This window comes from Enterobacter cloacae complex sp. S3, assembly GCF_014930495.1.
GTDB classification, from domain to species: Bacteria; Pseudomonadota; Gammaproteobacteria; order Enterobacterales; family Enterobacteriaceae; genus Enterobacter; species Enterobacter asburiae_B.
In genome coordinates this window covers 1-56,561 of record NZ_JADBRD010000005.1, presented here as the reverse complement: position 1 = coordinate 56,561, position 56,561 = coordinate 1, and the positions used below count along the sequence as shown (strand labels likewise).

At 56.2% G+C, this 56,561-nt stretch carries 55 protein-coding genes, 1 tRNA gene and 1 other RNA gene (1 of these 57 running past the window's edge); 33 read left to right on the top strand and 24 right to left on the bottom strand.

Going from position 1 to position 56,561, the window contains the following annotated elements:
- The 5 genes in view from hemW to IM317_RS01320 are tightly spaced (at most 21 nt apart) and all read right to left on the bottom strand, a layout consistent with a single transcriptional unit that may run on beyond the window.
- Positions 1 to 1,011: the 5' portion of a radical SAM family heme chaperone HemW gene (gene hemW / locus IM317_RS01340; protein WP_033146610.1), read on the bottom strand. 132 nt of this gene lie to the left of the window's left edge; 1,011 of the gene's 1,143 nt are visible here — the first part of the coding sequence; it begins with the start codon at positions 1,009 to 1,011; the stop codon falls past the left edge of the window.
- Positions 1,004 to 1,597 carry an XTP/dITP diphosphatase gene (locus IM317_RS01335; protein ID WP_033146609.1) on the bottom strand — a complete coding sequence of 198 codons (594 nt, stop codon included), beginning with the start codon at positions 1,595 to 1,597 and terminating at the stop codon, positions 1,004 to 1,006. The genes hemW and IM317_RS01335 overlap by 8 nt, the downstream gene beginning before the upstream one ends.
- A 3-nt stretch (positions 1,598 to 1,600) precedes the next feature.
- The gene (gene yggU, locus IM317_RS01330) at positions 1,601 to 1,897 is read right to left on the bottom strand and encodes a DUF167 family protein YggU (protein ID WP_023309131.1); all 297 of its coding nucleotides are present in this window, start codon (positions 1,895 to 1,897) and stop codon (positions 1,601 to 1,603) included.
- A complete protein-coding gene (locus IM317_RS01325; protein ID WP_033146608.1) occupies positions 1,894 to 2,460 on the bottom strand; it encodes a YggT family protein in 567 nt (188 codons plus the stop codon). Before IM317_RS01325 ends, yggU begins: the two co-directional genes overlap by 4 nt.
- Before the next feature lie 21 nt (positions 2,461 to 2,481).
- Positions 2,482 to 3,183, bottom strand: a complete 702-nt coding sequence (locus tag IM317_RS01320; protein ID WP_033146607.1) for a YggS family pyridoxal phosphate-dependent enzyme — start codon at positions 3,181 to 3,183, stop codon at positions 2,482 to 2,484.
- 17 nt (positions 3,184 to 3,200) lie between these two features.
- Between IM317_RS01320 and IM317_RS01315 the strand changes: the two genes are divergently transcribed.
- The gene (locus IM317_RS01315; RefSeq protein ID WP_033146606.1) at positions 3,201 to 4,181 is read left to right on the top strand and encodes a type IV pilus twitching motility protein PilT; all 981 of its coding nucleotides are present in this window, start codon (positions 3,201 to 3,203) and stop codon (positions 4,179 to 4,181) included.
- A 10-nt stretch (positions 4,182 to 4,191) separates the two neighbouring features.
- Here IM317_RS01315 and ruvX read toward each other — a convergent pair whose 3' ends face one another.
- The 8 genes from ruvX to metK all read right to left on the bottom strand — a co-directional run bounded on the left by ruvX (position 4,192) and on the right by metK (position 11,275).
- Complete coding sequence (gene ruvX, locus IM317_RS01310) at positions 4,192 to 4,608, bottom strand: Holliday junction resolvase RuvX (protein ID WP_029739223.1); 417 nt, start codon at positions 4,606 to 4,608, stop codon at positions 4,192 to 4,194.
- Positions 4,608 to 5,168: a YqgE/AlgH family protein gene (locus IM317_RS01305; protein ID WP_008499752.1), complete on the bottom strand. Its 561-nt coding sequence runs from the start codon at positions 5,166 to 5,168 to the stop codon at positions 4,608 to 4,610. Before IM317_RS01305 ends, ruvX begins: the two co-directional genes overlap by 1 nt.
- Before the next feature lie 87 nt (positions 5,169 to 5,255).
- Positions 5,256 to 6,203: a glutathione synthase gene (gene gshB, locus IM317_RS01300; RefSeq protein ID WP_033146605.1), complete on the bottom strand. Its 948-nt coding sequence runs from the start codon at positions 6,201 to 6,203 to the stop codon at positions 5,256 to 5,258.
- Positions 6,204 to 6,222: 19 nt separating this feature from the next.
- Positions 6,223 to 6,954 carry a 16S rRNA (uracil(1498)-N(3))-methyltransferase gene (gene rsmE / locus IM317_RS01295; protein WP_023309126.1) on the bottom strand — a complete coding sequence of 244 codons (732 nt, stop codon included), beginning with the start codon at positions 6,952 to 6,954 and terminating at the stop codon, positions 6,223 to 6,225.
- A gap of 51 nt (positions 6,955 to 7,005) precedes the next feature.
- On the bottom strand, positions 7,006 to 7,713 hold the full coding sequence (gene endA, locus IM317_RS01290; RefSeq protein ID WP_023333343.1) for a deoxyribonuclease I: 708 nt from the start codon (positions 7,711 to 7,713) through the stop codon (positions 7,006 to 7,008).
- Between the two features lie 94 nt (positions 7,714 to 7,807).
- The gene (locus IM317_RS01285; protein WP_033146604.1) at positions 7,808 to 8,305 is read right to left on the bottom strand and encodes a SprT family zinc-dependent metalloprotease; all 498 of its coding nucleotides are present in this window, start codon (positions 8,303 to 8,305) and stop codon (positions 7,808 to 7,810) included.
- Positions 8,306 to 8,363: 58 nt separating this feature from the next.
- Positions 8,364 to 9,761: a galactose/proton symporter gene (galP, locus tag IM317_RS01280; protein WP_023309123.1), complete on the bottom strand. Its 1,398-nt coding sequence runs from the start codon at positions 9,759 to 9,761 to the stop codon at positions 8,364 to 8,366.
- Between the two features lie 359 nt (positions 9,762 to 10,120).
- Positions 10,121 to 11,275 (bottom strand): methionine adenosyltransferase, encoded by a 1,155-nt coding sequence (gene metK, locus IM317_RS01275; protein ID WP_010435443.1) that lies wholly within the window; start codon positions 11,273 to 11,275, stop codon positions 10,121 to 10,123.
- 663 nt (positions 11,276 to 11,938) lie between these two features.
- Here metK and yqgB point away from each other — a divergent pair.
- From yqgB to speB, 3 genes are all read left to right on the top strand, one after another.
- Positions 11,939 to 12,070: an acid stress response protein YqgB gene (yqgB, locus tag IM317_RS24185; protein ID WP_127341063.1), complete on the top strand. Its 132-nt coding sequence runs from the start codon at positions 11,939 to 11,941 to the stop codon at positions 12,068 to 12,070.
- Between the two features lie 8 nt (positions 12,071 to 12,078).
- Complete coding sequence (gene speA / locus IM317_RS01260; RefSeq protein ID WP_023309121.1) at positions 12,079 to 14,055, top strand: biosynthetic arginine decarboxylase; 1,977 nt, start codon at positions 12,079 to 12,081, stop codon at positions 14,053 to 14,055.
- A 208-nt stretch (positions 14,056 to 14,263) separates the two neighbouring features.
- The gene (gene speB / locus IM317_RS01255) at positions 14,264 to 15,184 is read left to right on the top strand and encodes an agmatinase (protein WP_014071686.1); all 921 of its coding nucleotides are present in this window, start codon (positions 14,264 to 14,266) and stop codon (positions 15,182 to 15,184) included.
- Positions 15,185 to 15,237: 53 nt separating this feature from the next.
- Here the strand turns inward: speB and IM317_RS01250 are convergent, their stop codons facing one another.
- Together IM317_RS01250 and IM317_RS01245 are read right to left on the bottom strand one after the other, a co-directional pair.
- The gene (locus IM317_RS01250) at positions 15,238 to 16,506 is read right to left on the bottom strand and encodes an OprD family outer membrane porin (RefSeq protein ID WP_033146603.1); all 1,269 of its coding nucleotides are present in this window, start codon (positions 16,504 to 16,506) and stop codon (positions 15,238 to 15,240) included.
- A gap of 209 nt (positions 16,507 to 16,715) precedes the next feature.
- Positions 16,716 to 17,474 (bottom strand): M48 family metallopeptidase, encoded by a 759-nt coding sequence (locus IM317_RS01245; protein ID WP_033146602.1) that lies wholly within the window; start codon positions 17,472 to 17,474, stop codon positions 16,716 to 16,718.
- Between the two features lie 272 nt (positions 17,475 to 17,746).
- Here IM317_RS01245 and tkt point away from each other — a divergent pair, with 272 nt between their 5' ends.
- The 7 genes from tkt to IM317_RS01210 all read left to right on the top strand — a co-directional run bounded on the left by tkt (position 17,747) and on the right by IM317_RS01210 (position 26,138).
- Positions 17,747 to 19,738 carry a transketolase gene (gene tkt / locus IM317_RS01240; RefSeq protein ID WP_033146601.1) on the top strand — a complete coding sequence of 664 codons (1,992 nt, stop codon included), beginning with the start codon at positions 17,747 to 17,749 and terminating at the stop codon, positions 19,736 to 19,738.
- A 341-nt stretch (positions 19,739 to 20,079) separates the two neighbouring features.
- Complete coding sequence (gene epd, locus IM317_RS01235; RefSeq protein ID WP_032660071.1) at positions 20,080 to 21,099, top strand: erythrose-4-phosphate dehydrogenase; 1,020 nt, start codon at positions 20,080 to 20,082, stop codon at positions 21,097 to 21,099.
- A 49-nt stretch (positions 21,100 to 21,148) separates the two neighbouring features.
- Positions 21,149 to 22,312: a phosphoglycerate kinase gene (gene pgk, locus IM317_RS01230; protein ID WP_023333323.1), complete on the top strand. Its 1,164-nt coding sequence runs from the start codon at positions 21,149 to 21,151 to the stop codon at positions 22,310 to 22,312.
- Positions 22,313 to 22,404: 92 nt separating this feature from the next.
- On the top strand, positions 22,405 to 23,484 hold the full coding sequence (gene fbaA, locus IM317_RS01225; protein ID WP_032660076.1) for a class II fructose-bisphosphate aldolase: 1,080 nt from the start codon (positions 22,405 to 22,407) through the stop codon (positions 23,482 to 23,484).
- 186 nt (positions 23,485 to 23,670) lie between these two features.
- Complete coding sequence (mscS, locus tag IM317_RS01220; protein WP_033146600.1) at positions 23,671 to 24,525, top strand: small-conductance mechanosensitive channel MscS; 855 nt, start codon at positions 23,671 to 23,673, stop codon at positions 24,523 to 24,525.
- A 145-nt stretch (positions 24,526 to 24,670) separates the two neighbouring features.
- Entirely contained in the window at positions 24,671 to 25,306 is a 636-nt protein-coding gene (gene argO, locus IM317_RS01215) for an arginine exporter ArgO (RefSeq protein WP_033146599.1), read from the top strand.
- Between the two features lie 91 nt (positions 25,307 to 25,397).
- Positions 25,398 to 26,138 (top strand): oxidative stress defense protein, encoded by a 741-nt coding sequence (locus tag IM317_RS01210; protein WP_033146598.1) that lies wholly within the window; start codon positions 25,398 to 25,400, stop codon positions 26,136 to 26,138.
- Between the two features lie 48 nt (positions 26,139 to 26,186).
- Here the strand turns inward: IM317_RS01210 and argP are convergent, their stop codons facing one another.
- Positions 26,187 to 27,080 carry a DNA-binding transcriptional regulator ArgP gene (gene argP / locus IM317_RS01205; protein ID WP_008499727.1) on the bottom strand — a complete coding sequence of 298 codons (894 nt, stop codon included), beginning with the start codon at positions 27,078 to 27,080 and terminating at the stop codon, positions 26,187 to 26,189.
- A gap of 127 nt (positions 27,081 to 27,207) precedes the next feature.
- On the opposite strand from argP, the gene rpiA reads away from it, so the two are divergent.
- Positions 27,208 to 27,867: a ribose-5-phosphate isomerase RpiA gene (gene rpiA, locus IM317_RS01200; RefSeq protein WP_014885151.1), complete on the top strand. Its 660-nt coding sequence runs from the start codon at positions 27,208 to 27,210 to the stop codon at positions 27,865 to 27,867.
- A 266-nt stretch (positions 27,868 to 28,133) separates the two neighbouring features.
- Positions 28,134 to 29,366 (top strand): phosphoglycerate dehydrogenase, encoded by a 1,233-nt coding sequence (serA, locus tag IM317_RS01195; RefSeq protein ID WP_023333318.1) that lies wholly within the window; start codon positions 28,134 to 28,136, stop codon positions 29,364 to 29,366.
- Positions 29,367 to 29,473: 107 nt separating this feature from the next.
- Here serA and IM317_RS01190 read toward each other — a convergent pair whose 3' ends face one another.
- From IM317_RS01190 to zapA, 3 genes are all read right to left on the bottom strand, one after another.
- A complete protein-coding gene (locus tag IM317_RS01190; RefSeq protein ID WP_032660084.1) occupies positions 29,474 to 30,070 on the bottom strand; it encodes a 5-formyltetrahydrofolate cyclo-ligase in 597 nt (198 codons plus the stop codon).
- Positions 30,071 to 30,094: 24 nt separating this feature from the next.
- A non-coding RNA gene (gene ssrS, locus IM317_RS01185) (6S RNA) lies at positions 30,095 to 30,278 on the bottom strand.
- 41 nt (positions 30,279 to 30,319) lie between these two features.
- A complete protein-coding gene (gene zapA, locus IM317_RS01180) occupies positions 30,320 to 30,649 on the bottom strand; it encodes a cell division protein ZapA (protein WP_020883720.1) in 330 nt (109 codons plus the stop codon).
- 168 nt (positions 30,650 to 30,817) lie between these two features.
- Between zapA and IM317_RS01175 the strand changes: the two genes are divergently transcribed.
- From IM317_RS01175 to IM317_RS01140, 8 genes are all read left to right on the top strand, one after another.
- Positions 30,818 to 31,396 carry a YecA family protein gene (locus IM317_RS01175; RefSeq protein WP_029739212.1) on the top strand — a complete coding sequence of 193 codons (579 nt, stop codon included), beginning with the start codon at positions 30,818 to 30,820 and terminating at the stop codon, positions 31,394 to 31,396.
- Between the two features lie 31 nt (positions 31,397 to 31,427).
- Positions 31,428 to 32,741 (top strand): Xaa-Pro aminopeptidase, encoded by a 1,314-nt coding sequence (gene pepP, locus IM317_RS01170; RefSeq protein WP_120785283.1) that lies wholly within the window; start codon positions 31,428 to 31,430, stop codon positions 32,739 to 32,741.
- Positions 32,738 to 33,916, top strand: coding sequence for a 2-octaprenyl-6-methoxyphenyl hydroxylase (gene ubiH / locus IM317_RS01165; protein WP_049015228.1), 1,179 nt, complete (start codon positions 32,738 to 32,740; stop codon positions 33,914 to 33,916). Before pepP ends, ubiH begins: the two co-directional genes overlap by 4 nt.
- A 12-nt stretch (positions 33,917 to 33,928) precedes the next feature.
- Positions 33,929 to 35,131: an FAD-dependent 2-octaprenylphenol hydroxylase gene (gene ubiI, locus IM317_RS01160; protein WP_033146595.1), complete on the top strand. Its 1,203-nt coding sequence runs from the start codon at positions 33,929 to 33,931 to the stop codon at positions 35,129 to 35,131.
- Positions 35,132 to 35,528: 397 nt separating this feature from the next.
- On the top strand, positions 35,529 to 36,623 hold the full coding sequence (gcvT, locus tag IM317_RS01155; protein ID WP_029739208.1) for a glycine cleavage system aminomethyltransferase GcvT: 1,095 nt from the start codon (positions 35,529 to 35,531) through the stop codon (positions 36,621 to 36,623).
- 23 nt (positions 36,624 to 36,646) lie between these two features.
- Entirely contained in the window at positions 36,647 to 37,036 is a 390-nt protein-coding gene (gcvH, locus tag IM317_RS01150; protein ID WP_008499718.1) for a glycine cleavage system protein GcvH, read from the top strand.
- A gap of 124 nt (positions 37,037 to 37,160) precedes the next feature.
- Positions 37,161 to 40,034, top strand: coding sequence for an aminomethyl-transferring glycine dehydrogenase (gcvP, locus tag IM317_RS01145; RefSeq protein ID WP_033146594.1), 2,874 nt, complete (start codon positions 37,161 to 37,163; stop codon positions 40,032 to 40,034).
- A 70-nt stretch (positions 40,035 to 40,104) separates the two neighbouring features.
- A complete protein-coding gene (locus IM317_RS01140) occupies positions 40,105 to 40,848 on the top strand; it encodes an SDR family oxidoreductase (protein ID WP_032660097.1) in 744 nt (247 codons plus the stop codon).
- A 72-nt stretch (positions 40,849 to 40,920) separates the two neighbouring features.
- Here IM317_RS01140 and bglA read toward each other — a convergent pair whose 3' ends face one another.
- Positions 40,921 to 42,354 carry a 6-phospho-beta-glucosidase BglA gene (bglA, locus tag IM317_RS01135; RefSeq protein ID WP_033146593.1) on the bottom strand — a complete coding sequence of 478 codons (1,434 nt, stop codon included), beginning with the start codon at positions 42,352 to 42,354 and terminating at the stop codon, positions 40,921 to 40,923.
- Positions 42,355 to 42,470: 116 nt separating this feature from the next.
- Positions 42,471 to 43,202 carry a MurR/RpiR family transcriptional regulator gene (locus IM317_RS01130; RefSeq protein WP_029739204.1) on the bottom strand — a complete coding sequence of 244 codons (732 nt, stop codon included), beginning with the start codon at positions 43,200 to 43,202 and terminating at the stop codon, positions 42,471 to 42,473.
- A gap of 51 nt (positions 43,203 to 43,253) precedes the next feature.
- Between IM317_RS01130 and yqfB the strand changes: the two genes are divergently transcribed.
- Both yqfB and IM317_RS01120 read left to right on the top strand, forming a co-directional pair.
- Entirely contained in the window at positions 43,254 to 43,565 is a 312-nt protein-coding gene (gene yqfB, locus IM317_RS01125) for a N(4)-acetylcytidine aminohydrolase (RefSeq protein WP_033146592.1), read from the top strand.
- 165 nt (positions 43,566 to 43,730) lie between these two features.
- Entirely contained in the window at positions 43,731 to 44,390 is a 660-nt protein-coding gene (locus tag IM317_RS01120) for a hemolysin III family protein (protein WP_033146591.1), read from the top strand.
- Between the two features lie 74 nt (positions 44,391 to 44,464).
- Here the strand turns inward: IM317_RS01120 and ygfZ are convergent, their stop codons facing one another.
- On the bottom strand, positions 44,465 to 45,445 hold the full coding sequence (ygfZ, locus tag IM317_RS01115) for a tRNA-modifying protein YgfZ (RefSeq protein WP_033146590.1): 981 nt from the start codon (positions 45,443 to 45,445) through the stop codon (positions 44,465 to 44,467).
- A 294-nt stretch (positions 45,446 to 45,739) separates the two neighbouring features.
- Here ygfZ and sdhE point away from each other — a divergent pair, with 294 nt between their 5' ends.
- A complete protein-coding gene (gene sdhE / locus IM317_RS01110) occupies positions 45,740 to 46,006 on the top strand; it encodes an FAD assembly factor SdhE (RefSeq protein WP_010435322.1) in 267 nt (88 codons plus the stop codon).
- The gene (locus IM317_RS01105) at positions 45,987 to 46,397 is read left to right on the top strand and encodes a protein YgfX (protein ID WP_021242050.1); all 411 of its coding nucleotides are present in this window, start codon (positions 45,987 to 45,989) and stop codon (positions 46,395 to 46,397) included. Before sdhE ends, IM317_RS01105 begins: the two co-directional genes overlap by 20 nt.
- Positions 46,398 to 46,403: 6 nt before the next feature.
- Here the strand turns inward: IM317_RS01105 and fldB are convergent, their stop codons facing one another.
- The gene (gene fldB, locus IM317_RS01100) at positions 46,404 to 46,925 is read right to left on the bottom strand and encodes a flavodoxin FldB (RefSeq protein ID WP_023309099.1); all 522 of its coding nucleotides are present in this window, start codon (positions 46,923 to 46,925) and stop codon (positions 46,404 to 46,406) included.
- A gap of 101 nt (positions 46,926 to 47,026) precedes the next feature.
- On the opposite strand from fldB, the gene xerD reads away from it, so the two are divergent.
- The 5 genes from xerD to lysS all read left to right on the top strand — a co-directional run bounded on the left by xerD (position 47,027) and on the right by lysS (position 53,120).
- Positions 47,027 to 47,923: a site-specific tyrosine recombinase XerD gene (xerD, locus tag IM317_RS01095; protein WP_023309098.1), complete on the top strand. Its 897-nt coding sequence runs from the start codon at positions 47,027 to 47,029 to the stop codon at positions 47,921 to 47,923.
- 28 nt (positions 47,924 to 47,951) lie between these two features.
- Complete coding sequence (gene dsbC / locus IM317_RS01090; RefSeq protein ID WP_029740340.1) at positions 47,952 to 48,665, top strand: bifunctional protein-disulfide isomerase/oxidoreductase DsbC; 714 nt, start codon at positions 47,952 to 47,954, stop codon at positions 48,663 to 48,665.
- 5 nt (positions 48,666 to 48,670) lie between these two features.
- Positions 48,671 to 50,404, top strand: a complete 1,734-nt coding sequence (gene recJ / locus IM317_RS01085; protein ID WP_033146589.1) for a single-stranded-DNA-specific exonuclease RecJ — start codon at positions 48,671 to 48,673, stop codon at positions 50,402 to 50,404.
- A 90-nt stretch (positions 50,405 to 50,494) separates the two neighbouring features.
- Positions 50,495 to 51,593, top strand: a protein-coding gene (gene prfB / locus IM317_RS01080; RefSeq protein WP_120785282.1) for a peptide chain release factor 2 whose coding sequence is annotated in 2 segments (ribosomal slippage) — positions 50,495 to 50,569 and positions 50,571 to 51,593 — 1,098 coding nt in all. Because the reading frame shifts where the segments join, the coding sequence is not laid out codon by codon here.
- Positions 51,594 to 51,602: 9 nt separating this feature from the next.
- Positions 51,603 to 53,120 (top strand): lysine--tRNA ligase, encoded by a 1,518-nt coding sequence (gene lysS, locus IM317_RS01075; protein ID WP_013098608.1) that lies wholly within the window; start codon positions 51,603 to 51,605, stop codon positions 53,118 to 53,120.
- A 38-nt stretch (positions 53,121 to 53,158) separates the two neighbouring features.
- Here lysS and idi read toward each other — a convergent pair whose 3' ends face one another.
- Positions 53,159 to 53,701 carry an isopentenyl-diphosphate Delta-isomerase gene (gene idi, locus IM317_RS01070; protein WP_033146588.1) on the bottom strand — a complete coding sequence of 181 codons (543 nt, stop codon included), beginning with the start codon at positions 53,699 to 53,701 and terminating at the stop codon, positions 53,159 to 53,161.
- 163 nt (positions 53,702 to 53,864) lie between these two features.
- On the opposite strand from idi, the gene actS reads away from it, so the two are divergent.
- The 3 genes from actS to IM317_RS01055 form a co-directional block, all read left to right on the top strand.
- Positions 53,865 to 54,608 carry an amidase activator ActS gene (gene actS / locus IM317_RS01065; protein WP_033146587.1) on the top strand — a complete coding sequence of 248 codons (744 nt, stop codon included), beginning with the start codon at positions 53,865 to 53,867 and terminating at the stop codon, positions 54,606 to 54,608.
- Between the two features lie 80 nt (positions 54,609 to 54,688).
- A tRNA-Gly gene (locus IM317_RS01060) sits at positions 54,689 to 54,762 on the top strand.
- A 422-nt stretch (positions 54,763 to 55,184) separates the two neighbouring features.
- A partial coding sequence (locus IM317_RS01055) for a ShlB/FhaC/HecB family hemolysin secretion/activation protein (protein WP_193362460.1) occupies positions 55,185 to 56,561 on the top strand: 1,377 nt, incomplete at its 3' end.

Below are 56,561 nucleotides of genomic sequence, written 5' to 3'. Positions count from 1 at the left end.
CACCGATTCCGGCAGCCCGGTGTAACGCGTAAATTCCGCGCGCGGCGCGGCTTCCAGCAGACGGAAGCGGTTCATAAAGAACTCAAACGGTTTATCCGCCGCCTCGACGTCGTGCTGACGCTCCAGGTAACGCCCTTCCATATACCCGCGCGGGTGGCGGGTTTTAGCGGTGCGCAGAATGCGCCCGTCCGGGAAGGTCACCTTGCCGTGCGCCCCGCAGCCAATTCCCAGATAGTCGCCAAAGCGCCAGTAGTTCAGGTTGTGCTGGCACTGATAGCCCGGCTTCGCGTACGCGGACGTTTCATACTGCTGATAGCCCGCAGCGGTTAGCAGCCTGTGACCCTGCTCGAAGATATCCCACAGCGCGTCGTCGTCCGGTAGCACCGGCGGGCGGGAACCGAACAGCGTGTTTGGCTCGATGGTGAGCTGATACCACGACAGGTGCGGCGGGTTCAGTTCGATCGCCTGGCGCAGGTCGTTCAGCGCCTCTTCCAGCGACTGATCCGGCAGGCCGTGCATCAAATCCAGGTTAAAGCTGCGAAGGTTAAGCCCCGTTGCCAGGTGTGCCGCGCGCTTTGCCTCTTCCGGGCCGTGAATGCGCCCCAGACGTTTCAGCTTCGGCTCGCTAAAGCTCTGCACGCCGATGGAGATGCGGTTCACGCCCGCGCGCTGATAGTCGACAAAACGGTCGGCCTCAACGGTGCCGGGGTTGGCTTCCATCGTAATTTCAGCATCTGCCGCCAGGTTCAGGCGCGCACGCACGCCGTCCAGCAGCGTCTGCATTGCCGGGCCGGACAGCAGGCTCGGCGTACCGCCACCAATGAAAATGGTCTTAACTTCACGTCCCTGTGCGTAAGCGACATCGGCGTCCAGGTCGGCCAGCAGATGCGCAACGTAGTCATCGTGCGGCACTTCGCCCTTCAGCGCGTGCGAGTTGAAATCGCAGTACGGACATTTCTGCACGCACCACGGGATGTGAATATACAGACTCAGAGGCGGCAAATTAGCCATTACGCAGTGCTTCCAGTAACAGTTTCAGCGCGCGTCCACGGTGGGAAATCGCGCTTTTCTCTTCGCGGGTCAGTTCCGCAGCGGTTTTGCCCTCGGTCGGGACAAAGAAAATCGGGTCGTAGCCAAAGCCGCCGTTGCCAGCCGCTTCACGGGTAATCACGCCCGGCCAGCTGCCGTGGCAGACAATCGGCGTCGGGTCTTCCGCGTGGCGCATATAGACCAGCACGCAGTGGAACTGCGCGGTGCGCTGTTCGTCCGGTACGTCTTTCAGGGCGACAAGCAGCTTTTCCAGATTCTGCTGGTCGGTGGCGTCAACGCCGGAATAGCGCGCAGAGTAAATCCCCGGTGCACCGCCCAGGAAGTCCACGGCCAGGCCGGAGTCGTCGGCAATCGCGGGCAGGCCGGTAATTTGCGCGGCGTGACGTGCTTTCAGGATCGCGTTTTCGATAAACGTCAGCCCCGTCTCTTCGGCGGACTCCACGCCAAGAGCGGTCTGGGCGACCACGTCCAGCCCAAAATCATTTAATAGCGAGGCCAGCTCGCGCACTTTACCGGCGTTGCCGGTCGCGAGAACAACTTTCTGCATGGTTTAGTCCTGTTCTTTCAGAGCCGCGACTTCCGTCGGGATAGATTGCGGATTAAGGATTTTTACCTGTTTATGTCGCCCAAGTTCACCTTTTTCAATGATGACCTGGCTTTTGGCGACGCGAAACTGTTTTGCCAGATATTTGGTCAGATGCGCGTTCGCCTGGCCGTCAACCGGTGGGGCGGTGATGGCGACCTTTAACTCGTCGCCATGCAGCCCGACAATACCGTCACGGCTGGCTTTCGGCTGAATATACAGCCGCAAAACCAGCCCGTCAGCGCAGGTGCTTACGGCACTCATAGCGCCATCCACAGCCCCGGCAGCAGCATATCGCCCGTGGACTGTAACAGCTCAGCGATCCCCATATTAACCACGTAAAGCAGCAGAACCAGGATCATCGGCGAGAAATCAATACCGCCCATCGAAGGCAGCAGGCTGCGAATCGGGCGCAGCAGCGGTTCGGCCAGTTGGATCAGCGCATACTCCACCGGGCTACGCCCCTGGCTCACCCAGCTCATGATGGCCATGACCAGCAGCACCCAGAAAATCAGCAGGCCGATGGTTTTGATTAAAATCAGGACCGCAGCAATCCAGATAATCGGCTGGAAGGTGATGACCATAAACAGCACGATCGCTTTGATAACGCTCAGAATAAACGCCACCAGCAGAGACGAACTGTCGATGGGACCCATCGCCGGGATAATGCGGCGCAGCGGTCCGACAACAGGTTGCGTGATTTTCACGACAAACTGCGAGAACGGATTGTAAAAATCACAGCGGGCCCACTGCATCCAGACGCGCAGCAAAAGCGCCATCGTATACAGCTCAAGCACTGTTGAGAGCAGGAAAGTCAACGTCTTCATGGCGTTCCTCAGGTTTCCTTATTATTTTGAGTAGTCGCGCGCACCGAAAATTGCCGTGCCGATGCGCACCATAGTGCTGCCTGCCGCGATGGCGGCTTCCATATCATCCGACATGCCCAGTGAAAGCGTGTCTACCGTGTTATAGCGCGCTTTAAGCGCCTCAAATGCTACAGCCATTTGCTGTGCCACGGCAAACTGCCTTTCATAACTTGACTCAGGCGCCGGAATTGCCATCAGCCCGCGCAGGGTTAAGCGCGGCAGTTCGGCCACCTCGGCGGCCAGCGCGCCCAGCTCGCTCAGCGCAATGCCGGACTTGCTGTTTTCGTCGCTGATGTTGACCTGAATAAGCACGTTGAGTGCCGGCATTTCTGCCGGACGCTGGTCATTCAGACGGGTAGCAATACGCAGGCGGTCGATGGTGTGGCACCAGTCGAAGTGCTCTGCCACCAGACGGCTTTTGTTCGACTGCAGGGGGCCAATAAAGTGCCACTGCAGATCCGTATTTCCCTGTTCCTGGAAGTAGCGAATTTTATCCACGCCTTCCTGTACGTAGTTTTCACCAAACGCCCGCTGGCCTGCATCAATAGCTTCTGCGATGGCGCTCGCAGGCTTGGTTTTGCTGACTGCAAGCAGCGTAATTTCTTCTGAAGCACGGCCGCAACGCGCTGCGGCGGCTGAGATTTTGTCCCGGACCTGTGCCAGGTTATGCGCAATGTCGTTCATTTTCCGAGGAGTAGTCTATGGATGTGGAAGAAATTGTGGCCCTTAGTGTAAAGCATAACGTCTCCGATCTACACCTGTGCAGTGATTCGCCACCGCGCTGGCGCAGATTAGGCCGGCTTGAACCCGCTCCCTTTCACCCTCCCGACGTTGGGGCGTTATTAAAAGCGTGGCTTAACGATGAGCAGCAGGGAACATGGTGGGCAAAGGGGCAGGTGGATTTTGCCGCGACGGTAACGGGAGGCCAGCGCCTGCGCGGCAGTGCCTTTAAGCAGATGAGAGGTGTCTCTGTGACGCTGCGGCTGTTGCCGCGTAGCTGCCCGCAACTCTCTTCGCTGGGCGCGCCGCGGGTAATCCCGGAGCTGTTATCCAATGACGCCGGGCTGATTCTGGTCACGGGGGCGACCGGCAGCGGCAAATCCACTACGCTGGCGGCGATGGTCGATTTTCTCAACCACCATGCTGACGGCCATATCCTCACGCTTGAAGATCCGGTGGAGTTTATCTACCAGAGCGAACGTTGCCTGATCCAGCAGCGGGAGATAGGTCAGCACAGCCCGTCATTTGCCGAAGCGCTGCGCAGTGCCTTGCGCCAGGATCCGGACGTTATTTTGCTGGGGGAGCTGCGCGACAGCGAAACGATCCGCCTGGCGCTGACGGCGGCGGAAACCGGCCATCTGGTGCTGGCGACGCTGCATACGCGCGGGGCATCGCAGGCGATTGAACGACTGGTCGATACGTTCCCGGCGCAGGAGAAAGATCCGGTGCGTAGCCAGCTGGCCGGCAGCCTGCGGGCGGTGCTGGCGCAGAGGCTGCTTCCCGATCTACAGGGCGGGCGCGTCGCGTTGTATGAACTGCTGGTGAACACTGCGGCGGCGGCGAATTTGATTCGTGAAGGGAAAACGTGGCAACTGCCCGGCATCATCCAGACCGGTCAGCAGGCGGGAATGCAGAACTTTGACCAGAGCCTGGCGGAGAGACGGGCGCAGGGGCGGCTGTAGGCCCCTGTGGTTAAAAGCCCTGGTCGAAATAGCTTTCGAGGATAATCACGGCAGAAGCGGAGTCCACGCTGCCTTTGTTGAGCGCCCGGAAGCCGCCGTGCTCAAACAGGCCCGCGCGCGCTTCGACGGTGCTAAGACGCTCGTCGTGAAGCTTCACGGAGACGCCAAAGCGGCCATGGATTTTATTGGCGAACTTACGCGCCCGGGCGGTAAGCGGCTGTTCTGTACCGTCCATGTTCAGCGGGAGCCCAACAATCACGTCATCCGGCTGCCACTCTTTGAGCAGACGCTCGATAAGATTCCAGTCTGGCGTGCCGTCGTTGGCCTTCAGGGCCGTAAGCGGACGCGCGGTACCGGTGATGCGCTGACCCACGGCGACGCCAATGCTTTTGGTACCAAAATCGAAGGCCAGAAGCGTTCCGCTCATCAGGCGTGCCCCGCTACGCCAGGCATGGTCAGGATATCAATGCCAATCAGCTTCGCCGCGTCACGCCAGCGATCGGCGATCGGGGTTTTAAACAGGATATTCATGTCCGCTGGCGCGGTAAGCCAGGCGTTATCGAGGATCTCTTGCTCAAGCTGGCCTTTCTCCCACGACGAATAGCCCAGCGCCACCAGCACTTCAGAAGGCTGCTCAGCGGTGCCCAGCGTTTCAAGCACGTCGCGCGAGGTCGTGATGACGGTGTTATCCGAAATTCGAATACTGGAAGAGAATACCGGCGGCGTATGCAGGATAAAGCCGCGATCTTCTGCAAGAGGTCCACCCAGCATCACGGGTTTATCAAGCCGAATTTCCGGCAGTCGCGCTTCAGCCGGTATTTTCAGCTTGTCCAGAATTCCTTCAACCTGAAGATTTTCCAGTGGTTTATTGATGATAATACCCATCGCGCCGTCTTCATTGTATTCACAAATATAAACCACGGCGCGGCGAAAAATCGGGTCCTGGAGAGCAGGCATGGCAATAAGAAAGTGATGCTGTAAATTCATTGTCAGAGGTACTGTTTCCTGGTTTAAAAAGCGACAGCGCCCAGTATGGGGACAAACACAGGCGCTGTCACTAATAGTATTGTTAGGTTATTTCTGTAAACGTTTTTCGATAGCGTCCATCAGCATTCCGGTGATCGAAATCGGGAATTCCGCTTCAATTTCACGAATGCAGGTCGGGCTGGTGACGTTCACTTCGGTCAGACGATCGCCGATGATATCCAGGCCAACGAAGATCAGGCCTTTGGCTTTCAGCGTCGGGCCAACGCGGCGGGCAATTTCCCAGTCGCTTTCGGTCAGCGGGCGCGGCTCACCGCGGCCACCGGCTGCCAGGTTCCCACGAGTTTCGCCACCCTGCGGGATACGCGCCAGGCAGTAAGGAACCGGTTCGCCATCCACCACCAGAACGCGCTTATCGCCGTCTTTGATCGCCGGAATATAGTTCTGTGCCATGCAGTAGCGCGTGCCCAGTTCGGTCAGCGTTTCGGCAATCACGCCAATGTTCGGGTCGCCTTCTTTCACGCGGAAAATCGACGCGCCGCCCATGCCGTCCAGCGGCTTCATGATGATATCGCCGTGCTTCTGCCAGAATTCTTTCAACTGGGCTTTGCTGCGGGTCACCAGGGTTTCCGGCGTCAGGTCAGAGAACCAGGCGGTGTAGAGCTTCTCGTTGCAGTCGCGCAGGCTCTGCGGCTTGTTGACGATCAGCGTGCCTTTCTCTTCTGCACGCTCAAGGATGTAGGTGCTGTAGATGTATTCGGTGTCGAACGGCGGATCTTTACGCATCAGGATGACGTTGAGATCGGCCAGGGCAATATCCTGCTCGGTGCCGAACTCGTACCATTTGTCGTAGTTCTGCTCGACGTTAACGATGCGGGTGCGCGCGCGGGCTTCACCGTTGATCAGGTAAAGATCGTTCATCTCCATATAGTGGAGTTCATAGCCGCGACGCTGCGCTTCCAGCAGCATGGCGAAGCTGGAATCTTTCTTGATGTTAATGTTTGCGATGGGGTCCATCACGATGCCGAGCTTGATCATGTTCTTCTCCGTTAATGCTTCAACCCAGATCGCCAAACCGTACCTGTAGCGCGGTAATGGCCGTGAGTGCCGTTGTCTCAGTGCGCAGAACGCGAGGTCCCAACAGAATATCAGTAAACTGGTAACGTGCCGTCATCGCAATTTCATCCGCCGACAGGCCGCCTTCGGGGCCAATCAGCAGGCGTACGCGCTCAACGGGCAGAGGCAGCGTATTGATGCTGGCGCTGGCGCGCGGATGAAGATTGAGCTTCAGCCCGCTCTCCTCTTCTGCACACCAGTCCTCCAGATCCATCGCCGGGCGGATCTCCGGAATACGGTTGCGGCCACTCTGTTCGCAAGCCGCAATGGCAATTTTCTGCCACTGCTGGATCTTTTTGTTCAGACGTTCCGCATCCAGTTTAACGCCACAGCGTTCAGAAAAAAGTGGCGTAATGAGGCTTACACCCAGTTCAATGGATTTCTGAATGGTGAACTCCATTTTCTCGCCGCGCGACATCACCTGGCCCAGATGGATGTGCAGCGGTGATTCCCGGTCATCCACTTCGCCACGCAGGACGTTAACGTGTACGCTTTTTTTATCGGACCGCGTGATTTCCGCGTCGAAAACCTGGTTCGAGCCGTCGAACAGCTGTATTGCCTGACCTGCGCCCATGCGCAGCACGCGGCCAACGTGGTTGGCGGCGTCATCAGACAGGGCGATTTCGCGGCCTGCGGTAATCAGTTCAGGATGGTAAATGCGGGGAATGCGCATAGTCAGAAATTCCATGTGTCATGCGATATAAGCGAATTGCCGTAGTGTAGGTTAGCTCTTTTGCGCCTGGCAAGCCCGCTGGACGTAAGGGTTGTGATTCCCCTGGACTCTGGCGATACGTTCGTCGCGCTGGCATTCCCACTCCGTCACCGGGTACTGCTTGTCCCAGGCGTTGAACAGCTGCGTCTGCTGGCGGGAGAGGTTGAGGTCGTAACGGTCACGCATATAGAAGTAGGTGCGGGCAATGCTGCCGCGCGCGCGGGCAGGGGGCTCGGCGACTTTCTCTTTAAAATCAACCTTCATACCGCACTGGCCGTACTGGCCTTCGCCACCGTTCCACTGGCTGTACATGAAATTACCCCGGTCTCCGTTCACTTCACCGACGGCAGGCTGCAGGTTATGCATATCGCTTTCCATCTGGCGATAAACCGGATCTTTGGCGCAGTTTTTACGTCCGCCATCCTGCCAGCACTGGCGCTGGTGGCCAAACTGCCAGGCCGGAACGACATGTTCCCATTCAATGCGGCTGGCGCGGTTTTCGTTTTTACGCACCTTATAGCCGCAGGACTCAAGGTCAACGACCCCTTTTTTACCCTGCCAGTTAATTTTACAGCCGCAGTAGAAATCGCCCGGCACATCGGCGTTCACCTTCACGCCTGCTGCCTTGGCCTGGGAAAAACTGTTGATACCGTCGGCCAGAGCATGGCCTGAGAGCGCCGTCGTCAGAAAGGCGACCGCGAGAGAAAAATTACGGGACATCTTACACTCCGTGTCAAAACGAGCCCGCAACGTAACGAATGTTGTTCCCGTATGCAATCAGTCAGATCAGGAAAATTCCTGAAAGTTCAGATGATTATTCCGCAACCAGCGGCTCGCCGCATTTGACGCAGCGGTAGGTCGCCTCGCCGCGCACCACGCGATTATGGCGGCGGACGGTAAGCTGGTGCTGCTGACACTGGCAGCGGTAGGGGAAGGTATTGCGGCGCACCGATTCCAGCTCGAACTGATGGGTACGGCGTGCCGGAACGCCGAGCACCGCTTCCATCATCCACTTCCACTCCTTGCCGTGGGGCGCGACGCGTCCGAAGTGTTTCCACACCAGCAGATGCGCCAGCTCGTGCGGTACCACTTCCTCGATAAACGCCTGCTGGTTTTCCATCATCAGCACCGGGTTAAGGCGGATCTCATAGGGCTCGAGCCAGGCAGTACCCGCTGCGGTTCCGCGCTGCTGATATACGATCTTAGGTTCAGGGTAATTACGGCCGAGCTTCAGGTTCGCCTGGGCGAGTTTTTCCCGCAGGCTGCGCATAACGGCTTGCTGAACGGCAATGGGGAGACGGGGTGCTTTCATAGGGGCAGAGCATAAAGCGCGAAGCGGGGAGGCGCAAGAGGCGCCTCCCGCATGAGGATCAGTCGTGGGCGCCGATTTCGCGCAGCGGACGACCTTTCATCAGGTTACGTTCAATATGTTCCAGAGAAACGTGTTTGGTTTCTGGAACCAGCCAGATAGTCAGCACAATAAAGAAGATGTTCAGACCAGCGTAGACCCAGAAGGTGTTCGCGTTGCCCAGGGTATTGAGCATGGTCAGGAACGTTGCGCCGACGATCATGTTGGCAATCCAGTTGGTTGCGGTAGAGCAGGTGATACCAAAATCACGCCCTTTCAGCGGCTGGATCTCAGAGCACAGCACCCAAATCAGCGGGCCGGCGCTCATCGCAAACCCGACGATAAACATCAGCAGCATGCCGACTGCAAAGTACTGGGCGGTTGGTGAGTGAATGCCCACATGCATCATGGTACCGAGGACACCCATACCGGCCGCCATCACCAGGAAGCCCAGCGTCAGGGTTGGCTTACGTCCCCAGCGGTCCACCAGGCCGATGGCGATGAAGGTCGCCAGCACGTTGGTCAGACCCACGATGACGGTCCCCCACATCTGCTCGGTGGTGTTGGTATAGCCCGCCAGCTCAAAGATTTTTGGCGCGTAATACATGATGACGTTCATCCCGGTGAACTGCTGCATCACCTGAAGCAGGACGCCGAGGAACACCGCGCGGCGGAAGTTGCTGTTCTCTTTAAACAGCGCCCAGCCGGACTGCTTGACCTTCAGGCTTTCGCGGATCTCTTCCAGCTCGTTTTTCGCTTCGGCGCTGGTGTCGCGCAGGCGCATCAGTACGCGTTCGGCATCGTGGAATCGACGTTTGGCGGCGAACCAGCGCGGGCTGTCCGGCAGGAAGAAGACGCCAATCAGCAGCAGAATGGCCGGGATGATGATCACGCCGAGCATCCAGCGCCATGCGCCGCTGTAGCTAAACGCGGTGTCGGAAAGGTACGCGCCCAAAATACCGATGGTGATCATGAGCTGGTACATCGAAATCATACTGCCGCGGATTTTCTCCGGCGCGATTTCAGACAGGTAAAGCGGGGCGGTATAGGACGCCACGCCCACGGCCAGGCCGAGCAGCACGCGGGAAACCAGCAGAACCTCAACGTTAGGCGCAGCGGCAGAGAAGAGTGAACCGGCAACGAACAGGATCGCGCCGATCATCAGGCTCTTTTTACGCCCGAGCTTGAAGGAGAGCCAGCCGCTGCCGACGGCACCCACTGCGGCGCCGAACATCATGGAGCTGACCACCCACTCCTGGGTGTGAGCGCTGATCTGGAACTCGTCAGTGATGAAAGGTAATGCACCGGCAATGACGCCGATATCCAGGCCAAAAAGTAATCCTGCCAGGGCGGCGAGGAAACAGACGAAGAATGTCATCGCCTTGTTGGACGTACGCCCCTGTTTTTTATTGTCAGGCATTATGCCCTCCAGTTGGGTTATCAGTTTTATTGATGTAAAGGGTAGGTGAGTGACCCGTAAAAATATGTGAGATTAATCACATTGGTGTAATCGGTTACACTAACGCGCAACCGTAAAAATAATTAAAGCTTTGAAAATATAGAGGTAAACGAGGTGATATGCATCGCGAAAGAACACATTTCAGACTTAACTGAAAGGCGATGTAACAGCAGAAGAAAGGCGAGCATGCAAAGAGAATATTCTGAAAGCGAGACGCATCCGGTGCGGTGTAATCGGTACCATATGTGCACCTTTGCGGCGCCACCTACAAAAAAAGGCCAGCCCGAAGGCTGGCCTTTTATCACGCAGATGTCAGTCGATTACTTCAGACCGGCAGCTTCACGCAGCAGGGCGGCTTTGTCGGTTTTTTCCCATGGGAAATGTTCACGACCAAAGTGACCGTATGCCGCGGTTTCTTTGTAGATTGGGTGCAGCAGATCCAGCATCTGAATCAGGCCGTATGGACGCAGGTCGAAGAACTCGCGCACCAGCAGCGTCAGCTGTTCTGAAGGCACTTTCTCGGTACCGAAGGTTTCAACCATGATGGAGGTTGGCTCAGCTACGCCGATCGCGTAGGAAACCTGGATCTCACAGCGGTCAGCCAGGCCGGCTGCAACGATGTTTTTCGCCACATAACGCGCCGCGTACGCCGCAGAACGGTCAACTTTTGACGGATCTTTACCGGAGAACGCACCGCCACCGTGACGCGCCATGCCGCCGTAGGTATCAACGATGATTTTACGACCGGTCAGGCCGCAGTCGCCCATTGGGCCGCCGATAACGAAGCGTCCGGTTGGGTTGATGAAGAATTTGGTCGCAGAGCTCAGCCATTCGGTCGGCAGAACCGGCTTGATGATCTCTTCCATCACTGCTTCCTGCAGGGATTTCTGATCGATATCTTCGGAATGCTGGGTAGAAAGCACTACCGCGTCAATCCCAACGATTTTGCCGTCGTCATACTGGAAGGTGACCTGGCTTTTCGCATCCGGGCGCAGCCACGGCAGGGTGCCGTTTTTACGCACTTCAGCCTGACGCTGCACCAGACGGTGTGCGTAGGTGACCGGTGCTGGCATCAGCACGTCGGTTTCGTTGGTTGCATAGCCAAACATCAGGCCCTGGTCGCCCGCGCCCTGTTCCAGCGGATCGGCACGGTCAACGCCCTGGTTGATGTCTGGAGACTGTTTGCCAATCGCGCTCAGAACCGCGCAGGAGTTGGCATCAAAGCCCATATCAGAATGCACATAGCCGATCTCACGCACCGTGTTACGGGTGATCTCTTCGATATCAACCCATGCGCTGGTGGTGATCTCACCGCCAACCAGAACCATGCCGGTTTTGACATAGGTTTCGCACGCTACGCGCGCTTTAGGATCCTGCGCCAGGATCGCATCCAGCACCGCATCGGAGATTTGGTCAGCAATTTTATCAGGATGTCCTTCTGATACGGACTCGGACGTAAACAGGTGTTTTGCCATGTTTTATTTCACCTAAGAGGAATTTGGTTAGCTCAAGCTGCTGTGCGGAATAGCCAAAGGAGATAATTCTACCAAGGCCTGCAGGTTTTTGACACTGGCAGTATGAGTGTTAATCAGTATAGATGGATTAACATCTGGACGGCTATTTTAGGTCACTTCTTCGCCCGATTTCCAGTTTTTTTTGACTAACCTCTCACTCAGTTGAAATTGCTGCTGGCAATAATTCCTGACGGCCCCGGCAACACGCACATTTATCTTTTGCTTTTTACCCCTGTTCTCGGTATAAAACGCGGCGCGCGGCTCATATAAAATAAGCGCTCGATGAACTCATCGTGTCGCCACTTCCAGCCGGGTTAAGCAGTGAACTTTTAGCTTTGGCTTGTGGTCCGTTTCAACAGAGGCGGCCGTGGAGGTGATACGAGATAATGAACCATCGTTTTCCGCACATTCAGCGCAGCCGTTCTGGCGCGTATTTGATTCCCGCAACCCGCATTTCTAGTCTGCAAACCTGCCGATGTTATACCCATCTCGGCGCTTCTCAGGATTCCAGGGCCGGTCACGCTTTGTGAAAACTGAACAAGGGCGCTCTTGTTAATACAAGAGTTTTCTCGTGGTTTCGCCGAACCTTGTCATACAGAGTTCGGATACGTGTTTTACAATGATATGAATAAGAAACCGGTCGCACGGTCTGGTTTTCAGCATACTCTGCTGGGAAACGGAGCCGTTTATGGGTTGTTATCGCCGTATAACGCTGCGATAGTAGTCAACTGTTTTACACTTATTACAAAGAGTTGAGGTTCGCTATGTCTGACGACATGTCTTCTTTTTCGCCTTCGTCAGCGGGCGAACAGGGTGTACTACGTTCTATGCAGGAGGTTGCGATGAGCTCCGAGGAAGCCAGCAAGATGCTGCGCACTTACAATATTGCCTGGTGGGGCAATAACTACTACGACGTCAACGAACTGGGCCACATCAGCGTCTGCCCGGATCCGGACGTCCCTGAAGCGCGCGTGGATCTCGCGAAACTGGTGAAAGCCCGTGAGGCTCAGGGCCAGCGTTTGCCTGCACTGTTCTGCTTCCCGCAGATCCTGCAACATCGCCTGCGTTCTATTAACGCCGCGTTCAAGCGCGCGCGTGAGTCCTACGGCTATAAAGGCGACTATTTCCTGGTTTACCCGATCAAGGTGAACCAGCACCGCCGCGTGATTGAATCCCTGATCCACTCCGGCGAGCCGCTGGGCCTGGAAGCAGGCTCCAAAGCGGAGCTGATGGCGGTTCTGGCCCATGCGGGCATGACCCGTTCAGTGATCGTCTGTAACGGCTATAAAGATCGTGAATACATTCGTCTGGCGCTGATTGGCGAGAAGATGGGCCACAAGGTCTATCTGGTTATCGAAAAGATGACCGAAATCGCCATCGTGCTGGAAGAGGCCGAACGTCTGAACGTGGTGCCACGCCTTGGCGTGCGTGCGCGTCTGGCGTCACAAGGTTCCGGTAAATGGCAGTCCTCAGGCGGCGAGAAATCCAAGTTCGGCCTGGCGGCAAACCAGGTGCTGCAGCTGGTGGAAATCCTGCGCGAGCGCGGTCGTCTGGACAGCATTCAGCTGCTGCACTTCCACCTCGGCTCGCAGATGGCCAATATTCGCGACATCGCCACCGGCGTGCGTGAATCCGCGCGTTTCTACGTTGAGCTGCACAAGCTCGGCGTGAATATTCAGTGCTTCGACGTGGGCGGCGGCCTTGGCGTGGACTACGAAGGGACCCGCTCGCAGTCTGACTGTTCCGTGAACTACGGCCTGAACGAATACGCGAACAACATCATCTGGGCGATCGGTGATGCCTGTGAAGAGAACGGCTTGCCGCATCCGACGGTGATCACCGAATCCGGTCGCGCGGTGACCGCGCACCATACGGTGCTGGTCTCTAACATCATCGGCGTTGAGCGTAGCGAAATCAGCGAAGCGACGCCTCCGGCAGACGATGCTCCGCGTTCCCTGCAAAGCATGTGGGAAACCTGGCAGGAAATGCACGAGCCGGGCACGCGTCGTTCCCTGCGCGAATGGCTGCACGACAGCCAGATGGATCTGCATGACATTCACGTGGGTTATTCTTCAGGCACCTTCAGCCTGCAGGAGCGCGCGTGGGCGGAGCAACTCTATCTGAACATGTGCCATGAAGTGCAGAAACAGCTCGACCCGAGCAACCGCGCGCACCGTCCGATTATCGACGAGCTGCAGGAGCGTATGGCGGATAAGATTTACGTCAACTTCTCGCTGTTCCAGTCGATGCCGGATGCCTGGGGTATCGACCAGCTTTTCCCGGTTCTGCCGCTGGAAGGGCTGAACCACGCCCCGGAACGCCGTGCGGTGCTGCTGGACATCACCTGTGACTCCGACGGTGCCATCGACCACTACGTTGACGGCGACGGTATCGCAACCACGATGCCAATGCCTGAGTACGACCCGGAGAACCCGCCGATGCTGGGCTTCTTTATGGTCGGCGCGTATCAGGAGATCCTCGGCAACATGCACAACCTGTTCGGTGATACCGAAGCGGTGGACGTGTTCGTGTTCCCTGACGGCAACGTGGAAATCGAGCTGTCCGATGAAGGGGACACCGTGGCGGACATGCTGGAATACGTTCAGCTGGATCCGAAAAAACTGCTCACCCAGTTCCGCGATCAGGTGAAAAACACCGGGCTGGACGATGCGCTCCAGCAGCAGTTCCTGGAAGAGTTTGAAGCGGGCCTGTACGGGTACACCTACCTGGAAGACGAGTAGGAAAACGCCCTCTCCCACAGGGAGAGGGCGGGGTGAGGGCATCAGACCGCACAATGCCCTATACTCACTTGAACCCGTATGCATTACCGGCGATAATTCGCCCCAATAAGCGATTTACGAATCAATCCCTTCCTCGTCGGGTTTAACGACGCGGAGGGGATTTTTTTTCATCTGTTTTTAATGTATCGACTTTAAAAGAGGTCAGGACATGAGCACTTTAGGTCATCAGTACGATAACTCTCTGGTATCTAACGCGTTTGGTTTTTTACGCCTTCCGATGAACTTCCAGCCGTACGACAGCGACGCTGACTGGGTGATCACCGGCGTGCCGTTCGATATGGCAACATCTGGCCGCGCGGGTGGTCGTCACGGCCCGGCAGCGATTCGTCAGGTTTCCACTAACCTTGCCTGGGAGCATAACCGCTTCCCGTGGAACTTCGACATGCGCGAGCGCCTGAACGTGGTGGACTGCGGTGACCTGGTGTACGCCTTCGGCGACGCGCGTGAGATGAGCGAAAAGCTGCAGGCGCACGCCGAGAAGCTGCTGGCTGCCGGTAAGCGCATGCTCTCCTTCGGCGGCGACCACTTCGTGACCCTGCCGCTGCTGCGCGCCCATGCGAAGCACTTCGGTAAAATGGCGCTGGTGCACTTCGATGCACATACCGACACCTACGCGAACGGCTGCGAGTTTGACCACGGCACCATGTTCTTCACCGCGCCGAACGAAGGTCTGATCGATCCGAACCACTCCGTGCAGATCGGCATCCGCACCGAGTTCGACAAAGACAACGGTTTCACCGTGCTGGATGCGGGCCAGGTTAACGATCGCGGCGTGGACGACATCATCGCGCAGGTGAAGCAGATCGTGGGTGATATGCCCGTGTATCTGACCTTCGACATCGACTGTCTGGATCCGGCATTTGCACCGGGCACCGGTACGCCGGTCATCGGCGGTTTGACCTCAGATCGTGCCATCAAGCTGGTGCGCGGCCTGAAGGATCTGAACATTGTCGGGATGGACGTGGTGGAAGTGGCGCCTGCGTATGACCAGTCCGAGATCACCGCGCTGGCCGCAGCGACTCTGGCGCTGGAAATGCTCTACATTCAGGCAGCCAAAAAAGGCGAATAAGCCTCACCTTGCGTGAAAAAAAAACCTCTCTATTGAGAGGTTTTTTATTGCCTTCAGAACACGTTAAACGGGTATTCCACGTAAGCGCGGATCTCGTCCCCGCCCACGTTGTACTCGCTGGCGTTGTCGGAGACGCGCAGTACGGAGTAGCGCAGTTTAAGCTTCAGATCCTTCGCCGGACCATCCTGCACCTGGTACTGGATCTGGTTAAACCACTCGTGCTCTTTGCCGTTGCTGGTTTCAGAGGTCTTAATATTATCCCCACGTACATAGGCAGTGGTCCAGCTCAGGCCCGGTAAGCCAAGACCGCCAAAGTCCAGACCGTAGGATGCCTGCCAGGAACGTTCGTCTTCGCCGTTAAAATCAGACCAGTAGGAGTTCGCCAGCCAGATGGTGTTTCCGCCGTCACCCACGCCGCCCTTGTCACGATAGCCGCCGTAGTTGTAACCGGTGCTGCCGCTGCTCTGCTGGTACGCCACTTTGAACGTGTGAATGTCCCAGATGTAGCTCGCCGCCAGGCTCCAGATGGTGTTGCTGCGGCCCGTGTCGAGGCTGTCCGCGTAACCCTGATCCAGACGGGAGTTATAGCCGTTGAAGTCGAGCACCAGCTGCTGCCCGGTGCTGAACGGCTGTTTGAAGTTCATGCCCAGGTACTGCTTGTTCATCACCTCTTCATTATGAGAGGCGTACAGCGCGCCGCTGAACTGGTCGTTAAACTGATAGCTCGCACCGCCGAAGGAGAGGCTCTTCAGTCCGCTGTCGTGGCGGTCATCGCTTTTACGCTGCTCGTCGGTGAAGTAACCGGCGTTGATTTCCAAACCGTCGATCTCTTTCGAGGTCAGCATGGTGCCGGTGTAGCTTTCAAACAGCAGGCGGGAGCTGTCGGCATTCACGATGGGCAGCTCAGGGCGCTGATTTCCGTAGCTCAGTACGGTATTCGAGATGCGCATTTTGGCGGTTGCGCCAAACTTTGCCAGATCGGATTTTGCCCGGCCGTCGTCTTCCTGCTTAAAGAAGTCGATGCCGCCCGCGCCGCTCTTGCCGCGGCCGCCGTCCAGGCGCACGCCATACTGCGCGATTCCGTCCACGCCAAAGCCCACCAGCCCTTCGGTATAGCCGGATGCAAACGTGGCGATGATCCCCTGACCCCATTCGGCTTTGTCCTGCTGGCCCTGATGGTAGTCGCGGCTGATATACGCATTGCGTAAAAACAGATCCAGATGGCTGTCGTCAATAAAACCCTGGCTGTCGGATTGCTGGCTTGCAGCGGCGGGTAATGCGGAAAATAAGCTTAAAGCAATTAATGATAATTCTTTTTTCACGGAGGGAACGTCTCTGTCTGGATATAGTAATTTGAATAACTGCGGGGTGATAATTACCGGAAAAAGTAACCTTTGCAATAATTATGTGACCAGACATTTCAAGGCGATAAGGCAGATTTGGCGGGGCTTTCAGGGGTGTTATCGATACGTGCTGTTAAGTTAACAATTCATGCGAAATAAAAAGGAGGCAAAATTGCCTCCTTCTGAAATTATTTAATTCCGTCTGCGGCCATACGGTCGCGAATATGCTGTGCGCGTTCTTCTGAGGCCGGGTGATCGTCAAACATGGAGCTTTGGCGTCCGGCTTCCAGCTTGGCCAGTTTTTCGAAGCTGGTGGCTAAGCCTGATGGATTAATGCCGCGTTTGCGCAACAGATCGTAGGAGTAGTCATCCGCCTCGGACTCCTGACGCTGTGAGAACTGAGAGTTAACCAGCTTTTCACCCACGTCGCCAAGCTGTGACTGCGACAGGCTGCCAACGATACCGCCCGCAGAGGCCGCCGCTGCGCGGATGGCATTGGTCCCCAGGGCAACCTGCATCCCTTTCTTCACGTGGCCCAGGGCAACGTGGCCCATTTCGTGGCCGATGACCGCTTCCACTTCGTTGTCGGTCATCATGTCCATCAGCCCGCTGTAGACACGGATACAGCCGTTCGCCATCGCGAAGGCGTTGACATCTTTCGCCATGTACACCTTGTAGTTCACGGGCTGGCCGTTGATGTTGTCGCCCAGCGCGGAAGCAATCTTATTCAGACGCTGCGTGTAGGTACTGTTAGCCGACGCAAGCGTGGCTTTTCCGTCCATATCTTTACAGGCCTGGTCGCTCAGCGCTTTCACCTGCGCATCGCTCAGGGAATAGGCCTGAAAGGCCTCTGCACCTGACGTCATCAGACCGTTAGAATCCATATTCTGACAGCCGCTCAGCAGGAGCGTTGTACCCAGGGTCAGCACTATTGCACGCATTTTCATGAGGTTGCTTCCGTACTCGTTAAACTGAATAAAATCCGAAAAGGGCACCGTCAGCGAAGCCGGTGTCGGGCTAAGTATAAGGAATATCTACAGAGCCGGGCGAGCAGATTGCGCAACATGCGAGCATGATCCAGAGATTTCTTAACAAGCAAAAGAATGCTCCATGTACATGACTTGCGGCTTGGGTTACATTGTTGGCACTTTTTTCCGGCGTAGCCCAAAACGCGCTGTCGTCAAGGGCATGGCCTTTAACAGTCCGATCTGGAGTTAAAATGTCCTCACGTAAAGAGCTTGCTAATGCTATTCGTGCGCTGAGCATGGACGCAGTACAGAAAGCCAAATCCGGCCACCCAGGGGCTCCTATGGGTATGGCTGATATCGCCGAAGTCCTGTGGCGTGATTTCCTGAACCACAACCCGCAGAACCCGTCATGGGCTGACCGCGACCGCTTCGTGCTGTCCAACGGCCACGGCTCTATGCTGATCTATAGCCTGCTGCACCTCACCGGCTACGATCTGCCTATCGAAGAGCTGAAAAACTTCCGTCAGCTGCACTCTAAAACTCCAGGTCACCCGGAAGTGGGTTACACCGCTGGCGTAGAAACCACCACTGGCCCGCTGGGTCAGGGTATTGCTAACGCTGTGGGTATGGCGATTGCCGAGAAGACGCTGGCGGCGCAGTTCAACCGTCCTGGTCACGACATCGTAGACCACTTCACCTACGCGTTCATGGGCGACGGCTGCATGATGGAAGGCATTTCTCACGAAGTGTGCTCTCTGGCAGGTACCCTGAAGCTGGGCAAACTGGTTGCGTTCTATGACGACAACGGTATCTCCATCGACGGTCACGTTGAAGGCTGGTTCACCGACGACACCGCAGCACGTTTCGAAGCCTACGGCTGGCACGTAGTGCGTGGCGTTGATGGTCACGATGCTGACTCGATTAAACGTGCAGTGGAAGAAGCGCGCGCGGTGACGGACAAACCGTCCCTGCTGATGTGCAAAACCATCATTGGCTTCGGTTCGCCGAACAAAGCGGGTACTCACGACTCCCACGGCGCACCGCTGGGCGACGCGGAAATCGCACTGACCCGCGAAGCGCTGGGCTGGAAACACCCTGCATTCGAAATCCCGTCTGAGATCTACGCTCAGTGGGATGCAAAAGAAGTAGGCCAGGCGAAAGAAGCGGCCTGGAACGAGAAATTCGCTGCCTATGCGAAAGCGTTCCCGCAGGAAGCGGCTGAATTCACCCGTCGTATGAAAGGTGAAATGCCGTCTGACTTCGACGCGAAAGCGAACGAATTCATCGCTAAGCTGCAGGCGAACCCGTCTAAAATCGCGAGCCGTAAAGCGTCTCAGAATGCGATTGAAGCGTTCGGCCCATGGCTTCCAGAATTCCTGGGCGGCTCCGCTGACCTGGCGCCATCTAACCTGACTCTGTGGTCTGGTTCTAAGCCAATCAACGAAGATACTGCCGGTAACTACATCCATTACGGTGTACGTGAATTCGGAATGACCGCGATTGCCAACGGTATCTCCCTGCACGGTGGTTTCCTGCCGTACACCTCTACCTTCCTGATGTTTGTCGAATATGCACGTAACGCCGTGCGTATGGCCGCGCTGATGAAACAGCGTCAGGTGATGGTCTACACCCACGACTCCATCGGTCTGGGCGAAGATGGTCCAACTCACCAGCCGGTAGAGCAGGTGGCTTCCCTGCGCGTGACCCCGAACATGAGCACATGGCGTCCATGTGACCAGGTTGAATCCGCGGTGGCGTGGAAATACGGCGTTGAGCGTCAGGACGGTCCAACCGCGCTGATCCTCTCCCGTCAGAACCTGGCACAGCAGGAGCGTACGCCTGAGCAGCTGGCAAACATCGCTCGCGGTGGTTACGTGCTGAAAGATTGCGCGGGCCAGCCAGAGCTGATCTTCATCGCCACCGGTTCGGAAGTTGAACTGGCGGTTGCAGCGTGGGAAAAACTGACTGCCGAAGGCGTGAAAGCGCGCGTGGTTTCCATGCCGTCTACCGATGCGTTCGACAAGCAGGATGCTGCCTACCGTGAATCCGTCCTGCCAAAAGCGGTTTCCGCGCGTGTGGCAGTGGAAGCGGGTATCGCTGACTACTGGTTCAAATACGTGGGCCTGAACGGCGCTATCGTCGGTATGACCACCTTCGGTGAATCTGCTCCGGCAGAGCTGCTGTTCGAAGAGTTCGGCTTCACCGTTGAGAACGTTGTCGCGAAAGCGAAAGAACTGCTGTAATCGTTTGTACGGTGCGGGCTGATGCCCTCACCCCAACCCTCTCCCACGGGGAGAGGGTGCATACACTAAAAAACGGTAACCTCTCGGTTACCGTTTTGCTTTTACCTTGCTGCCATTATTCCACCTAAAATGTGACGCAAGTCATATAGCGCGCTTATTCATCTGGACAGACATTCCTTTTATTCCCCGATTCGCTTATTCTTGCTGAAGCGTTTCAGTCGATTAAATGTTCGACAATTGACCAATCAATCGCAGTTTGTGACAGCAAGGATTCCCCTTCGGGCGTAGCTGGATTACTCTTTCAGCCACCTCAAACTCAGGGATTGCTTTGCAGGAGATCTATGACCGTACGCGTAGCGATTAATGGCTTCGGTCGCATCGGACGTAACGTGGTTCGTGCTTTATATGAATCCGGACGTCGGGCGGAAATAACCGTGGTGGCAATCAATGAACTGGCGGATGCTACGGGCATGGCGCATTTGTTGAAATATGACACCAGCCACGGACGCTTTGCCTGGGACGTACGCCAGGAAAGAGATCGACTTTTTGTTGGTGACGACGCTATTCGCGTGCTGCATGAGAACAGCATCTCCGGGCTACCCTGGCGTGAACTGGGTGTGGATGTGGTGCTTGACTGTACCGGCGTGTACGGCAACCGCGAACATGGCGAAGCGCATCTGGCAGCAGGCGCGAAAAAAGTCCTGTTTTCTCATCCCGGCAGTAACGACCTCGACGCGACCGTCGTGTTTGGCGTCAACCAGCATGAGCTGCAGGCCGAACACCGCATTGTTTCCAACGCCTCCTGTACCACTAACTGCATTATTCCAGTCATCAAACTGTTAGACGATGCGTATGGCATTGAATCCGGCACCGTGACCACGATTCACTCCGCCATGCACGATCAGCAGGTTATCGACGCCTACCATCCGGACTTACGACGCACTCGCGCAGCGAGCCAGTCAATCATTCCGGTGGACACGAAACTGGCTGCAGGGATCACCCGAATTTTTCCGCAGTTTAATGACCGATTTGAAGCGATTGCCGTGCGTGTCCCGACGATTAACGTCACCGCAATCGACCTTAGCGTGACGGTGAAAAAACCGGTAAAAGCCTGTGAAGTCAACCTGTTGCTGCAAAAAGCGGCACAGGGGGCATTTCATGGTATAGTTGACTATACGGAATTACCGTTGGTCTCAGTAGATTTTAACCACGACCCGCACAGCGCCATCGTCGATGGCACGCAAACGAGAGTCAGTGGCGCACACCTTATCAAGACGCTGGTCTGGTGTGATAACGAATGGGGCTTTGCTAACCGAATGCTCGACACCACGTTAGCAATGGCCGCTCAAGGTTTCAGGTAAGACGCATTGTGCGTCTGCAAAACTTTAAGAATCAACGAGAGGATTCACCATGTCTGTAATTAAGATGACCGATCTGGATCTGGCTGGTAAACGCGTTTTCATCCGTGCCGATCTGAACGTACCGGTTAAAGATGGCAAAGTGACCAGCGACGCGCGTATCCGTGCATCTCTGCCAACCATCGAACTGGCTCTGAAGCAGGGCGCGAAAGTGATGGTCACCTCCCACCTGGGTCGTCCAACTGAAGGCGAGTACAACGAAGAGTTCTCTCTGCTGCCAGTGGTTAATTACCTGAAAGACAAACTGTCCAACCCGGTTCGCCTGGTGAAAGATTACCTGGACGGCGTTGAAGTTGCAGCCGGTGAACTGGTTGTTCTGGAAAACGTTCGCTTTAACAAAGGCGAAAAGAAAGACGACGAAACTCTGTCCAAAAAATACGCTGCACTGTGCGACGTGTTCGTGATGGATGCATTCGGTACGGCTCACCGTGCTCAGGCGTCAACCCACGGTATCGGTAAATTCGCAGACGTAGCGTGTGCCGGTCCTCTGCTGGCTGACGAACTGGAAGCGCTGGGTAAAGCACTGAAAGAACCTGCTCGTCCAATGGTGGCTATCGTTGGTGGTTCTAAAGTTTCTACCAAACTGACCGTTCTGGATTCCCTGTCTAAAATCGCTGACCAGCTGATCGTTGGCGGTGGTATCGCGAACACCTTCGTTGCCGCTCAGGGCCACAACGTGGGCAAATCCCTGTACGAAGCAGACCTGGTTGACGAAGCCAAACGCCTGCTGAGCACCTGCGATATCCCGGTTCCAACTGACGTTCGCGTAGCGACCGAGTTCTCCGAAACCGCAACCGCGACCCTGAAATCTGTTAACGACATCAAAGATGAAGAGCAGATTCTGGACCTGGGCGACGTTTCTGCACAGAAACTGGCTGAAATCCTTAAAAACGCAAAAACTATCCTGTGGAACGGTCCTGTTGGCGTGTTCGAATTCCCGAACTTCCGCAAAGGTACTGAAATCGTTGCTAACGCTATCGCAGACAGCGAAGCGTTTTCTATCGCAGGCGGTGGTGACACCCTGGCAGCAATCGACCTGTTCGGTATCGCTGACAAGATCTCCTACATCTCCACTGGTGGCGGCGCATTCCTCGAATTCGTGGAAGGCAAAGTACTGCCAGCAGTAGCAATGCTCGAAGAGCGCGCTAAGAAGTAAGCCATTCAAGGGCAGGGAAACCTGCCCAATTTTCAGCGCGCTTTTAAGAGCTCGCACCTTTTCTAACGGCCGAAGATACAGGACTAAGCAACATGTCTAAAATTTTTGATTTCGTAAAACCTGGCGTTATCACTGGTGATGACGTACAGAAAGTGTTCCAGGTAGCTAAAGAAAACAACTTCGCTCTGCCAGCAGTTAACTGCGTGGGTACCGACTCCATCAACGCCGTACTGGAAACTGCTGCTAAAGTTAAAGCGCCAGTTATCGTTCAGTTCTCTAACGGCGGCGCTGCGTTCATCGCAGGTAAAGGCGTGAAAACTGACATTCCTCAGGGTGCTGCAATCCTGGGCGCTATCTCTGGTGCGCACCACGTACACCAGATGGCTGAGCACTACGGTGTTCCAGTTATCCTGCACACTGACCACTGCGCGAAGAAACTGCTGCCGTGGATCGACGGTCTGCTGGACGCGGGTGAAAAACACTTCGCGGCTACCGGTAAGCCACTGTTCTCTTCTCACATGATCGACCTGTCTGAAGAGTCACTGCACGAAAACATCGAAATCTGCTCCAAATACCTGGCGCGCATGGCCAAAATGGACATGACTCTGGAAATCGAACTGGGTTGCACCGGTGGTGAAGAAGACGGTGTGGACAACAGCCACATGGACGCTTCTGCACTGTACACCCAGCCAGAAGACGTTGATTACGCTTACACCGAGCTGAGCAAAATCAGCCCACGCTTCACCATCGCAGCGTCTTTCGGTAACGTACACGGCGTTTACAAACCAGGTAACGTGGTTCTGACCCCGACCATCCTGCGTGATTCTCAGGAATATGTTTCCAAGAAACACAACCTGCCGCACAACAGCCTGAACTTCGTCTTCCACGGCGGTTCCGGTTCTTCTGCTCAGGAAATCAAAGACTCCGTAAGCTACGGCGTAGTGAAAATGAACATCGATACCGACACCCAGTGGGCAACATGGGACGGTATCCTGCAGTACTACAAAACCAACGAAGCTTACCTGCAGGGTCAGCTGGGCAACCCGAAAGGCGAAGACCAGCCGAACAAGAAATACTACGATCCACGCGTATGGCTGCGCGCTGCCCAGACTTCAATGATTACTCGTCTGGAGCAGGCATTCAAAGAACTGAACGCGGTAGACGTTCTGTAATTTGAGCTGCTAACAGCATCAGAAGGCCCGCAAATGCGGGCCTTTTTTTATGCTTTTTCAATACCCTGCCAGGCCGGTTTTTGTGATCTGTTTGGCAATACTTGCGCTTTTTGTTTACCCTTTACGGACCTGCCTGTCTCCATGGGGGATGGATTTTGTGTTTTGGTTTAACAAAAGGAAGAATAAATGGAACAACTCGATGTTGTAGACAGCATCAATAACGCCGGTAACTGGCTGGTGCGCAACCAGGCGCTGCTGCTGAGCTATGCCGTGAACATCGTCGCGGCGATTGCCATCATCATCGTCGGGATGATCGTGGCGCGCATTGTATCGAACACGGTTAACCGCGTAATGCTGGCCCGTAATATTGACGCCACGGTGGCTGACTTCCTCTCCGCGCTGGTGCGCTACGGCATTATCGCCTTTACGCTGATTGCTGCGCTGGGCCGTGTGGGCGTGCAGACCGCTTCCGTCATTGCCGTTCTCGGTGCCGCCGGTCTGGCTATTGGTCTGGCGCTGCAGGGTTCGCTGTCAAACCTGGCGGCTGGCGTTCTGCTGGTCACCTTCCGTCCGTTCCGCTCCGGCGAATACGTTGACCTTGGCGGCATTGCCGGAACCGTGCTGCAGGTGCAGATTTTCTCAACGACCATGCGTACCGTCGATGGCCGCATCGTGGTCGTGCCGAACGGGAAAATCATCGCGGGCAACATCATTAACTTCTCCCGTGAGCCGGTGCGTCGTAACGAACTGATTATCAGCGTGGCGTACGACTCCGACATCGATCAGGTGAAGTCGCTAATTAGCAACATCATCGCCTCAGACGATCGTATTCTGAAAGATAAAGAGCAGACGGTTCGCCTCAACGAGCTGGGCGCGTCCTCCATTAACTTCGTGGTGCGTATCTGGAGCAAAAGCAGCGATCTGCAAAACGTGTACTGGGACGTGCTGGAGCGCATTAAGCGCGACTTCGATGCCAACGGCATCAGCTTCCCGTACCCTCAGATGGACGTAAACGTCAAAAAAGTCAAAGAAGCCGAATAACTTCTCCCGCAGGCCCGGTAGGCGCTAGCGCCACCGGGCTTTATTTTTATAAGTGCTGCTAATCCCCAATTAATATTATCAATTTCCTCTAATGTAATTCGCGCAGTATAGTCTCCTTCCAGAACAATACTGTGAGAATTTCGTCATGTTATCTTATTATTTTCAAGGGCTTGCCTTAGGTGCGGCCATGATCCTTCCCCTTGGCCCGCAAAATGCGTTTGTGATGAACCAGGGCATTCGCCGCCAGTATCATCTGATTATTGCCCTGCTGTGCGCGGTAAGCGATTTACTGCTGATCTGTGCCGGAATTTTTGGCGGCAGCGCATTGCTCATGCAGTCTCCCTGGCTGCTGGCGCTGGTCACCTGGGGCGGCGTGGCGTTTTTGCTCTGGTACGGTTTTGGTGCCCTGAAAACGGCGATGAGCAGCAACCTCGAACTGGCGAGCGCGGAAGTCATGAAGCAGGGCCGCTGGAAGATTATCGTCACCATGCTGGCGGTCACCTGGCTTAATCCGCATGTTTATCTGGACACCTTCGTGGTGCTGGGCAGCCTGGGCGGGCAGCTGGACGTTGAGCCGAAACGCTGGTTTGCGCTGGGAACGGTCAGCGCCTCTTTCCTCTGGTTCTTTGGTCTCGCCATTCTGGCCGCATGGCTGGCTCCTCGTCTGCGTACGGCCAAAGCCCAGCGCATCATTAATACGCTGGTGGGGCTGGTGATGTGGTTTATTGCTTTTCAGCTGGCAAAAGAGGGGATTCACCACGTTCAGGAATTGTTCAACTAATCCTTGTCTTATGGACAACTGAACAAGACCCGCTAAGCTTGCTGGCATGCGCCCTGTTAATGGGCACTCTTCGCAACATGGAGGAATAACAGTGAAGTTTAAGGTGATGGCCCTGGCGGCATTAGTAAGTTTTGGTGCGGTGTCGGTGCAGGCAAGTGAACTGCCGGATGGCCCGCACATCGTCACTTCAGGCACCGCAAGCGTGGACGCGGTACCCGATGTCGCAACGCTGGCAATTGAAGTCAATGTGTCTGCGAAAGATGCGGCATCTGCCAAGAAGCAGGCTGACGATCGTGTTGCGCAATACCTCTCTTTCCTTGAGCAGAACGGTGTCGGTAAAAAAGATATCAACTCCGCGAACCTGCGTACTCAACCCGATTATGACTACCAGAATGGTAAAAGCATCCTGAAAGGCTACCGTGCCGTGCGTACCGTCGAAGTGACCGTGCGTCAGCTGGATAAGCTTAACTCGCTGCTGGATGGCGCGCTGAAGGCGGGACTGAATGAAATTCGGTCCGTGTCGCTGGGCGTTGCGCAACCGGAAAAATACAAAGACGAAGCGCGTAAAGCGGCGATTGATGACGCCATTCACCAGGCGGAACAGCTGGCTTCTGGCTTCAAGAGCAAGCTCGGCCCGGTTTACAGCGTGCGTTACCACGTCTCTAACTACCAGCCAAGCCCGATGGTACGGATGATGAAGGCTGATGCAGCCCCGGTGTCTGCTCAGGAAACATACGAGCAGCCAACCATTCAATTTGACGATCAGGTGGATGTGGTGTTCCAACTGGAGCCAACTCAAACCCAGCAAACTGAGGCGCCTAAGGCACAGTAATTTGCCCTAACCCTAACCCTCTCCCGCAGGGAGAGGGAATTCAAGCGATTAATCCTGTCTCAATACCTTGTGCCCGTACGCCAACAGCGCGTCGGTGACGTTGCGCATCATGCGGCTTTCCGGCGCAAAACGGTGCCAGTAGAGCATCCGGCGCTGATACAGCCCCGGCGTCAGGTCAATCAACTCACCGCTTTTCAACTCTTTCTCAATCTGCAGATGCGGGATCATGCAGCAGGTGGTGCCCTGACGCGCAAGCTGCACAAAGGCTTCAGACGAGTTGACGATATGGCACGGTACGCTGCCCGGCGGCAGATCGAAGTTTTGCTGCAGGAACGCCTGATGCATATCGTCCAGATGGTCGAACGCCACGGCAGGAGCTTTCAGCAGCGCGGCGCGGGTGACGCCGTTTGGGAAGTAGCGCTCGGCGAAGGCTTTTGAACCTACAAACAGGTAGTCCAGCGCGCCCAGCTGATCGACAAGACAGCTTGGCAAGGCCTGAGGCTGGATACTGACCGCCCCAACCACTTCACCGCGACGCAGGCGTTCCTGGGTACGGGTTTCATCTTCCACCTGGAGATTCAGGCGGATAGGGGAGTCCGCTAATACCGGCGCAAGGGCCGGCAGCAGCCAGGTTGCCAGGCTGTCGGCGTTGACCGCCAGAGAGAGCAGCAGCGGCGTAGAGCCCGTTTGTTCGTCACCCAGCCACTCGTCTTCCAGCAGTTCAACCTGGCGCAGCAGGGCGAGAAGCTTTTGCCCTTGCTCGGTTGGACGTGGCGGCACGGTACGCACCAGCAGCGGCTGGCCGAACATGTTTTCAAGCTGTTTGATACGCTGTGATACGGCGGACTGGGTGATGCAAAGCTTTTGCGCCGCGCGCTCAAAACCGCGTTCACGAATAACTGCATCAAGTGCCTGTAGTGTTCTGTAGTCCGGACGTTTCATTGCTCTGGCTGGCTCCTTAATTTTGCTTATTCTGCACTATGACACAATTTTCCCTTCGTGGCAGACGAATTCCATTCGACGTGTTCTATAATGCGCCCTGAGTTTTCACACCACAGGCAAAACGATCATGACGCAGGATGAACTGAAAAAAGCAGTAGGATGGGCCGCTCTCCAGTACGTGCAGCCGGGTACCATTGTTGGTGTCGGTACGGGATCAACCGCGGCACACTTTATCGATGCGCTGGGCACGATGAAGGGGCAAATCGAGGGCGCGGTTTCCAGCTCTGATGCTTCCACGGAAAAGCTGAAAAGCCTCGGCATTACCGTTTTCGATCTCAACGAAGTGGATCGTCTGGGGATTTACGTTGATGGTGCGGATGAAATCAACGGCCACATGCAGATGATCAAAGGCGGCGGCGCGGCGCTGACGCGCGAGAAGATCATCGCCTCCGTTGCGGACAAGTTCATCTGCATCGCGGATGCCTCCAAGCAGGTCGACATTCTGGGTAATTTCCCACTGCCGGTCGAAGTGATCCCAATGGCGCGTAGCGCGGTTGCCCGTCAGCTGGTGAAGCTGGGCGGTCGTCCGGAATACCGTCAGGGCGTAGTCACCGATAACGGTAACGTGATCCTCGACGTTCACGGTCTGGAAATTCTTGACGCGATTGCGCTGGAAAATGCCATCAACGCTATCCCAGGCGTAGTGACCGTAGGGCTATTCGCCAACCGTGGCGCGGATGTGGCGCTGATCGGCACCGCTGACGGCGTGAAAACCATCGTAAAATGATCTGACGGGGGGAGTCCTCCCCCCGCTAAAAAATTTTTGAAAAGCTAAATTCGGTGACTTGTGTCACGTTTTTACGCCTCTTTTGCCGATCCTGCCGCGTTTGTAAATTTTCATAGCATTTTCCTCTGACATTTTGCTCTGTATGACTTTTCTTCAGAGTGCCGACGCAAACGTTCATATTGCTGCAATAGTTTTTTTTGATATGTTGGCTACAGCGGATTCATATCCAGCACAACATCAGTTCAGACAAAAACAGGGTCGGGTAAATGGCAAAGGTATCACTGGAGAAAGACAAGATTAAATTCCTGCTGGTCGAGGGCGTGCATCAAAAAGCAATCGATAGCCTTCGTGCGGCAGGTTACACCAACATCGAATTTCACAAAGGCGCGCTCGATACCGAAGAGCTGAAAGCGTCCATCCGTGATGCCCACTTCATTGGCCTGCGATCCCGTACTCACCTGACTGAAGAGGTTATTGCCGCGGCGGAAAAGCTGGTGGCTATCGGCTGCTTCTGTATCGGTACCAACCAGGTTGACCTGAATGCTGCCGCCAAACGTGGTATTCCCGTCTTCAACGCCCCGTTCTCCAACACCCGTTCCGTGGCGGAGCTGGTGATTGGCGAACTGCTGCTGCTGCTGCGCGGCATTCCTGAAGCGAACGCCAAGGCGCACCGCGGCGTGTGGAACAAGCTGGCGTCTGGCTCTTTCGAAGCGCGTGGTAAAAAGCTGGGGATTATCGGCTACGGCCACATCGGTACGCAGCTCGGTATTCTGGCGGAATCCCTGGGCATGCACGTGTTTTTCTACGATATCGAAAGCAAGCTGCCGCTGGGCAATGCGACCCAGGTTCAACACCTGTCTGACCTGCTGAACATGAGCGATGTGGTGAGCCTGCACGTTCCGGAAAATGCGTCCACCAAGAACATGATGGGCGCGGAAGAGCTGGCGCTGATGAAGCCGGGCTCACTGCTGATCAACGCCGCGCGCGGTACGGTTGTCGATATCCCGGCCCTGGCGGATGCGCTGAAGCGTAAGCACCTGGCGGGCGCGGCCATCGACGTCTTCCCGACGGAGCCAGCGACCAACAGCGATCCGTTTACCTCTCCGCTGTGCGAATTCGACAACGTGATCCTGACGCCGCACATCGGCGGCTCTACCCAGGAAGCGCAGGAGAATATCGGCCTGGAAGTAGCGGGTAAGCTGAGCAAATATTCCGACAACGGTTCTACGCTCTCTGCCGTGAACTTCCCGGAAGTGTCTCTGCCGCTGCACGGTGGTCGTCGTCTGCTCCACATCCACGAGAACCGTCCTGGCGTGCTGACCGCCATCAACCAGATCTTTGCAGAGCAGGGCGTCAACATTGCCGCGCAGTATCTGCAAACGAACTCGCAGATGGGCTACGTGGTCATTGATATCGAAGCGGATGACGATGTTGCTGAGAAAGCGCTGCAGAGCATGAAGGCGATTCAAGGGACGATTCGCGCGCGTCTGCTGTACTGATGGTGCGAGATAAATGCAAAACGGTAACGATAGTTACCGTTTTTTATGTTTTCACCCTCTCCCTGTGGGAGAGGGCTGGGGTGAGGGCATCACGCCGCACGTTTGATTCACCACTCCCACAACTTTGATGGCGTCACTACCGCCGGCAACGGCACATCCCATTTCTCCACCGGCAACGCCTCTACGCCCTGACAATCATGCGCATAACCCACCGGCTGCAACCCGTACTGCTGCCAGTTTTGCAGCGTCCGGTCGTAAAAACCGCCGCCCATCCCTAAACGCTGGCCCTGTTCATCAAACGCCACCAGCGGCGTGATCAGCACATCCAGCTGTGACAGCGGGAGCACGTCGCGCACGTCGAGTTTCGGCTCGGTGATTTTCAGGCGATTCACCACCAGCTCGCTGTGGGGGTGATAGTGCAGAAACAGCAAATTACCTTCGCTGAACGGGTGCAGCACCGGCAGATAGACCTTCTTCCCGGCGCGCCAGAGCTGCTCTATCAGCGGTTGGGTATCCAGCTCTCCATCAAATGACAGAAACAGCGCAACGGTGTGCGCCATCACTACAGGGGGATACGCCATCATACGGGCGGCGGCCTGCTGGGCAAAATGCGCTTGCTGATCGGCGGTTAACGCACGGCGGCGCTGACGAATTAACTGACGGATGTCCTGGCGTGAAGCAGAAACTTCAGGGAATTGGGTCATGGTAGTCGGTAGAAGAAAAGAGAGGGAATCTCCGAGATGCCGCCGCAGGCTGTAACCCTTGAACCCTTGGTTCAAGGTGAATGTGTCGTCATAGTTTTAAGGCTTCTCGGACGGACCGAGCATGCTCACCAACCATGGAGCGCCACATTCTTGTGGTATGAAATATCGGCTCAGGGGACTGGCCCGCTTGCGAACATCTCAGAGAAATTTTGTCTTCACAGTTACTCTACCATAGTCAACTGAGAAGTGTTATTCAAACTTTGGTCCCGGTCTTTCGGGATTGCGACCTTGATCAAGCAATGCCTGTTCTATGGTCTGCTGGAGCATTTTAATGCGCTGCTCCATGCTTGCCGCGTAGTCGCGGGTCTTTGCTTTTTCCTGAGCCAGTTCATAGCTGATGTTCAACGCGGCGATGAAAACCAGCTGCTCAGTATTTGTGACTCTAGTGCGTTCTTTTAGATCTTGCAACCGCTGATTCAAATCGTCCGCTGCCTGATTCAAAGCATCCCTTTGTTCAGGCGGACAATTCACTCGCAGTGAACGGCCAAAAATCTGGAGATCGACGGGTTGTGCAGACATGCCACCTTCCTGCTGATTGACTGCGCTGCCTTCGCTTATTGCCCCGGGGGCTGCGAAGGGGCGACACTATAGCTACCCTGATGTGAAGATACAAGCCCTTTTCTGGTATCACCAGGGTCCAAAGTGGTAGCATATCATGAAACTTCCCCCCTTTGATGACGAATGCTCATGTCTATACAGAACGAAATGCCTGGTTACAAGGATTTAAACCAGTTACTGAACCAGCAGGGAGTTGGTTTAACCCCTGCCGAAATGCACGGTCTGATCAGTGGCATGCTGTGCGGCGGAAACAGCGACAGCTCATGGCAGCCGCTGATCCACGACCTCACGAATGAAGGGCTGGCGTTTGGTCACGAGCTGGCGGAAGCGCTGCGTAAAATGCACGCCGCAACCAGCGATTCGCTGGAAGACGATGGCTTCCTTTTTCAGCTTTATCTGCCTGAAGGCGACGACGTCAGCGTGTTCGATCGCGCCGATGCGCTGGCCGGCTGGGTAAACCACTATCTGCTGGGGCTCGGCGTGACGCAGCCTAAACTGGATAAAGTGACCGGCGAAGCGGGTGAGGCGATCGACGACCTGCGTAACATCGCCCAGCTCGGCTACGATGAAGACGAAGACCAGGAAGAGCTGGAAATGTCTCTTGAAGAGATTATCGAGTACGTGCGCGTGGCGGCTCTGCTGTGCCACGATAACTTCACGCGCTCACAGCCGACCGCGCCGGAAGTCCGCAAGCCAACCTTACATTAAGAAAAATAACGCACAGGAGGGTGTCATGGTTATCTCGAGTCAAGAGTATTCGCGCCGCCGTCAGGCGCTTCTGGCAGCAATGCAGCCGGGCAGCGCCGCGCTGATTTTTGCTGCGCCCGAAGTCACGCGCAGCGCCGACAGCGAATACCCCTATCGCCAGAGCAGCGATTTCTGGTACTTCACCGGCTTTAACGAGCCGGAAGCGGTGCTGGTGCTGATTAAGAGCAATGACACCCACAACCACAGCGTGATTTTCAACCGCGTGCGCGATCTAACGGCCGAAATCTGGTTTGGCCGCCGCCTGGGCCAGGAGGCCGCACCGGCGAAGCTGGGCGTTGACCGCGCGCTGGCGTTTAGCGAAATCAACCAGCAGCTCTATCAGCTGCTTAACGGCCTCGACGTGCTCTATCACGCGCAGGGCGAATATGCGTACGCCGATGAGATTGTTTTCACCGCGCTCGATAAGCTGCGCAAAGGCTCGCGGCAGAACCTGTCCGCGCCGGCCACGCTGACGGACTGGCGTCCGGTGGTGCATGAAATGCGCCTGTTCAAGTCTGAAGAAGAGCTGAATTTGATGCGTCGTGCGGGCGAAATCAGCGCCCTGGCGCACACCCGCGCCATGGAAAAGTGCCGTCCCGGGATGTTCGAATACCAGCTGGAAGGCGAAATTCATCACGAATTTAACCGCCACGGCGCGCGTTATCCCTCCTACAACACCATTGTTGGCGGCGGAGAAAACGGCTGCATTCTGCACTACACCGAAAACGAAAGCGCGCTGCGCGACGGCGATCTGGTGCTGATTGACGCCGGTTGCGAATATCAGGGCTACGCGGGAGACATCACCCGTACTTTTCCGGTGAACGGTAAATTCTCACCGGCACAGCGCGCCATTTACGACATCGTTCTCGAGTCGCTTGAGACGGCGCTCAGGCTGTATCGTCCCGGTACCTCCATGCAGGAAGTGACCGGCGAAGTGGTGCGCATCATGATTACCGGTCTGGTCAGGCTCGGGATCCTGAAAGGGGAGGTCGATATCCTGATCGCTGAAAATGCGCATCGACCGTATTTCATGCACGGCCTAAGCCACTGGCTGGGGCTGGATGTGCATGACGTTGGCGCGTACGGCACCGACCGTTCGCGCGTGCTGGAGCCGGGCATGGTGTTAACCGTGGAGCCAGGCCTGTATATCGCACCGGATGCCGACGTGCCTGAAGAGTACCGCGGGATTGGCATTCGCATCGAAGACGACATCGTGATCACCGAAACCGGTAACGAAAACCTGACCGCGAGCGTCGTGAAAAACGCTGACGATATCGAGGCGCTGATGGCAGCGGCACGCGCATGAGCGTGATTATCGTTGGCGGCGGCATGATCGGGGCCACGCTGGCGCTGGCCATTTCGCATTTGTCGAAGGGACAGCTTCCGGTGCACCTGGTGGAAGCCGTCGCGCCGCAGGCAAAAAATCATCCCGGTTTTGATTCCCGCGCTATTGCCCTGGCGCAGGGTACCTGCCAGCAGCTGTCCCGTATTGGCATCTGGCAGGCCATCGCCGATTGCGCGACGGCAATTAAAACCGTTCACGTAAGCGATCGCGGCCATGCTGGCTTTGTCACGCTGGACGCGCAGGATTACCGCATTGACGCGCTGGGTCAGGTTGTCGAGCTGCACGACGTCGGATTGCGTCTGTTTCGTCTGCTCCAGGATGCGCCGGGCATCACGCTGCATTGTCCGGCGCGCGTGGCCAGCGTGAGCCGCAGTGAGGCGTCGGTCAGCGTGACGCTGGAAAACGGCACCGTGCTTGAAGGCCAGCTTCTGGTTGCCGCGGACGGCTCGCGCTCATCGCTCGGCGCCCAGTGCGGCGTGGAGTGGCGTCAGCAGCCTTACGGGCAGGTTGCGGTCATTGCGAACGTCGCGACCGCAGCTGAACACCACGGCAGGGCGTTTGAACGCTTTACGCAGCATGGCCCGCTGGCGATGCTGCCGATGTCGGACGGGCGCTGTTCCCTGGTCTGGTGTCACCCGCAGGATAAGGCCGAAGAGGTTAAAGCCTGGTCAGACGAACGTTTTTGTACCGAGCTGCAGAAAGCCTTTGGCTGGCGACTGGGGCGTATTACCCATGCTGGACAGCGGGCGGTTTACCCGCTTTCGCTGACTACTGCCTCTCAGTCCATCTCCCATCGTCTGGCGCTTGTCGGTAATGCCGCGCAGACGCTGCACCCCATCGCGGGGCAGGGGTTCAACCTTGGCCTGCGGGATGTTATGAGCCTGGCGGAAACCCTTTCTCAGGCGTGGGGCGAACAAAAAGACTGTGGCGCATACCCGGTGCTCAGCCATTACCAGAAGCGCCGCCAGGTGGATAAAGAGGCGACGATTGGCGTCACCGACGGCTTAGTCCATCTTTTTGCCAATCGCTGGGCACCGCTGGTTGCGGGTCGCAACCTCGGGCTAATGGCGATGGAATTATTCATTCCGGCACGTGACGTGCTGGCGCAGCGGACTCTTGGTTGGGTCGCGCGTTAAGGAGTTATCACCGTGCAAAATGTTGATGTCGCCATTGTTGGCGGCGGTATGGTCGGACTGGCTCTGGCCTGTGGTTTACAGGGCAGCGGCCTGCGCGTGGCGGTGCTGGAGCAAAAGCAGCCTCAGCCCGTTGCGCCAGATGCCCCGCCGGAACTCCGCGTCTCGGCGATCAATGCCGCCAGCGAGAAATTGCTGACGCACCTTGGCGTCTGGGCAGATATTGTGGCGCAGCGCGCCAGCTGCTACCACGGCATGGAAGTGTGGGATAAAGACAGCTTTGGTCATATTGCTTTTGATGATGAAAGCATGGGCTACAGCCATCTGGGTCATATCGTCGAAAACGCGGTGATCCACCACGCGCTGTGGCAGAAAGCGCAGCAGTGCAGCGACGTGACGCTGATTGCGCCTGCGCAGATCCAGCAGGTGGCGTGGGGTGAAAACGAGGCGTTTATCAACTTACAGAGCGGCGACATGCTGACCGCGCGTCTGGTGGTCGGTGCTGACGGTGCGAACTCCTGGCTGCGGAATAAAGCCGATATCCCGCTGACCTTCTGGGACTATCGTCATCACGCTCTGGTGGCGACGATCCGTACCGAGGAGCCGCACGGCGGCGTGGCGCGGCAGATTTTCCACAACGACGGCATTCTGGCGTTCCTGCCGCTTGCCGATCCGCACCTGTGCTCGATTGTCTGGTCCCTGGTGCCTGAAAAAGCCCAGCTGATGGAGGAGGCGACGCCGGATGCCTTTAACCAGGCGCTGTGCATGGCGTTTGATAACCGCCTTGGCTTGTGCACTCTTGAAAGCGAGCGGCAGGTGTTCCCGTTAACCGGCCGCTACGCGCGTCAGTTTGCGGCGCACCGTCTGGCGCTGGTGGGGGATGCGGCGCATACCATTCATCCGCTGGCAGGGCAGGGCGTCAACCTTGGCTTTATGGACGCGGCGGAGCTGGTTGAGGAACTGCGTCGCCTGCATCGCGAAGGCAAAGATATCGGCCAGCATCTGTACCTGCGTCGCTACGAGCGCAGCCGCAAGCACAGTGCGGCGATGATGCTGGCGGGCATGCAGGGCTTCCGCGAGCTGTTTGCCGGCGCAAATCCGGCGAAAAAACTGCTGCGCGACATTGGCCTCAAGCTTGCTGACACCCTTCCGGGTGTTAAACCTCAACTCCTCCGTCAGGCGATGGGTCTTAACGATCTTCCCGACTGGTTACGCTAATCTCGATCCCCGTCACACTTTATTTTCCCGGCCTCTGCGCCGGGGAAATTCCCTCGTTTGAAATATTCTAATTTCACGTCATTTTTCGCATTAGAAAATCTAATCTACGGGATTTTATGTTACGGAAATTCGGCCCGTTTTCCCGCACGAAATATCACCATGTGCTAAATCCTGTTAGATCATTGTTAATTTTGTGCGGGGTTAATCGCATTTTTCCAGTGAATAACTCTGTAGGCTTTTTAGCGTTTTTTGGTCATAAGCTAATGTGATGACCCGTTTTACCTTATGGTTAACCGCCGGTTTCGGTGGTAAGTTCGGGTAAAAGAGAACGTTTGCGTCGGCGCCGGATAACGGGGCCGATACCGGGTTTCACGGTGAATTTTTCAACGAGGACAAGATGGCTCAACAGACTCCTTTGTACGAACAACACGTGTTATGCGGCGCCCGCATGGTGGACTTCCACGGCTGGATGATGCCGCTGCACTACGGCTCGCAGATTGATGAGCACCACGCGGTGCGCACCGATGCCGGTATGTTCGACGTGTCCCACATGACGATTGTCGATCTGCGCGGTAGCCGCACCCGGGAGTTTTTGCGTTATCTGCTGGCAAATGACGTTGCCAAACTGAAGACGCCGGGTAAAGCGCTCTATACCGGCATGCTGAATGCCTCCGGCGGCGTGATTGATGACCTTATCGTCTACTATTTCACTGAAGATTTCTTCCGCCTCGTTGTCAACTCCGCCACCCGTGAAAAAGACCTCTCCTGGATCACCCAACACGCCGAACCTTATGCCATCGACATCACCGTCCGTGACGATCTGTCGCTGATCGCCGTACAGGGGCCGAACGCGCAGGCGAAAGCCGCGTCTCTGTTTAACGACGAGCAGCGCAAAGCAACCGAAGGCATGAAGCCGTTCTTCGGCGTGCAGGCGGGCGATCTGTTTATCGCCACCACCGGCTACACCGGTGAAGCGGGCTACGAAATTGCGATGCCGAACGAGAAGGCCGCTGATTTCTGGCGCGCGCTGGTGGAGGCGGGCGTGAAGCCTGCGGGTCTGGGCGCGCGCGATACGCTGCGTCTGGAAGCGGGGATGAACCTCTACGGTCAGGAGATGGATGAAGGCGTCTCTCCGCTGGCCGCCAACATGGGCTGGACCATCGCATGGGAACCGGCTGACCGTGACTTTATTGGCCGCGAAGCGCTGGAGATGCAGCGCGAGAAGGGCACTGAACAGCTGGTGGGTCTGGTGATGACCGAGAAGGGCGTGCTGCGCGGTGAACTGCCGGTGCGCTTTACCGATGCCGACGGCAATCCTCGCGAAGGCGTGATCACCAGCGGTACCTTCTCCCCGACGCTGGGCTACAGTATTGCACTGGCACGCGTGCCGGCGGGCATTGGCGAAACGGCGGTGGTACAAATCCGCAACCGCGAAATGCCGGTCAACGTGACCAAACCGATTTTTGTTCGCGCCGGTAAGCCGGTCGCCTAATCATTTTTATCAGGAGAACTTCAATGAGCAATGTGCCAGCAGAACTGAAATACAGCAAAGAACACGAGTGGCTGCGCAAAGAGGCGGACGGCACTTACACCGTAGGGATCACCGAGCACGCGCAAGAGCTGCTGGGCGACATGGTGTTTGTTGACCTGCCTGACGTGGGCACGACCGTTAGCGCGGGCGACGACTGCGCCGTGGCGGAGTCCGTAAAAGCGGCATCTGACATCTATGCTCCTGTGAGCGGCGAAATCGTTGCCGTCAACGACGCGCTGAGCGATTCGCCAGAGCTGGTGAACAGCGAGCCTTATGAAGGCGGCTGGATCTTCAAGATCAAAGCCAGCGACGAATCTCAGGTTGCCGCGCTGCTGGATGCGACCGCGTACGAAGCACTGTTAGAAGACGAGTAATCGTTTATCCCCCTCTCCTTTCGGGAGAGGGCAGGGGCGAGGGTGCCCATCTTCCCCTCACCCTAACCCTCTCCCAGAGGGAGAGGGAACTTAAATTCACTGCACGTTTCAGGAACCATCGCTCATGACACAGACTTTAAGCCAGCTTGAAAACCGTGGCGCCTTCATTGAACGTCACATTGGGCCGGATGCTCAGCAACAGCAGGAGATGCTGAAGACAGTTGGCGCGGATTCATTAAACGCACTGATCGGCCAGATTGTGCCAAAAGACATCCAGCTTGCCACGCCGCCTCAGGTGGGGGAAGCCACCACGGAATTCGCCGCGCTGGCGGAGCTGAAGGCTATCGCAGGCCTGAACAAGCGCTATAAGTCTTACATTGGCATGGGCTACACCAACGTGCAGTTACCGCCGGTTATCCTGCGCAACATGCTGGAAAACCCGGGCTGGTACACCGCTTACACCCCGTACCAGCCGGAAGTCTCCCAGGGCCGTCTGGAAGCGCTGCTGAACTTCCAGCAGGTGACACTGGATCTGACCGGGATGGACATCGCCTCCGCTTCGCTGCTGGATGAAGCGACCGCTGCCGCCGAAGCAATGGCGATGGCCAAACGCGTGAGCAAGCTGAAAAATGCCAACCGCTTCTTCGTCGCGGCGGACGTGCATCCCCAGACGCTGGACGTGGTGCGTACCCGCGCAGAGACCTTCGGGTTTGACGTGATCGTAGACGACGCTGACAAAGTGCTGGATCACCAGGACGTCTTCGGCGTGCTGCTGCAGCAGGTGGGCACCACCGGCGAAGTTCACGACTACGGCGCGCTGATTGCCGAGCTGAAAACCCGCAAAGTGGTTGTCAGCGTTGCCGCCGATTTTATGGCGCTGGTGCTGCTGACGGCGCCGGGTAAACAGGGCGCGGATATCGTATTCGGTTCAGCGCAACGCTTCGGCGTGCCGATGGGCTACGGCGGCCCGCACGCGGCGTTCTTCGGCGCGAAAGATGAATTCAAGCGCTCCATGCCAGGCCGTATTATCGGCGTCTCAAAAGACGCTGCCGGTAACACCGCCCTGCGCATGGCGATGCAGACCCGCGAGCAGCACATCCGCCGCGAGAAAGCGAACTCCAACATCTGTACCTCCCAGGTACTGTTGGCAAACATCGCCAGCCTGTACGCCGTGTTCCACGGCCCGGCTGGCCTGAAACGCATTGCCAGCCGCATTCACCGCCTGGCCGATATTCTGGCCTGCGGTCTGCAGCAGAAAGGCCTTAAGCTGCGCCACGCTCACTACTTCGACACCCTGTGTGTGGAAGTGGCGGACAAAGCGGCCGTGCTGGCGCGCGCGAATGCAGCAGAGATCAACCTGCGCAGCGACATCCACAACGCCGTCGGCATTACTCTGGATGAAAGCACCACCCGCGACGATATCCTTAACCTGTTCAGCGTGTTACTGGGTGACGCGCACGGTCTGGACATTGATGCGCTCGACAAAGAGGTCGCGCTCGACAGCCGCTCCATTCAGGAAAGCATGCTGCGTAACGATGCGATCCTGACGCATCCGGTGTTTAACCGCTACCACAGCGAAACCGAGATGATGCGCTATATGCACTCTCTGGAGCGCAAGGATCTGGCGCTGAACCAGGCGATGATCCCGCTGGGCTCCTGCACCATGAAGCTGAACGCCGCGGCGGAGATGATCCCGATCACCTGGCCTGAATTCTCCGAACTGCACCCGTTCTGCCCGCCAGAGCAGGCGGAAGGTTATCATATGATGATCAACCAGCTTTCCGACTGGCTGGTGAAACTGACCGGTTATGACGCGCTCTGCATGCAGCCGAACTCCGGCGCGCAGGGCGAATACGCGGGTCTGCTGGCGATCCGTCACTATCACGAAAGCCGCAACGAAGGTCACCGCGATATCTGCCTGATCCCAAGCTCCGCCCACGGTACCAACCCGGCCTCTGCCCAAATGGCGGGCATGGAAGTGGTGGTGGTGGCGTGCGATAAGAACGGCAACATCGATCTGGCCGACCTGCGCGCGAAAGCCGAGCAGGCGGGCGACAAGCTCTCCTGCATCATGGTGACCTACCCGTCTACCCACGGCGTGTACGAAGAGACCATCCGTGAAGTGTGCGAAGTGGTGCACCAGTACGGCGGTCAGGTTTACCTCGACGGCGCGAACATGAACGCTCAGGTGGGCATTACCTCTCCGGGCTTTATCGGCGCGGACGTGTCGCACCTGAACCTGCACAAAACCTTCTGCATCCCGCACGGCGGTGGCGGCCCGGGCATGGGCCCAATCGGCGTGAAAGCGCACCTGGCACCGTTTGTACCGGGCCACAGCGTAGTGCAGATTGAAGGCATGCTGACCCGTCAGGGCGCGGTCTCTGCGGCACCGTTCGGTAGCGCCTCTATCCTGCCAATCAGCTGGATGTACATCCGCATGATGGGCGCGGAAGGGCTGAAGCAGGCGAGCCAGGTGGCGATCCTGAACGCCAACTATATTGCGACTCGCCTGAAGTCTGCCTTCCCGGTGCTCTATACCGGCCGCGACGGTCGCGTGGCGCACGAGTGCATCCTGGATATTCGTCCTCTGAAAGAAGCGACGGGCATCAGCGAGCTGGATATCGCCAAGCGCCTGATCGACTACGGCTTCCACGCGCCAACCATGTCGTTCCCGGTTGCGGGTACGCTGATGGTTGAGCCGACCGAGTCTGAAAGCAAGGCCGAGCTGGACCGCTTTATCGACGCAATGCTGGCGATCCGCATGGAGATCGACCGCGTGCAGGACGGCGAATGGACGCTGGAAGATAACCCGCTGGTTAACGCTCCGCACACCCAGCACGAAATGGTGGCAGAGTGGAACCACGGCTATTCCCGCGAGCTGGCGGTCTTTCCGGCAGGCGTGGCAAACAAATACTGGCCGACCGTGAAGCGTCTTGATGACGTGTACGGCGACCGTAACCTGTTCTGCTCCTGCGTGCCGATGAGCGAATACCAGTAATATTATTGGTGTAGTCATAAAGGCCGGGTAAGGCGAAGCCGCCACCCGGCTTTTTTATTGGGAGAAGAAAATGGCAATAGCACTGGTCACCGGCGCCAGCCGGGGCATTGGGAAAGCCACCGCGCTGCAGCTGGCGCGCGAAGGCTACACCGTGGCGGTGAACTATCACCACAACATTAAAGCCGCGACGGACGTGATCAACCAGATCGTTGAAGCGGGCGGTAAAGCCTTTGCCGTCCGCGCGGATATAAGTGATGAAGCCCAGGTGCTGGCGATGTTTGACAGCCTCGATCGTGAAGGCGAGCCGCTTCGTGCGCTGGTCAATAATGCGGGCATTCTGTTTGAGCAATCCACTATCGAGAACCTCTCCGCTGAGCGCATTAACCGCGTCCTGGCGACCAACGTCACGGGCTACTTTCTCTGCTGCCGGGAAGCGGTAAAACGCATGTCCTTCAGGCATGGCGGCAAGGGTGGGGCGATAGTGAACGTCTCTTCCGCCGCGTCGCGCCTGGGCGCGCCGGGTGAATATGTGGATTATGCCGCGTCCAAGGGGGCGGTCGATTCGCTGACAACCGGGCTATCGCTGGAAGTGGCGGCGCAGGGCATTCGCGTCAACTGCGTGCGTCCGGGTCTGATTTATACCGATATTCATGCGTCCGGCGGAGAGCCGGGGCGAGTGGATCGCGTGAAATCCTTGCTGCCGATGCAGCGCGGCGGCCAGCCGGAAGAGGTGGCGCAGGCGATTGTCTGGCTGCTGAGCGAGAAGGCGTCGTACGTAACGGGCAGTTTTATTGAGTTGGCGGGCGGGAAGTAAACCCCTCTCCCAAAGGGGAGAGGGGATCAATCGTAGGCCGGTGCAAGCGTAGCGCCGCCCGGCGTTACGGCGTTAAAGTTTCTCGCCGTTGCTGGCAATCACTTCCTTATACCAGTTAAAGCTCTTCTTGCGGGAACGCGACATGTCGCCCGTGCCGTCGTCGTGCTTGTTCACGTAGATAAAGCCGTAGCGCTTGCTGTACTGGCCGGTGGTGAACGACACGCAGTCGATGCAGCCCCATGGCGTATAGCCCATCAGATCCACGCCGTCGTGCGTCACGGCTTTGATCATCTCTTCCACGTGGGCACGCAGGTAGTCGATGCGATAGTCGTCGTTGATGCTGCCGTCCTCTTCCACCTTATCGTAGGCGCCGAACCCGTTTTCCACGATAAACAGCGGCTTCTGATAACGTTCGTACAGTTCGCACAGGGAATAGCGCAGGCCTACCGGATCGATCTGCCAGCCCCAGTCGGACGCCTTCACGTGCGGATTCGGCACGCTGCCTTCGAAGCCGGAAATCGCATCGCCGGTCCCGCCTTCCGCTTTCACCGCGTTGGTCATGTAGTAGCTGAAACCTAAGTAGTCGCAGGTACCTTCACGCAGGATCTGCTCATCGCCTGCCTCCATTTTGATGGAGAAGCCGCGGCGCTCCCACTCGTTCAGCACGTAGGACGGGTAGTAACCACGCAGCTGGACGTCGGTAAAGACATAGCGCTCGCGCATGGATTCCTGGGCGAACATCACGTCTTCCGGTTTGCAGGAGAACGGATAGAGCGCCACCATCGCCAGCATGCAGCCAACTTTCATCTCAGGGTTGATGCGGCGCGCGGCTTTCACCGCCAGGGCGCTGGCCACAAACTGGTGGTGCAGGACCTGGTACATGGTCTCTTCCGGATTGTCATGTTCGGTATAGACCACGCCCGAGCAGCAGTAACCGAACAGCGGCGCGCGCCAGTTACGCTGGTTATTGATTTCGTTGAAGGTCATCCAGTATTTGACCTTGTTTTTGTAGCGCTCAAAAACCACTTCCGCGAAGCGCACGAAGAAATCGACCACTTTACGGTTGGTCCAGCTACCGTACTCCTGTACCAGGTGCAGCGGCATTTCGAAGTGGGAGAGGGTGATCACCGGTTCGATGTTGTATTTCAGCAGCTCGTCGAACATGTCGTCGTAGAACTTCAGCCCCTCTTCGTTTGGCTGCGTTTCGTCACCTTTCGGGAAGATGCGCGTCCAGGCGATAGAGGTGCGGAAGCACTTGAAACCCATCTCGGCAAACAGCTTGATGTCTTCTTTATAGTGGCCGTGGAAGTCGATGGCCTCGTGGTTTGGGTAGTATTTACCCGGCACTACTTCCTGGGTGATTTCGCGCGGGACGCCGTGCGCACCGCCGGTCAATACGTCACAAATGCTTGGCCCTTTGCCGCCTTTGTTCCAGCCGCCTTCAACCTGGTGAGCGGCAACCGCGCCGCCCCATAAAAAATCTTTTGGTAAGGTTAATTTTTTCATCGCTGCTCTTCTCAATAAATGGCTTATTGGCATCGAGTCTAGCAAAGCGAAATTGAATGTCACGATATAACAATTCACAGTAAATGTGATTTGTTACATCAAAAAAACAGGGTGTTTTATTCTGTAAGTTTCTTCGCCAGTTTACGTCCGAGAGACTCCAGAATATAAATGACGGGAATTTGCGTGGTGATGTCGTAGACGCCTGCAATACGCGTCTGAGGAACATGCCAGGAGAGATTAAAGTCCGCCAGTTTTGCGAGACGCGAGTGCTCGTGGCTGGTTATCGAGAGCACCTTGCAGTGATGCAGGCTGAACTGGCTGGCGAAGCGCAGGATCTCCTCGGTCTCGCCAGAGACGGAAAGCACAATCGCCAGCGCATTTTTCGCCATATCATTGGTGACCGGGAAATAAGGGTCATCAATATGGTTACTGAATTTCCCGATATTAGAAAAGAAGCGTGCGCCATATTTTGCCAGCGAACCCGATGTTCCGGCACCGACAAATATAATTCGCTCTGACGATAAAATAATATCAACCGCATTATCTAATAGCGCATCGAACTCTTCATTATTCACGCTTTTAAAAAAGCTGATAATTTCGCTGGCACCGAAATTTGCCTGCTGGGGCTCGTTCTGTTCAAGATAAAGCTTAAAGCGCACCCGAAATTCAGAATACCCTTCGCAGTTAAGCTTGCGGCAAAAGCGCAGGATGGTCGTGGTTGAGACGTCTGCCGCATCCGCCAGCTCGCGGATGGTCATGTACATCACTTTGTCACGATTTTTTATGACATAGTTGTAGACCATCATCTCCAGGTTATTGAGACTGGCAATGGCGGAATGGGAGAACATGCTCACAATGGCTACACTCACTCATCAGACTTTTCTTCAGGGAATAATAACATGCAGCCAAACGACATCACTTTTTTTCAGCGCTTTCAGGACGACATCCTGGCCGGACGTAAAACCATCACTATCCGGGATAAAAGTGAATCCCATTTCAAAACCGGCGATATCCTGCGGGTGGGGCGTTATGAGGATGATGGTTATTTTTGCACCATCGAAGTAACAGGAACGTCAACCGTTACGTTCGACACATTGACGCAAAAACATGCTGAACAGGAGAACATGACCCTGGATGCATTGAAAAGCGTGATCGCAGAGATCTACCCCAGGCAGAACCAGTTTTATGTAATTGATTTTAAATGTTTATAATTTAAATCGAAACGCACGTTCGCTGAAATTAAAGTGTAACTGTCTGATTGTAATTTAGAAACGTTATGTTTAACTTTATTTTAGCTAACAGGTGTTCACTGGAATCATTCTCAGTTAGCATAGTTATGCGATGAATAATCATCTTTTGTTTTCCCGGAGTTTTGTATGGTGAGCAGACCATTAATCGCACAGGGATATTCGCTGGCTGAGGAAGTAGCCAACAGCATCAGCCACGGCATTGGCCTGGTGTTTGGGATTGTCGGTTTAGTGTTATTGCTGGTGCAGGCGGTGGACGCCAATGCCAGCGCGATGGCCATTACCAGCTACAGCCTGTATGGCGGGAGTATGATCCTGCTGTTCCTGGCGTCGACGCTGTATCACGCGATCCCGCATCAGCGGGCCAAGATGTGGCTCAAGAAATTTGACCACTGCGCTATCTATCTTCTGATTGCAGGCACTTACACACCGTTTTTGCTGGTGGGGCTCAACTCACCGCTGTCGCGTGGCCTGATGATTGTTATCTGGAGCCTGGCACTGCTGGGGATCCTGTTTAAGCTGACCATCGCGCACCGGTTTAAGGTGCTGTCACTGGTCACCTATCTGACAATGGGCTGGCTGTCGCTGATTGTGGTGTATCAACTGGCAATCAAACTGTCGGTAGGGGGCGTGACGCTTCTGGCCTTAGGAGGCGTGGTGTACTCGCTCGGCGTGATTTTCTACGTCTGCAAGCGCATCCCGTACAACCATGCCATCTGGCACGGCTTTGTGCTGGGCGGCAGCGTATGCCACTTTTTGGCGATCTATTTGTACGTGGGGCAGGTGTAGTTTTTTCCATCGTGCGGGCGGTTGCCCTCACTCCGGCCCTCTCCCACAGGGAGAGGGAGGGCACCTGGATACGATTACTCTTCTAACGAATATGGCAACGGCTCGATGCTCAGCGTGTTCGCATCGTCACGCACGCGGAACACGCTGTCGGCTTCCATGTCGTTGTTCATGACGGCCTGTACCAAAAGACGTCCATCATCGAGCTGTACGGCGGCTAACACGGTGCCGGTGCGGCGCCAGTTATCACCCATCTTCAGCTCTAAGTCTTCACCCGCTTCAGGTACACGGCTGGCATGGCCCGCCAGCGTCCACAGCGCTCGTTTGTTAGCTCCGCGGAATTTTGCACGCGCCACCATCTCCTGGCCGGTATAACAGCCCTTTTTAAAGCTGATACCCCCCAGCGCCTGCAGGTTCGTTGCCTGAGGAATGAACTGCGCGCTGTTTGCGGCGTCAATCACCGGCAGACCCGCTTCGATATTCAGCGCCAGCCACTGCTGACTGTTGTTGAGCTGCGCTTCGCCGCGCAGCGCTTCTGTCACGCGTTCGGCCGTTGCCGCATCCGTGACTAACAGGAAACGCTCCGCAGGGTGTTCAAACCACAGGATGGAGGTCGCGCCTTCGCTGACCACCTGCTTTTCTGCATCCGGCAGTTCGCTGAAGAGATTTTTCAGCGCCGCACGCGCCTGAAAACCGGCCACTCCCAGCAGGACATGTTCGTCGTCCGGGGCGATAGTGACTTTGGAGAAGACCGCGTACTTCTTCAGCTCTTTGAGCTGGGCCTCTTGCAGGCTGCGGCGCTCAATAAAGGCAAAGCCGTCCTGACGGCGGAAGAGTCGCAGGTTGCTCCACATTTTGCCTTTTGGGTCGCAATGCGCGGCCAGCAGGTGCTGGTGTTCGGTCATCTGGCTGACGTCGGCGGTCACCTGGCCCTGCAGATATTTTTCGGCGTCGGCACCGCTGAGCGTTGCCAGCGCCCAGTCATCAAGAGAAATAAGCGTCAGCGGCAGACGCGCAGAGGCGGCGGGCTGGCGAGGAGAAAATGGTGTAAATGCCATAACGATATCCTGAATTGCTTAACGCTTTGATAATGCCTAATGGTAAAAGAGCCTGCAGGCAATGCAAGCGCTTTCAACAGACCATTTGTGCCCTAAACCGGTTATGCGTAGCGCTACGCAAAATAATGTAATCCGCTGTCTTTGTAGGGATTATTCTGGAAGCCTGCTCGGCGATCGCAATATTCCAGTAATGAAACGGTCAAAAACACGTTACACTAGCTGGTGTCCCCGTAGAGAAATAAAGAACACTGAACGGGGTACCGACTGTGCCAAACGTAATGCAGGAAACTGAACATGGATATTAACAACAAGGCCCGTATTCACTGGGCGTGCCGTCGCGGCATGCGTGAACTTGATATTTCCATCATGCCTTTCTTCGAATATGAGTATGACAGCTTAAGCGATGATGATAAGCGTCTGTTTGTTCGCCTGCTTGAGTCTGACGATCCGGATTTATTCAACTGGCTGATGAACCACGGCAAACCCGCCGACACCGAGTTGCAACGGATGGTGCAATTAATTCAAACACGGAATCGGGAACGTGGTCCTGTGGCAATCTGATCTTCGCGTCTCGTGGCGCTCGCAGTGGATGTCTTTATTGCTCCACGGCCTGGTTGCGGCCTTTGTTTTGCTGATGCCGTGGCCGCTGAGCTATACGCCGCTGTGGCTGCTGTTACTGTCGTTTGTCGTTTTTGACAGCGTACGCAGCCAGCGTCGCATTAATGCCCGTCAGGGAGAGATTAAATTACTGATGGATTCCCGCCTTCGCTGGCAGGGTAAAGAGTGGGATATTCTCGGTATGCCCTGGATGCTCAACTGCGGCATGATGTTACGGTTACGCAAGGTGGACGGCGGGCGTTGCCAGCATCTGTGGCTGGCGGCTGACAGTATGGATGCTGCCGAGTGGCGAGACCTGCGCCGGATGCTGTTGCAACAGACGACGCAGGGGTAATGCGCGTTAGCTAAACTTTTCAGCCATTTCGCCCAGAATCTGCTCGCACCAGCTTTGCAGGCGCTCATCGCTGAGATCGTACTGGTTGGTTTCATCCAGCGCGAGTCCAACAAACAGCTCGCCGTCGGCAATAATCGGTTTTTTACTGGTGAACTCGTAACCTTCGGTTGGCCAGTAGCCGATAAACGACACTCCTTTCGGCGCCAGCTTGTCATGCAGCATGCCGAGCGCGTCCAGGAACCATTCCCCGTAACCCAACTGATCCCCCATGCCGTACATGGCAATGATTTTGCCGTCGAGATTGACCGAATCGAGTTGATCCCAGATGGCTTCCCAGTCTTCCTGTATCTCACCAAAATCCCAGGTTGGGATGCCAAGGATCAGGACATCGTACTGTTCCATCAGCGCGACCGCGTCATCTTTCAGGTTATGCAACGTCACCAGTTCCGGGCCAATGATGTCGCGAATTTTCTCTGCCGCCATTTCGGTGTAGCAGGTGCTGGAACCATAGAACAGACCAATATTCATCGCGTAACTATCTCAATTCTTGCTTTGACTTTGCGCGTAGTGTACCAGAAACCGGTCGCAATCAGGCATAATGGCCTGACTGCAGAATCAAAGGGGCTGATGTGGAAAAGGATCTCGCACTGATCGAACAGTTTCTCGACGCGCTGTGGCTGGAGAAAAATCTGGCCGAGAATACCCTCAGCGCCTACCGTCGCGATCTCACCATGCTGGTGGAGTGGCTTGCGCACCGGGGGTTATCCCTTGCGAGCGCGCAGCGTGACGACCTGCAGGCGCTGCTGGGGGAACGTATCGCTGGGGGCTACAAAGCCACCAGTTCCGCGCGTTTGCTCAGCGCCATGCGTCGGCTGTTCCAGCACCTCTACCGTGAGAAGATTCGCGAAGACGATCCCAGCGCGCTGCTGGCATCTCCTAAGCTTCCGCAGCGGCTCCCAAAAGATCTCAGCGAAGCACAAGTTGAGAGATTATTACAGTCACCGGCTGTTGACCTGCCGCTGGAGTTACGCGATAAAGCCATGCTTGAGCTATTGTATGCTACCGGCTTGCGCGTTTCGGAACTGGTTGGTCTGACGATGAGCGACATCAGCCTGCGTCAGGGCGTGGTGCGCGTCATTGGTAAAGGCAACAAGGAAAGGCTGGTTCCGCTGGGTGAAGAGGCGGTTTACTGGCTGGAAACGTACCTGGAGCACGGTCGTCCGTGGCTGCTCAATGGTACGTCTATCGACGTCCTGTTTCCGAGCCAGCGCGCCCAGCAGATGACGCGGCAAACGTTCTGGCATCGCATCAAGCATTACGCCACACTGGCGGGTATCGATAGTGAAAAGCTTTCGCCGCACGTATTGCGTCACGCCTTCGCGACGCATCTGTTAAACCACGGCGCTGATTTACGCGTGGTGCAGATGCTGCTGGGCCACAGCGATCTTTCCACGACGCAAATTTATACCCATGTCGCGACGGAACGCCTGCGGCAGCTACACCAACAGCACCACCCTCGTGCGTGAGTGTCGACGAATTGTAACAGGATCACATATGAAAAAGTCTTTCGCGCTGTTCACCCTGCTGGCAGCCTCATTTACCGGTTTCGCCCATGCGGACGATGCCGCCATCAAACAGTCGCTGGCTAAGCTTGGCGTCACCGGTAGCGATATTCAGCCTGCACCGGTTGCCGGCATGAAAACGGTACTGACCAACAGCGGTGTGCTGTACGTCACCGAAGACGGCAAACACATTATTCAGGGGCCAATGTACGACGTCAGCGGCGCGCAGCCGGTGAACGTCACCAACCAGCTGCTGATGAAAAACCTGAACGCGCTCGAAAAAGAGATGATCGTCTATAAAGCGGCGCAGGAAAAACACGTTATTACCGTTTTCACCGACATCACCTGCGGCTACTGCCACAAGCTGCATGAAGAGATGAAAGACTATAACGCGCTGGGCATTACCGTGCGTTACCTGGCCTTCCCGCGCGCGGGCGTGCAGAGCCAGCCAGAGCAGGACATGAAGGCTATCTGGTGTGCGAAAGACCGCAACAAAGCGTTCGACGACGCGATGAACGGCAAAGGCGTTAAGCCGGCCTCCTGCGACATTGATATCGCTAACCACTATGCGCTCGGCGTGCAGTTTGGCGTGAGCGGTACGCCAGCGATTGTCCTGAGCAACGGCTATGTTGTTCCGGGCTATCAGGGACCAAAAGAGATGAAAGAGTTCCTCGACGCGCACCAGAAACAGTTTGGTGGTAAATAATCCGCGTGAAAGCCCCGATAAAATTGCGCCGCCGCGAGGCGGTTGAACCCGTTGATTTACCGGACGATCTCCCGGCGCTGCTTAAGCGTCTCTACGCCAGCCGCGGCGTGCGTCGCGCTGAGGATCTTGAACGCAGCGTGAAAGGGATGCTGCCCTGGCAGCAGCTGAGCGGTATCGAAAAAGCTACCGAAATGCTCTACAACGCGCTTCAAGAGGGAACGCGGATTGTGGTGGTGGGCGATTTCGACGCCGACGGCGCAACCAGCACCGCGCTGAGCGTGCTCAGCCTGCGCGCGCTGGGCTGCGATAACGTCACGTATCTGGTACCGAACCGTTTTGAAGACGGCTATGGCCTCAGCCCGGAAGTGGTCGATCAGGCCCACGCCCGTGGTGCACAGATGATCATGACCGTCGATAACGGGATCTCCTCCCATGCGGGCGTCGATCATGCTCACGCGTTGGGGATCCCGGTGCTGGTCACCGATCACCACCTGCCGGGCGAAACGCTGCCCGATGCGGAAGCGATTATTAACCCCAACCTGCGCGACTGCGATTTCCCGTCGAAATCCCTCGCAGGCGTGGGCGTAGCGTTTTATCTGATGCTGGCGTTACGGACCCTGCTGCGCGATAAGGGCTGGTTCGACTCTCGCGGTATTGCCGTACCGAACCTGGCCGAATATCTCGATCTGGTGGCGCTGGGCACCGTCGCGGACGTGGTACCGCTCGATACCAATAACCGCATTTTGACCTGGCAGGGCCTAAGCCGCATTCGGGCGGGCAAGTGCCGTCCGGGGATCAAGGCGCTGCTGGAGATTGCCAACCGCGATCCGCTCAAGCTGGCTGCCAGCGACCTGGGCTTTGCTCTCGGGCCGCGTCTTAACGCAGCCGGAAGGCTGGACGATATGTCCGTCGGCGTGGCGCTGCTGCTGTGCGACAACATCGGTGAAGCGCGCGTGCTGGCCAACGAGCTGGACGCGCTGAACCAGACACGCAAAGAAATTGAGCAGGGGATGCAGGCCGAAGCGCTGACCCTGTGCGAAAAGCTTGAACGCAGCGGCGATACGCTGCCGGGCGGCCTGGCGATGTACCATCCTGAGTGGCACCAGGGCGTGGTCGGCATTCTGGCGTCGCGCATTAAAGAGCGTTTCCACCGCCCGGTGATCGCGTTCGCCCCCGCAGGCGACGGCACGCTGAAAGGCTCAGGCCGTTCGATTCAGGGTTTGCACATGCGCGACGCGCTGGAGCGTCTCGATACGCTGTATCCGGGTCTGATGATCAAGTTTGGCGGCCATGCGATGGCGGCGGGCCTGTCGCTGGAAGAGGCGAAGTTCGACGAGTTTCAGCGGCTGTTTGGTGAACTGGTCACCGACTGGATTGATCCGGCCCTGCTGCAGGGGGAAGTGGTGTCCGATGGTGAGCTTTCACCGCTTGAGATGACGATGGACGTGGCGCAAATGCTCCGCGATGCCGGTCCGTGGGGGCAGATGTTCCCGGAACCGCTGTTTGACGGTCGTTTCCGTCTGCTGCAGCAGCGCATCGTCGGCGAACGTCATCTGAAAGTGATGGTCGAGCCCATGGGCGGTGGACCGCTGCTGGACGGCATTGCCTTCAACGTTGACACGGCGGTATGGCCGGACAACGGCGTGCGCGAGGTCGAGCTGGCGTACAAACTGGACATCAACGAGTTTCGCGGTAACCGCACCCTGCAGATCATCATCGACAATATCTGGCCAATTTAGCGGCAGTAATCTCTATAAAAAAGGGCGTGGATTCGGTACAATCCCGCTCTTATCACCGCATTTTGACAAGTCCATAAAAGAAAACAGACCATGTTTGAAATTAATCCGGTAAAAAACCGTATTCAGGACCTCACGGAGCGCTCTGACGTTCTTAGGGGGTATCTTTGACTACGATGCCAAGAAAGAGCGTCTTGAAGAAGTAAACGCCGAGCTGGAACAGCCGGACGTCTGGAACGAACCTGAACGCGCACAGGCGCTGGGTAAAGAGCGTTCCTCTCTCGAAGCTATCGTAGATACGCTGGATCAAATGGCTCAGGGGCTGGAAGATGTTTCCGGTTTGCTGGAGCTGGCCGTCGAAGCCGACGACGAAGAAACCTTTAACGAAGCCGTGGCAGAACTCGACGTGCTGGAAGAGAAGCTGGCGCAGCTGGAATTCCGTCGTATGTTCTCCGGCGAATACGACAGCGCTGACTGCTATCTCGATATTCAGGCAGGTTCTGGCGGCACCGAAGCGCAGGACTGGGCCAGCATGCTGACGCGTATGTACCTGCGTTGGGCAGAAGCGCGCGGCTTCAAAACCGAAATTATCGAAGAGTCTGAAGGTGAAGTCGCGGGTCTGAAATCCGTCACCATTAAAATCATTGGCGATTACGCCTACGGCTGGCTGCGTACCGAAACCGGCGTTCACCGCCTGGTGCGTAAGAGCCCGTTCGACTCCGGTGGCCGTCGTCATACCTCCTTCAGCTCCGCGTTTGTTTATCCGGAAGTTGATGAAGATATTGATATCGAAATTAACCCGGCGGACCTGCGTATCGACGTTTATCGCGCATCCGGCGCGGGTGGTCAGCACGTTAACCGTACGGAATCAGCGGTGCGTATTACCCACATTCCTACCGGGTTGGTAACACAGTCCCAGAACGACCGTTCCCAGCATAAGAACAAAGACCAGGCCATGAAGCAGATGAAAGCGAAGCTTTATGAGCTGGAGATGCAGAAGAAAAATGCTGAGAAACAGGCGATGGAAGACAACAAGTCCGACATCGGTTGGGGCAGCCAGATCCGTTCTTACGTCCTTGATGACTCCCGCATCAAAGACCTGCGTACCGGGGTTGAAACCCGCAACACGCAGGCGGTGCTGGACGGCAGCCTGGACCAATTTATCGAAGCAAGTTTGAAAGCAGGGTTATGAGGAACCAACATGTCTGAACAACAAGCACAGGGCGCTGACGCGGTAGTCGATCTTAACAACGAACTGAAAACCCGCCGCGAGAAGCTGGCAGCGCTGCGCGAGCAGGGCGTGCCGTTCCCGAACGATTTTCGTCGTGACCATACCTCAGACCAACTGCACGCTGACTTCGACGCTAAAGAGAACGAAGAGCTGGAAGCGCTGAACATCGAAGTGGCCGTTGCAGGCCGCATGATGACCCGTCGTATCATGGGTAAAGCCTCCTTCGTGACCTTGCAGGACGTTGGTGGCCGTATTCAGCTGTACGTTTCCCGTGACGACCTGCCGGAAGGCATCTACAACGAGCAGTTCAAGAAGTGGGACCTGGGCGATATCCTGGGCGCGAAAGGTAAACTGTTCAAAACCAAAACCGGTGAACTGTCTATCCACTGCACCGAGCTGCGTCTGCTGACCAAAGCCCTGCGCCCGCTGCCGGACAAATTCCACGGCCTGCAGGATCAGGAAGCGCGCTATCGTCAGCGCTACCTGGATCTCATCTCTAACGATGAATCCCGTAAGACCTTCAAAATTCGCTCCCAGATCATGGCCGGTATCCGCCAGTTCATGGTCAACCGCGACTTTATGGAAGTGGAAACCCCAATGATGCAGGTGATCCCTGGCGGCGCGTCTGCGCGTCCGTTCATCACCCATCACAACGCCCTGGACCTGGACATGTACCTGCGTATCGCGCCGGAACTGTACCTGAAGCGTCTGGTGGTCGGTGGTTTCGACCGTGTGTTCGAAATCAACCGTAACTTCCGTAACGAAGGTATCTCCGTTCGTCATAACCCAGAGTTCACCATGATGGAACTCTATATGGCGTATGCGGATTACAAAGATCTGATCGAGCTGACCGAATCCCTGTTCCGCACCCTGGCGCAGGACATTCTGGGCACCACGCAGGTTCCTTACGGTGAAGAAGTCTTCGACTTCGGCAAGCCGTTCGAAAAACTGACCATGCGCGAAGCGATCAAGAAATACCGTCCGGAAACCAATATGGCGGACCTGGATAACTTCGATTCTGCGAAAGCGATCGCGGAAAGCATCGGTATCAAGGTTGAGAAGAGCTGGGGTCTGGGCCGTATCGTGACCGAGATCTTCGAAGAAGTGGCCGAAGCGCACCTGATTCAGCCGACCTTCATCACCGAATACCCGGCTGAAGTCTCTCCGCTGGCGCGTCGTAATGACGAGAACCCGGAAATCACCGATCGCTTCGAATTCTTCATCGGCGGCCGTGAAATCGGCAACGGCTTTAGCGAGCTGAACGATGCGGAAGACCAGGCTCAGCGCTTCCAGGATCAGGTTGACGCGAAAGCGGCAGGCGACGACGAAGCGATGTTCTTCGACGAAGACTACGTGACCGCGCTGGAGCACGGTCTGCCACCAACGGCGGGCCTTGGGATTGGTATCGACCGTATGGTCATGCTGTTCACCAACAGCCACACCATCCGCGACGTGATCCTGTTCCCGGCGATGCGCCCGGTGAAATAAGGCGTTAAGATGTAAAAAAAGCCCCGAAAGGGGCTTTTTTATTGCGCCGCGAAGGCTTTGAGTTTTTCGCGGGCGGTTGTCGCTTCCATGACCATCCACGGGCTAAAGGCCCAGGGCGTCGCGTCCAGCGCGCGGAATAACGCGTCCAGCTCCACCCACTGATAGTCCATCACTTCATCTTCGTTTATCGTCACGTCATTGGTGATGCGGGCCGCGAAGACCGGGCAAATTTCGTTTTCCACAATCCCCGACGGGTCGGTTTCCCGATAGCGAAATTCAGGGGCGACGGCGGTGATATCGGTCAGCTCAGCGCCCACTTCAAAGCGGCAGCGGCGGATTATCGCCTGTATCGTCTCTTCGCCGGACTGCGGGTGGCCGCAGACGGAGTTGGTCCAGACGCCGGGCCAGGCTTTTTTGGTTAAGGCGCGCCGGGTGATCAGACATTCGCCGTTTGCGTTAAAAAGCCAGGAGGAGAAAGCCAGATGCAGCGGGGTATGTAAGGTGTGCGCGGCATATTTTTCCTGAGTGCCAATCACCATTCCCTGGTCGTTTACCAAAATAACGTGTTCTTGAATACTCATTGATGCTCCAGTGCCAAAATGCCGAGTGGTTCAGCACCATCAGCCGGATCATTATACGGCATTCTTATACGAACGGTTTGGCGCGTAGAGCGGAAAAGGGCATGACCCATATTCGTTTTGGCTGTTATCATAGTGCGCCATTCACGCTGACCGAGGATCTGTTTTGTTTGCAGGAAGCCTGACGAGAAATCCCATCACCGCCATTTTTTGCCTGACGCTGACGCTATTGCTGGCGGGCTGTTCAGGGAGCAAATCTTCGGATATGGGCAGCTATTCCGGTTCGGTCTATACCGTTAAGCGCGGGGATACGCTATACCGGATTTCGCGCGCAACGGGAACCAGCGTGAAGGATCTGGCGCGGCTGAATAACCTCTCTCCGCCCTACACCATCGAGGTGGGGCAGCAGCTGAAGGTTCGCGGCGGATCGTCCTCGGGCAAAAAATCCTCTTCGAAAGGCAAAACCGCCAAAGTGACGCCGTCCTATCAGGTGCCGCAATCATCATGGCCGCCGGTTGGACAGCGCTGCTGGATTTGGCCTGCCAGCGGTAAAGTGGTCGCCCCTTACTCACTTTCTGAAGGTGGCAACAAGGGTATTGATATCGCCGCTGCACGTGGTACGCCGGTTTATGCCTCCGGGGCCGGGAAGGTGGTTTACGTGGGTAACCAGCTGCGCGGCTACGGTAACCTGATCATGATTAAGCATGGCGAAGACTACATCACGGCCTATGCGCACAACGACACGATGCTGGTCAACAACGGGCAGGACGTCAAAGCCGGGCAGAAAATTGCCACCATGGGCAGCACCGGTACGGATGCGGTGAAGCTGCATTTCCAGATTCGCTATAAGGCGACTGCCATCGACCCGCAGCGTTATCTGCCTGCGCCCGGCAGCAAACCGAAGTGCTAAGTGATTATTTTATCGCCGGTTAGTTGTTAAGAGGCTTGTATGAAGGTGCGTAAGGTCTATAATGCCATACGCACCTCAAAGCGGGCGTAGTTCAATGGTAGAACGAGAGCTTCCCAAGCTCTATACGAGGGTTCGATTCCCTTCGCCCGCTCCAGCTTTTCCTGATGTTATCTTCCTTTGCCTGTTTTTATCCTGTCCACGCTTTCCCATACAGATATCGTCATGCTGTTGATTGATAACTTCAAAGACGTTATCGCGCGAGCCCCATATTCAGCACTGAATTATCAGACTCCATCAGAGTTTGCAGCACGATGAGTACGACGGGTAATTTAATCAGCACTACTCGCTGACGTTTACATCTCATTATTGGGAAGGTTAGTTAATATTTTGTGAAAGAAGGAACCATGATCGAATAATAAAGCTTTCAGAAACTACACTCTTCTTTATCACGGATTTTTATTTTTTTAGACTTAACGCAAATATTACTACTAATTATAGTAGCCCTCTTTTTGAGACTATTCTCTATTGCGTCGGAGCTGGCATAATTAAGAAAACCAAAAAATATTATCCTTTTATATGCGCTATTACAGCAAAGCCGTCTTTTTTTGCTCGTTATTTTTTTGCTCTCTGAGCCATGCAGCCCCCCTTACTCCTGCTGACCGGGACACCGTGCGTCAGCAGCAGGAGGAACTGTTATTAAAGAACCAGCAACAGCGTGAAGAGCTGGAGCGGAGTATTCCTCGTCCCGCGCCTGCCAGGCCTCTGCCTGCAGCCGGCGCCGGGCCCTGCTTCACCATTGATACCATTACCCTCTCCGGCACGACCCTCATTTCCCCGAAAACGCGGCAGGCCCTGGTTGCGCCGTGGCAGGGCCGCTGTCTGGATATGGCGAAAATAACGGAGCTTCTCGCCCGTATTTCTGACTGGTATATCAGCCGGGGATATATCACCAGCCGCGCCTTTCTTACCGAGCAGGATCTCTCCGGCGGTCAGCTGAATATTGTGGTGCTGGAAGGACGGCTGGAAGCGATCCGTCTGGAAGGTGAAACGCCGCGCATGCTGAAAATGGCGTTTCCGGGACGGGTGGGCGGTATCCTTAATTTACGCGATATCGAACAGGGGATGGAGCAAATTAACCGTTTGCGCGCCGAGCCGGTTCAGATTGAAATTCTGCCGGGAACGCAGGCCGGATATTCCATCGTTAATCTCACGGGCAAGCCGGAATTTCCGTTAAGTGCATCCGTGAGCCTGGATAATAGCGGGCAGAAGAGCACCGGTGAAAACCAGCTGAGCGGCGTGCTCACCGCCAATAATATGCTGGGGCTGGCGGATAAATGGTTTGTCAGCGGCGGGCGCAGCAGCGATTTTGCCAGCGCGTACGATGCGCAGAATTTCCAGGCGGGCGTCAGCGTGCCGTCTGGCTACGGCCTGCTGGACTACAGCTACGCCTGGAGTAACTACCGGACCACCATCAGTAACCAGGGGTTCAACTGGCTCTCCACGGGCGATACGAAAACCCACCGCCTTAACGCGTCCTGGGTGGTTTTCCGCAACGGGGAGGTCAAAACCGGCATTGCGGCGGGCGTGGTTCAGCGCTCCAGCCGCAACTGGCTTAACGACGCGCCGCTTAAGAGCAGCACGCGCAACCTCTCGAGCCTGGTCCTGGGAATTACCCACACGCAAAAAATGCTGGGCGGCGTGGCGACCTTTAACCCGACCTGGAGCCACGGCATGCCGTGGTTCAATGCCGAAACCGACGAAAATAAATCCGGGGATATGCCGCGGGCAGAGTTCCGCAAATGGAGCCTGAACGCCAGCTTTCAGCGTCCAGTCGCCCGTAACGCGTGGTGGCTGACCAGCGCCTACGGCCAGTGGTCGCCCGACCGGCTGTACGGCGCCGAGCGCCTGACGCTCGGCGGCGAAAGCTCCGTGCGCGGTTTTAAAGAACAGTAC

Bases quoted from the DNA above. Each gene is read 5' to 3' on its own strand.
- epd (WP_032660071.1), top strand. From the start codon at position 20,080: ATGACCGTACGCGTAGCGATTAATGGCTTCGGTCGCATCGGACGTAAC.
- IM317_RS01325 (WP_033146608.1), bottom strand. From the start codon at position 2,460: ATGAAGACGTTGACTTTCCTGCTCTCAACAGTGCTTGAGCTGTATACG.
- galP (WP_023309123.1), bottom strand. From the start codon at position 9,761: ATGCCTGACAATAAAAAACAGGGGCGTACGTCCAACAAGGCGATGACA.
- ygfZ (WP_033146590.1), bottom strand. From the start codon at position 45,445: ATGGCATTTACACCATTTTCTCCTCGCCAGCCCGCCGCCTCTGCGCGT.
- endA (WP_023333343.1), bottom strand. From the start codon at position 7,713: ATGTCCCGTAATTTTTCTCTCGCGGTCGCCTTTCTGACGACGGCGCTC.
- IM317_RS01315 (WP_033146606.1), top strand. From the start codon at position 3,201: ATGGATGTGGAAGAAATTGTGGCCCTTAGTGTAAAGCATAACGTCTCC.
- idi (WP_033146588.1), bottom strand. From the start codon at position 53,701: ATGAGTATTCAAGAACACGTTATTTTGGTAAACGACCAGGGAATGGTG.
- bglA (WP_033146593.1), bottom strand. From the start codon at position 42,354: ATGAAAAAATTAACCTTACCAAAAGATTTTTTATGGGGCGGCGCGGTT.
- dsbC (WP_029740340.1), top strand. From the start codon at position 47,952: ATGAAAAAGTCTTTCGCGCTGTTCACCCTGCTGGCAGCCTCATTTACC.
- IM317_RS01320 (WP_033146607.1), bottom strand. From the start codon at position 3,183: ATGAACGACATTGCGCATAACCTGGCACAGGTCCGGGACAAAATCTCA.
- gcvP (WP_033146594.1), top strand. From the start codon at position 37,161: ATGACACAGACTTTAAGCCAGCTTGAAAACCGTGGCGCCTTCATTGAA.
- rpiA (WP_014885151.1), top strand. From the start codon at position 27,208: ATGACGCAGGATGAACTGAAAAAAGCAGTAGGATGGGCCGCTCTCCAG.
- IM317_RS01245 (WP_033146602.1), bottom strand. From the start codon at position 17,474: ATGAAAATGCGTGCAATAGTGCTGACCCTGGGTACAACGCTCCTGCTG.
- yqgB (WP_127341063.1), top strand. From the start codon at position 11,939: ATGAATAAGAAACCGGTCGCACGGTCTGGTTTTCAGCATACTCTGCTG.
- IM317_RS01175 (WP_029739212.1), top strand. From the start codon at position 30,818: ATGTCTATACAGAACGAAATGCCTGGTTACAAGGATTTAAACCAGTTA.
- yqfB (WP_033146592.1), top strand. From the start codon at position 43,254: ATGCAGCCAAACGACATCACTTTTTTTCAGCGCTTTCAGGACGACATC.
- argP (WP_008499727.1), bottom strand. From the start codon at position 27,080: ATGAAACGTCCGGACTACAGAACACTACAGGCACTTGATGCAGTTATT.
- metK (WP_010435443.1), bottom strand. From the start codon at position 11,275: ATGGCAAAACACCTGTTTACGTCCGAGTCCGTATCAGAAGGACATCCT.
- IM317_RS01190 (WP_032660084.1), bottom strand. From the start codon at position 30,070: ATGACCCAATTCCCTGAAGTTTCTGCTTCACGCCAGGACATCCGTCAG.
- fldB (WP_023309099.1), bottom strand. From the start codon at position 46,925: ATGAATATTGGTCTGTTCTATGGTTCCAGCACCTGCTACACCGAAATG.
- gcvH (WP_008499718.1), top strand. From the start codon at position 36,647: ATGAGCAATGTGCCAGCAGAACTGAAATACAGCAAAGAACACGAGTGG.
- gcvT (WP_029739208.1), top strand. From the start codon at position 35,529: ATGGCTCAACAGACTCCTTTGTACGAACAACACGTGTTATGCGGCGCC.
- lysS (WP_013098608.1), top strand. From the start codon at position 51,603: ATGTCTGAACAACAAGCACAGGGCGCTGACGCGGTAGTCGATCTTAAC.
- fbaA (WP_032660076.1), top strand. From the start codon at position 22,405: ATGTCTAAAATTTTTGATTTCGTAAAACCTGGCGTTATCACTGGTGAT.
- speA (WP_023309121.1), top strand. From the start codon at position 12,079: ATGTCTGACGACATGTCTTCTTTTTCGCCTTCGTCAGCGGGCGAACAG.
- ruvX (WP_029739223.1), bottom strand. From the start codon at position 4,608: ATGAGCGGAACGCTTCTGGCCTTCGATTTTGGTACCAAAAGCATTGGC.
- mscS (WP_033146600.1), top strand. From the start codon at position 23,671: ATGGAACAACTCGATGTTGTAGACAGCATCAATAACGCCGGTAACTGG.
- IM317_RS01305 (WP_008499752.1), bottom strand. From the start codon at position 5,168: ATGAATTTACAGCATCACTTTCTTATTGCCATGCCTGCTCTCCAGGAC.
- pgk (WP_023333323.1), top strand. From the start codon at position 21,149: ATGTCTGTAATTAAGATGACCGATCTGGATCTGGCTGGTAAACGCGTT.
- IM317_RS01335 (WP_033146609.1), bottom strand. From the start codon at position 1,597: ATGCAGAAAGTTGTTCTCGCGACCGGCAACGCCGGTAAAGTGCGCGAG.
- rsmE (WP_023309126.1), bottom strand. From the start codon at position 6,954: ATGCGCATTCCCCGCATTTACCATCCTGAACTGATTACCGCAGGCCGC.
- serA (WP_023333318.1), top strand. From the start codon at position 28,134: ATGGCAAAGGTATCACTGGAGAAAGACAAGATTAAATTCCTGCTGGTC.
- IM317_RS01140 (WP_032660097.1), top strand. From the start codon at position 40,105: ATGGCAATAGCACTGGTCACCGGCGCCAGCCGGGGCATTGGGAAAGCC.
- gshB (WP_033146605.1), bottom strand. From the start codon at position 6,203: ATGATCAAGCTCGGCATCGTGATGGACCCCATCGCAAACATTAACATC.
- yggU (WP_023309131.1), bottom strand. From the start codon at position 1,897: ATGAGTGCCGTAAGCACCTGCGCTGACGGGCTGGTTTTGCGGCTGTAT.
- tkt (WP_033146601.1), top strand. From the start codon at position 17,747: ATGTCCTCACGTAAAGAGCTTGCTAATGCTATTCGTGCGCTGAGCATG.
- IM317_RS01130 (WP_029739204.1), bottom strand. From the start codon at position 43,202: ATGTTCTCCCATTCCGCCATTGCCAGTCTCAATAACCTGGAGATGATG.
- IM317_RS01285 (WP_033146604.1), bottom strand. From the start codon at position 8,305: ATGAAAGCACCCCGTCTCCCCATTGCCGTTCAGCAAGCCGTTATGCGC.
- sdhE (WP_010435322.1), top strand. From the start codon at position 45,740: ATGGATATTAACAACAAGGCCCGTATTCACTGGGCGTGCCGTCGCGGC.
- speB (WP_014071686.1), top strand. From the start codon at position 14,264: ATGAGCACTTTAGGTCATCAGTACGATAACTCTCTGGTATCTAACGCG.
- argO (WP_033146599.1), top strand. From the start codon at position 24,671: ATGTTATCTTATTATTTTCAAGGGCTTGCCTTAGGTGCGGCCATGATC.
- ubiH (WP_049015228.1), top strand. From the start codon at position 32,738: ATGAGCGTGATTATCGTTGGCGGCGGCATGATCGGGGCCACGCTGGCG.
- IM317_RS01120 (WP_033146591.1), top strand. From the start codon at position 43,731: ATGGTGAGCAGACCATTAATCGCACAGGGATATTCGCTGGCTGAGGAA.
- zapA (WP_020883720.1), bottom strand. From the start codon at position 30,649: ATGTCTGCACAACCCGTCGATCTCCAGATTTTTGGCCGTTCACTGCGA.